The 57,671-nt window shown below is 42.7% G+C and carries 40 protein-coding genes and 5 tRNA genes (2 of these 45 running past the window's edge); 18 read left to right on the top strand and 27 right to left on the bottom strand.

Annotated elements, in window-relative coordinates; translation table 11 throughout:
- The 3 genes from ACFSR5_RS11415 to ACFSR5_RS11405 all read right to left on the bottom strand — a co-directional run.
- Nucleotides 1–40: the beginning of a class I SAM-dependent methyltransferase gene (locus ACFSR5_RS11415; RefSeq protein ID WP_380903823.1), read on the bottom strand. It extends 863 nt beyond the left edge of the window; only the first 40 of its 903 coding nucleotides appear in the window; its start codon is at nt 38–40; its stop codon lies off the left edge, out of view.
- 113 nt (nt 41–153) lie between these two features.
- Nucleotides 154–909, bottom strand: a complete 756-nt coding sequence (locus ACFSR5_RS11410; RefSeq protein ID WP_380903821.1) for an ABC transporter ATP-binding protein — start codon at nt 907–909, stop codon at nt 154–156.
- A gap of 1 nt (nt 910) precedes the next feature.
- Nucleotides 911–1,645 (bottom strand): MlaE family ABC transporter permease, encoded by a 735-nt coding sequence (locus ACFSR5_RS11405; RefSeq protein ID WP_380903819.1) that lies wholly within the window; start codon nt 1,643–1,645, stop codon nt 911–913.
- Nucleotides 1,646–1,822: 177 nt separating this feature from the next.
- Between ACFSR5_RS11405 and ACFSR5_RS11400 the strand changes: the two genes are divergently transcribed.
- Both ACFSR5_RS11400 and ispG read left to right on the top strand, forming a co-directional pair.
- Nucleotides 1,823–2,749 (top strand): LiaI-LiaF-like domain-containing protein, encoded by a 927-nt coding sequence (locus tag ACFSR5_RS11400; RefSeq protein ID WP_380903817.1) that lies wholly within the window; start codon nt 1,823–1,825, stop codon nt 2,747–2,749.
- Between the two features lie 30 nt (nt 2,750–2,779).
- Nucleotides 2,780–4,798, top strand: a complete 2,019-nt coding sequence (gene ispG, locus ACFSR5_RS11395) for a (E)-4-hydroxy-3-methylbut-2-enyl-diphosphate synthase (protein WP_380903815.1) — start codon at nt 2,780–2,782, stop codon at nt 4,796–4,798.
- Nucleotides 4,799–4,813: 15 nt separating this feature from the next.
- Here ispG and ACFSR5_RS11390 read toward each other — a convergent pair whose 3' ends face one another.
- A complete protein-coding gene (locus tag ACFSR5_RS11390) occupies nt 4,814–5,215 on the bottom strand; it encodes a T9SS type A sorting domain-containing protein (RefSeq protein ID WP_380903813.1) in 402 nt (133 codons plus the stop codon).
- Between the two features lie 248 nt (nt 5,216–5,463).
- Between ACFSR5_RS11390 and ACFSR5_RS11385 the strand changes: the two genes are divergently transcribed.
- The gene (locus ACFSR5_RS11385) at nt 5,464–7,410 is read left to right on the top strand and encodes a KUP/HAK/KT family potassium transporter (RefSeq protein WP_380903811.1); all 1,947 of its coding nucleotides are present in this window, start codon (nt 5,464–5,466) and stop codon (nt 7,408–7,410) included.
- Nucleotides 7,411–7,471: 61 nt separating this feature from the next.
- On the opposite strand, the gene ACFSR5_RS11380 is transcribed toward ACFSR5_RS11385, so the two are convergent.
- Both ACFSR5_RS11380 and ACFSR5_RS11375 read right to left on the bottom strand, forming a co-directional pair.
- On the bottom strand, nt 7,472–9,166 hold the full coding sequence (locus ACFSR5_RS11380; protein ID WP_380903809.1) for an amino acid permease: 1,695 nt from the start codon (nt 9,164–9,166) through the stop codon (nt 7,472–7,474).
- 44 nt (nt 9,167–9,210) lie between these two features.
- Complete coding sequence (locus ACFSR5_RS11375; protein WP_380903807.1) at nt 9,211–9,894, bottom strand: hypothetical protein; 684 nt, start codon at nt 9,892–9,894, stop codon at nt 9,211–9,213.
- 88 nt (nt 9,895–9,982) lie between these two features.
- Between ACFSR5_RS11375 and tyrS the strand changes: the two genes are divergently transcribed.
- The 4 genes from tyrS to ACFSR5_RS11355 all read left to right on the top strand — a co-directional run bounded on the left by tyrS (nt 9,983) and on the right by ACFSR5_RS11355 (nt 16,012).
- The gene (gene tyrS / locus ACFSR5_RS11370) at nt 9,983–11,266 is read left to right on the top strand and encodes a tyrosine--tRNA ligase (protein WP_380903805.1); all 1,284 of its coding nucleotides are present in this window, start codon (nt 9,983–9,985) and stop codon (nt 11,264–11,266) included.
- A 394-nt stretch (nt 11,267–11,660) separates the two neighbouring features.
- Nucleotides 11,661–14,333: an FtsK/SpoIIIE family DNA translocase gene (locus tag ACFSR5_RS11365; protein WP_380903803.1), complete on the top strand. Its 2,673-nt coding sequence runs from the start codon at nt 11,661–11,663 to the stop codon at nt 14,331–14,333.
- A 1-nt stretch (nt 14,334) separates the two neighbouring features.
- Nucleotides 14,335–14,976, top strand: coding sequence for a LolA family protein (locus tag ACFSR5_RS11360; RefSeq protein WP_380903801.1), 642 nt, complete (start codon nt 14,335–14,337; stop codon nt 14,974–14,976).
- 10 nt (nt 14,977–14,986) lie between these two features.
- Entirely contained in the window at nt 14,987–16,012 is a 1,026-nt protein-coding gene (locus ACFSR5_RS11355; RefSeq protein ID WP_380903799.1) for a LacI family DNA-binding transcriptional regulator, read from the top strand.
- A 9-nt stretch (nt 16,013–16,021) separates the two neighbouring features.
- Here ACFSR5_RS11355 and uxuA read toward each other — a convergent pair whose 3' ends face one another.
- Entirely contained in the window at nt 16,022–17,188 is a 1,167-nt protein-coding gene (gene uxuA / locus ACFSR5_RS11350; RefSeq protein WP_380903797.1) for a mannonate dehydratase, read from the bottom strand.
- A gap of 13 nt (nt 17,189–17,201) precedes the next feature.
- Nucleotides 17,202–18,023, bottom strand: coding sequence for an SDR family oxidoreductase (locus ACFSR5_RS11345; protein ID WP_380903795.1), 822 nt, complete (start codon nt 18,021–18,023; stop codon nt 17,202–17,204).
- A 153-nt stretch (nt 18,024–18,176) separates the two neighbouring features.
- On the opposite strand from ACFSR5_RS11345, the gene ACFSR5_RS11340 reads away from it, so the two are divergent.
- Nucleotides 18,177–19,175: a PfkB family carbohydrate kinase gene (locus tag ACFSR5_RS11340; protein WP_380903793.1), complete on the top strand. Its 999-nt coding sequence runs from the start codon at nt 18,177–18,179 to the stop codon at nt 19,173–19,175.
- 77 nt (nt 19,176–19,252) lie between these two features.
- Here ACFSR5_RS11340 and rpoC read toward each other — a convergent pair whose 3' ends face one another.
- From rpoC to ACFSR5_RS11270, 14 genes are all read right to left on the bottom strand, one after another.
- Nucleotides 19,253–23,530, bottom strand: a complete 4,278-nt coding sequence (rpoC, locus tag ACFSR5_RS11335) for a DNA-directed RNA polymerase subunit beta' (RefSeq protein WP_380903791.1) — start codon at nt 23,528–23,530, stop codon at nt 19,253–19,255.
- A gap of 73 nt (nt 23,531–23,603) precedes the next feature.
- On the bottom strand, nt 23,604–27,398 hold the full coding sequence (gene rpoB / locus ACFSR5_RS11330; protein ID WP_380903789.1) for a DNA-directed RNA polymerase subunit beta: 3,795 nt from the start codon (nt 27,396–27,398) through the stop codon (nt 23,604–23,606).
- A gap of 179 nt (nt 27,399–27,577) precedes the next feature.
- Entirely contained in the window at nt 27,578–27,955 is a 378-nt protein-coding gene (gene rplL / locus ACFSR5_RS11325; RefSeq protein WP_002992785.1) for a 50S ribosomal protein L7/L12, read from the bottom strand.
- A 76-nt stretch (nt 27,956–28,031) separates the two neighbouring features.
- Entirely contained in the window at nt 28,032–28,550 is a 519-nt protein-coding gene (gene rplJ, locus ACFSR5_RS11320; protein ID WP_380903787.1) for a 50S ribosomal protein L10, read from the bottom strand.
- Between the two features lie 2 nt (nt 28,551–28,552).
- Nucleotides 28,553–29,251: a 50S ribosomal protein L1 gene (gene rplA, locus ACFSR5_RS11315; RefSeq protein ID WP_380903785.1), complete on the bottom strand. Its 699-nt coding sequence runs from the start codon at nt 29,249–29,251 to the stop codon at nt 28,553–28,555.
- Nucleotides 29,252–29,273: 22 nt separating this feature from the next.
- Complete coding sequence (rplK, locus tag ACFSR5_RS11310) at nt 29,274–29,717, bottom strand: 50S ribosomal protein L11 (protein ID WP_037495627.1); 444 nt, start codon at nt 29,715–29,717, stop codon at nt 29,274–29,276.
- A 215-nt stretch (nt 29,718–29,932) separates the two neighbouring features.
- The gene (nusG, locus tag ACFSR5_RS11305) at nt 29,933–30,478 is read right to left on the bottom strand and encodes a transcription termination/antitermination protein NusG (RefSeq protein WP_380903782.1); all 546 of its coding nucleotides are present in this window, start codon (nt 30,476–30,478) and stop codon (nt 29,933–29,935) included.
- 17 nt (nt 30,479–30,495) lie between these two features.
- Nucleotides 30,496–30,690 (bottom strand): preprotein translocase subunit SecE, encoded by a 195-nt coding sequence (gene secE / locus ACFSR5_RS11300; protein WP_380903780.1) that lies wholly within the window; start codon nt 30,688–30,690, stop codon nt 30,496–30,498.
- Between the two features lie 24 nt (nt 30,691–30,714).
- Nucleotides 30,715–30,785 (bottom strand) — tRNA-Trp (locus ACFSR5_RS11295).
- Between the two features lie 233 nt (nt 30,786–31,018).
- Nucleotides 31,019–32,206, bottom strand: a complete 1,188-nt coding sequence (gene tuf / locus ACFSR5_RS11290) for an elongation factor Tu (RefSeq protein WP_380903778.1) — start codon at nt 32,204–32,206, stop codon at nt 31,019–31,021.
- A 74-nt stretch (nt 32,207–32,280) separates the two neighbouring features.
- Nucleotides 32,281–32,352 (bottom strand) — tRNA-Thr (locus ACFSR5_RS11285).
- 92 nt (nt 32,353–32,444) lie between these two features.
- Nucleotides 32,445–32,517, bottom strand: a tRNA-Gly gene (locus ACFSR5_RS11280).
- Nucleotides 32,518–32,569: 52 nt separating this feature from the next.
- Nucleotides 32,570–32,650: transfer RNA gene (locus tag ACFSR5_RS11275), tRNA-Tyr, on the bottom strand.
- A gap of 26 nt (nt 32,651–32,676) precedes the next feature.
- Nucleotides 32,677–32,749 (bottom strand) — tRNA-Thr (locus ACFSR5_RS11270).
- Nucleotides 32,750–33,058: 309 nt separating this feature from the next.
- On the opposite strand from ACFSR5_RS11270, the gene ACFSR5_RS11265 reads away from it, so the two are divergent.
- Complete coding sequence (locus ACFSR5_RS11265) at nt 33,059–34,219, top strand: BamA/TamA family outer membrane protein (protein WP_380903776.1); 1,161 nt, start codon at nt 33,059–33,061, stop codon at nt 34,217–34,219.
- A 299-nt stretch (nt 34,220–34,518) separates the two neighbouring features.
- Here ACFSR5_RS11265 and ACFSR5_RS11260 read toward each other — a convergent pair whose 3' ends face one another.
- From ACFSR5_RS11260 to ACFSR5_RS11240, 5 genes are all read right to left on the bottom strand, one after another.
- A complete protein-coding gene (locus tag ACFSR5_RS11260) occupies nt 34,519–35,001 on the bottom strand; it encodes a hypothetical protein (RefSeq protein WP_380903774.1) in 483 nt (160 codons plus the stop codon).
- Nucleotides 35,002–35,030: 29 nt separating this feature from the next.
- A complete protein-coding gene (locus ACFSR5_RS11255) occupies nt 35,031–36,356 on the bottom strand; it encodes a sensor histidine kinase (RefSeq protein WP_380903772.1) in 1,326 nt (441 codons plus the stop codon).
- A gap of 2 nt (nt 36,357–36,358) precedes the next feature.
- Nucleotides 36,359–37,723 (bottom strand): sigma-54-dependent transcriptional regulator, encoded by a 1,365-nt coding sequence (locus ACFSR5_RS11250; RefSeq protein ID WP_380903770.1) that lies wholly within the window; start codon nt 37,721–37,723, stop codon nt 36,359–36,361.
- A 122-nt stretch (nt 37,724–37,845) separates the two neighbouring features.
- Nucleotides 37,846–39,171, bottom strand: a complete 1,326-nt coding sequence (locus ACFSR5_RS11245) for a TolC family protein (protein WP_380903768.1) — start codon at nt 39,169–39,171, stop codon at nt 37,846–37,848.
- A 133-nt stretch (nt 39,172–39,304) separates the two neighbouring features.
- On the bottom strand, nt 39,305–39,523 hold the full coding sequence (locus ACFSR5_RS11240; RefSeq protein WP_380903766.1) for a hypothetical protein: 219 nt from the start codon (nt 39,521–39,523) through the stop codon (nt 39,305–39,307).
- A gap of 17 nt (nt 39,524–39,540) precedes the next feature.
- Here ACFSR5_RS11240 and ACFSR5_RS11235 point away from each other — a divergent pair, with 17 nt between their 5' ends.
- The 9 genes from ACFSR5_RS11235 to ACFSR5_RS11195 form a co-directional block, all read left to right on the top strand.
- Nucleotides 39,541–40,890: an efflux RND transporter periplasmic adaptor subunit gene (locus ACFSR5_RS11235; protein WP_380903764.1), complete on the top strand. Its 1,350-nt coding sequence runs from the start codon at nt 39,541–39,543 to the stop codon at nt 40,888–40,890.
- A gap of 50 nt (nt 40,891–40,940) precedes the next feature.
- Nucleotides 40,941–43,325 (top strand): ABC transporter permease, encoded by a 2,385-nt coding sequence (locus ACFSR5_RS11230; protein ID WP_380903762.1) that lies wholly within the window; start codon nt 40,941–40,943, stop codon nt 43,323–43,325.
- A 33-nt stretch (nt 43,326–43,358) separates the two neighbouring features.
- Nucleotides 43,359–44,039 carry an ABC transporter ATP-binding protein gene (locus ACFSR5_RS11225; protein WP_380903760.1) on the top strand — a complete coding sequence of 227 codons (681 nt, stop codon included), beginning with the start codon at nt 43,359–43,361 and terminating at the stop codon, nt 44,037–44,039.
- 90 nt (nt 44,040–44,129) lie between these two features.
- Nucleotides 44,130–46,547: an ABC transporter permease gene (locus ACFSR5_RS11220; RefSeq protein ID WP_380903757.1), complete on the top strand. Its 2,418-nt coding sequence runs from the start codon at nt 44,130–44,132 to the stop codon at nt 46,545–46,547.
- Between the two features lie 29 nt (nt 46,548–46,576).
- Nucleotides 46,577–49,018 carry an ABC transporter permease gene (locus ACFSR5_RS11215; RefSeq protein ID WP_380903755.1) on the top strand — a complete coding sequence of 814 codons (2,442 nt, stop codon included), beginning with the start codon at nt 46,577–46,579 and terminating at the stop codon, nt 49,016–49,018.
- Nucleotides 49,019–49,054: 36 nt separating this feature from the next.
- The gene (locus tag ACFSR5_RS11210) at nt 49,055–51,469 is read left to right on the top strand and encodes an ABC transporter permease (RefSeq protein ID WP_380903753.1); all 2,415 of its coding nucleotides are present in this window, start codon (nt 49,055–49,057) and stop codon (nt 51,467–51,469) included.
- 43 nt (nt 51,470–51,512) lie between these two features.
- Nucleotides 51,513–53,984, top strand: coding sequence for an ABC transporter permease (locus tag ACFSR5_RS11205; protein WP_380903751.1), 2,472 nt, complete (start codon nt 51,513–51,515; stop codon nt 53,982–53,984).
- A complete protein-coding gene (locus ACFSR5_RS11200; protein ID WP_380903749.1) occupies nt 53,981–56,386 on the top strand; it encodes an ABC transporter permease in 2,406 nt (801 codons plus the stop codon). The genes ACFSR5_RS11205 and ACFSR5_RS11200 overlap by 4 nt, the downstream gene beginning before the upstream one ends.
- 40 nt (nt 56,387–56,426) lie before the next feature.
- Nucleotides 56,427–57,671: the 5' portion of an ABC transporter permease gene (locus tag ACFSR5_RS11195; RefSeq protein ID WP_380903747.1), read on the top strand. 1,161 nt of this gene lie beyond the right edge of the window; 1,245 of the gene's 2,406 nt are visible here — the first part of the coding sequence; the start codon lies at nt 56,427–56,429; the stop codon falls past the right edge of the window.

Here is a 57,671-nt window from a genome sequence, read left to right as displayed (position 1 = left end):
GTTGTGGGGTGAGAAGCTGTATGTGGGTCGTTATACTCAAAGAATTAAGATCAAAAGTTAAAAATCCAATGTCCGTCGATCGCAATCGCAGGCCGATCGTTAAGAATGCAAAAATAAAAACTTAAGTTTGACTTACCAATTAATATTATTACCCTATTTTATCGTCGCACGGGCGGCCTTCATCAACGGGCTTGCAAAAACAAAATCATTCAATTCCTGCACATCCGAACGCAACATTTCTTCGTTTGACCCTTCCCAGAATTTCTCGCCTTTGTGCAAAAAAAGGATGTATTCTCCAATGCCCATCACGGAATTCATATCGTGTGTAACGACAATTGTTGTACAATTATATTCCTCGGTTAATTCTTGTATAAGCTCGTCAATCAAGATGGATGTTGCGGGATCCAGTCCCGAATTTGGTTCGTCACAAAACAAGTACTTTGGATTCATACTAATCGCTCTAGCTATGCCTACCCGCTTTTTCATTCCACCAGAGAGTTCCGCTGGATAAAGCTTATTGGTTTTTTTCAGGTTTACACGATCCAAACAGAAATTCGCTCGATCAATCTTCTCTTTTTTGCTCATGTCTGAAAACATATCCAGCGCAAAAACGATATTCTGTTCAACAGTCATCGAATCAAACAATGCAGAATTCTGAAAAAGCATACCAATTTCACGTCGGATCGGGACTTTTTGTTCGAAATCCATCTCCGTGAATTCTTGCTTATCGAAAAAAACCTTGCCTTGCTCCGGTTGGTGCAGGCCAACTATACATTTTAATAATGTGCTTTTCCCTGATCCAGAACCGCCAATAATCAAGCTAACCTTTCCGGGCTCGAAAATAGCGTCGATTCCGTTTAACACATGGTTGTCTCCGAAAGACTTATGTATATTCTGAATTTCAATCATATTAGAGCATCAATGCGGTTATAATATAATCACAGGCCAGTATGGTGATACACCCGATCACGACCGCTCGTGTCCCTGCCTGTCCGACCTCCAACGCTCCGCCTCGCACATTGAACCCCATATAGGCGGGAACCGATGTGATAATAAAACCGAAAATTACTGCTTTAACCAAAGCAACAGCTACGGTAAACCCATTAAAGCCACCCTGAATTCCTTGGATATAATCTGTCGGAGCAACCGCTCCCGACAATGTCCCACCAATTAATCCCCCGGTAATGGCACAGAAAATAGCAATAACAACCAATACAGGCACCATAACCACTCCGGCTAGGACTTTGGGTAAAATCAAGTATCCCGGTGCATTGATGCCCATAATTTCCAATGCATCGATTTGTTCTGTTACACGCATAGAGCCAATCTGTGACGAAATCGCCGAACCTACTTTCCCCATTAAAACTAGCGCGGAGATGGTAGGTCCCAGCTCCAAGATGTTCGAATCTCGGTTAATCTGTCCGATTACTGTCGGAGGAATAAGATCTGAAACCAATTGAAAGGCGATCTGAAGGGTCATAACTGCTCCTATGAAGGTCGAGATAATAACAATCAGTCCCAACGAGCCAATACCGATCTCATTCATCTCATGGAAAATCTCTTTTAAATAAATTTTCCATTTTTCAGGTCTTTTGAATACCTTTTGCAGTAACAATACATATGCTCCAAAATGATGGAATATCATAGAATAACCAAGTCTTTAAATAAACATTATCGCAATATACGTAATTGTAAGGAAGAAATTTCACCGACGGAATGGTTTCTTTCACCGAAATTAAGAACAAAGTAACCTAAAACTGGTTTTGTAAAAAATTAGTAACTTATAAATTTGAGGCATATATTTACATTGGAATTAAAACATATGGAAAATAAAATCACATCCGGCATCTGGTTCGTTTTTATAGGACTGATCTTGTTACTTCACAACTTGGATGTTATCGATTTCAATTTCTGGGCAACCCTAAAATATTGGCCATTGCTGATCGTCATCGTGGGGATTAATTTAATGGTCCAAAATCGGAATTATGGCAGCTATATCAAAATCGGATGTAACGTGCTTTTTCTAGGTTGGATATTTTATGTGGGAATGGTCACACCATCTTCCCATTGGGCCGGCAATCTATTCAACAACAAAGATATTCGCATCGGTGATTTAGATGACAGCACACCCCTGCAAAATGAGGTTCATGCACTTCTCGACAGCACAATTTCCGAATCCACATTAGAGTTTAACGGCGGTGCTGGAAACTTCCACATCCAGTCACTTGCTGGAGACACACTCGTAGCTGCAACAAGTGCAGACCAAGATATGGGCATGAACATAGAAACCAGTCGTCGTGACAATAGACAACAAGTCGTTATTAATGCAAAACCTACATCAAAAAAGAAAAAATCGGCCCAGGTAGCTATAGGCATCAGCGCAGAGCCGTTATGGAATTTAGAGTTGAATTACGGGGCTGCGAATATCAGCGGGGATATAACACACGTTCGCTTTAAAAAGTTAGAAATTAACACAGGCGCGAGCAATATGGACCTCACCTTGGGCTCACCACAAGAAGGTACCGCAAAGATTGCTATCGCGACAGGAGCTTCCAAAATACATTTCAGAATACCGAAGGACGCGGCTATCCGGGTTAAGTATTCGTCTATATTGTCCAAAAACTCGTTTGAAGATTTTGCCACGAACAAGGACGGCATCGCGAAAACCGCGAACTACGAAGAAAGGAATAAGAAATTTGATATCGAACTGGATGGTGCCGCCAATACATTCACTATTAGCCGCTATTAATACAAAAAATAGCTAACTTTGTGCCTACGCATGGACACGAAAGACGCAAAAATATTGGATGGAGGTTATTGCAACTCCAAAACAACATATAGCAGGTTTGTAACGAGAGAAGTATACGTCGGAGATATTCCGATGGGTGGTAACAATCCTATTCGCATACAAAGTATGACTACGGTGGATACGATGGACACAATCGGATCTGTCGAGCAGACTATTCGTATGGTGAATGCAGGCTGTGAATATGTGCGTATCACCGCTCCAAGTATCAAAGAAGCTGAAAATCTGGCTCTCATTAAAAGAGAACTACGACTACGAGGCTACCAAGTTCCCTTAGTGGCCGATATCCATTTTACGCCCAACGCAGCTGAAGTTGCGGCACGAATTGTGGAAAAAGTGCGCATCAATCCGGGAAACTACGCCGACAAAAAGAAATTCGATCAGATCGATTACACCGATAGCGCTTATCAAGCTGAATTAGAACGCATCTATAAAAAATTTGCTCCGCTCGTCAACATCTGCAAGGAATATGGCACGGCCATGCGGATAGGAACCAACCACGGCTCATTATCCGATCGAATTATGAGCCGATATGGCGACACACCGGAAGGCATGGTCGAATCGGCGTTGGAATTTATGCGGATCTGTGAGGACCTGAACTTTTACAACCTGACTGTCTCCATGAAATCGTCGAATCCGCAAGTTATGGTACGCGCGTATAGACTTTTGGTAGAAAAGATGGTTAATGAGGGTATGAATTATCCATTGCATTTGGGCGTTACCGAAGCTGGAGATGGAGAAGATGGCCGGATAAAGTCTGCAGTTGGTATTGGCACCTTACTGGAAGATGGGCTAGGCGACACCGTTCGCGTGTCTTTGACGGAAGAGCCTGAAAAGGAAGCCCCCGTTGCTATAGCTCTTGTAAACCGCTATAAAAAAAGGCAAATCATCACACAGGCCTCCCCTGCTCGCCAAATCATTAACATTTCGGGAACGACAACGACCACGGCCTATGTATCAAATGAAGTCAATGCCTTCATAGGAGGCTCATTGGTACCTCGAATCGTTGTGGATATTTCTCGCGAAAACTTAAAAGATCCTTATATTTTACATGCAGTAGGATACCGTTATGACGCCCTGAATGACAAATATCATATGGGAGATCAGTCTGTCGACTTTGTCTATCTTGGAAAAAATCTTCCGTCGTTCGCGCTTCCCGGGAACCTCAAGGTACTTTACGACTATGAAACATGGCAGAATTTAGTTGATAAAGCAAACAAACATCCCGTGTTTACGCTCAAAGAATACGTCGATGCCGCGTCCCGAGACGCATCGTTAAATATTATCCGGTTATCCAACGATGATCTCCTAACCGATACGTTTAGCCGTTTACAAATAGACAAAACAACGGTTATTGTCGTAGAAACCAACCACGAGCACGGGATGGCGGATCAGAGACAATTTTTTAATAATATGCAGGCGATCGGCGTATACCCACCCGTCATTATCAAACGATCGTATGACCCCGCTTCATTCGCTGGGCCTGTGGGAGCGTTCATGAATCCTGAAGAACCTATTTCTAAAATACAGCTGTATGCAGCCACAGATCTCGGCGCATTGCTCGTTGATGGCTTAGGTTCGGGCGTTTGGATTGACTCTTCGGCAACACCAATCGAACATATTGCATCCATATCATTTGGAATCCTGCAAGCCACGAGATCCCGCATATCGAAGACGGAATACATATCCTGCCCAAGTTGCGGACGAACACTCTTTGATCTTCAGGAGACCACACAGATGATCCGAAGCCGAACAAGCCATTTAAAGGGACTAAAAATCGGGATAATGGGTTGCATCGTGAACGGTCCTGGCGAAATGGCTGACGCAGACTACGGATATGTCGGAGCTGGCCCGGATAAGATCACCCTCTATCGAGGAAAAGAAGTGGTGAAGAAAAATGTAAGTGCTGCGAAGGCTTTGGACGAACTAATCGAAATCATTAAAAATGATGGTCTATGGGTGGAAGAAACGGAAGCAATGGAAAATAACTAACACCAATCAAAGCTTCTAACGTACAGAGATACGTTTAACCACTGTTTCTGTGCCCGACGTGACCCGAACAAAATAAAAGCCAGTTGTTAACTTGCCATTGGATTCAAAGGATAGATTTTGAATCCCTCCATCCAAACGACCGTTCATCAAACTTAACACTTCGTTGCCGAGTGCGTCCATCACTTTTATCGTTACGGTATTTTGTTTGGCTAGCTTGAACGAAATGGTTATCTGTTCAGCAATTGGGTTATAAAAAACCTTAACGTTATTAATCAATTTTTCACTCTCTTCTTCCGGCAAAGACGCGGTATTAACGTACAGAGAATGCATAGAAAGGCTAGACTGGAAAACGGAAAAAGTCGACATAGCTTTCCCTGTGCCAAGCATGCTTAGGCTTACTAGGGTAGTCAATATCATCTTTTTAATCATTACACGCATCCTTTTTTATTAAAAATAGACCAATTAATAGGTAGTTGGTTTAATTTCATAATCCGTACACTTCATGTACCTTGTTATTACAAAGTTAGTTGATTTCATCGCACTACAGTCATAAAGTTATAAAAAACAATTTCATTTAACAATTTTTAACAAGATATTACGTTGTCTTCTTTTTTTTTTAGATTGGCACATAATTTACTGTAAGTTTGCAGGATAATTTTTTAGGCATGAAAACCCATAAGCACCACGACGCCCATAAACTCAGTATGGCTGGCTTACTGATCAGTCTCGGTATTATTTTCGGCGACATCGGAACTTCTCCACTTTATGTTGTAAAAGCCGTGTTTAATAAAGGTACGATCGAAGAAGACTTAATACTGGGCAGTTTATCCTGCGTTTTCTGGACGCTAACTCTACAGACAACCATCAAATATGTTTGGATCACCTTAAATGCTGATAATAAAGGGGAAGGTGGGATTTTGTCGCTTTACTCACTGGTCCGGAAAAAAGCGAAGTGGCTGATTATTCCGGCCATCATTGGAGCAAGTACATTATTAGCAGATGGCATGATTACACCAGCGATCACGATCTCTTCCGCGATTGAAGGCTTGGCGATTCGACATCCGCAAGTTCCGACCGTACCCATCGTCGTCATAATTATCAGTTTACTTTTTATCATACAACGTTTCGGCACCTCGATCGTCGGCCGCATATTCGGACCGATGATGTTTATATGGTTTAGCACCATCGGCGTTTTGGGCGTGTTGTATATCAAACATGCTCCTGAAGTATTCTCCGCCATCAACCCCTATTACGCGATAACCACAATTATTAATCATCCGAATGCGCTCTTCCTAATTGGTGCTATTTTTCTATGTACGACGGGAGCGGAAGCCTTGTATTCCGATATGGGACACTGCGGAAAATCAAATATTCGTGTCAGTTGGATATTTGTAAAGCTGACGCTTGTCCTTAACTATTTTGGACAAGGAGCTTGGCTACTGCAACATGCTGGCTCTCAAATGGGTGAGAAAAATCCGTTTTATGCCATAATGCCGGAGGGTTTCGTGGTCTACGGGGTAGCCATTGCCACGATGGCGGCCGTCATCGCTAGTCAAGCTATGATTTCCGGTTCATTTACGCTGATTTCCGAAGCGGTGCGTCTGAATATATGGCCAAAAGTTTCAATTCGTTATCCGAGCGATCAAAAAGGGCAATTGTATGTACCATCTATCAATCTCATCCTGTACATCGGTTGCATGTTGATCATTGCCGTGTTCAAGGAGTCATCCAACATGGAAGCCGCTTACGGACTAGCCATCAATCTCACATTTATCATGACGACGGTGCTGATGTGCGTCTTTCTGGCGCGCGTTCACATTCCAAAGGTTTGGATTGTTGTGTTTGCCGTCTTTTACTTCGTCATCGAACTATCTTTCTTAGCAGGAAATCTAGTTAAGCTGACACACGGCGGGTGGTTGACCTTATTACTCGCTACGACTTTGTTTATCGTTATGTTTTCGTGGTATGGGGCCCGCAAAATCAAAAATAGTTTTGTCCGCTTCAACGATATCCGGGACTACTTCCCGATCATTTCGGAACTGAGCGAAGATAAATCGGTTCCGCTATTCGCTTCGCATTTGGTATACCTTACGAGTGCGAACAATAAAAATGAAATCGAGTCAAAAATTATCTATTCGATGATCAACAAGAAGCCGAAACGTGCCGACGTTTATTGGCTGGTGCATGTTGATGTTATGGATAATCCGCACACGAGAGAGTATGTTGTTGAACAGCTCATTCCGAATAAACTTATCCGCATCGATTTCAAACTTGGTTTTAGGGAAGAACAGCGCATCAGTTTACTGTTTCGAAAGGTGGTCGAAGATATGGTCGAGAAAGGCGAAATAGACATCACGAGCAACTACGAAACGTTAAAGAAACATGGTATTGCGGGAGATTTCAATTTCGTTGTGCTGGAAAAGATGATTTCAAAAACGCACGATTTGAAATGGCACGAAAAAATTATTTTAGAAATCTACAAGATCCTGAAAAGATTTAGTTTATCGGAAGAAAAGGGATTCGGACTAGACAGCAGCTTCGTCACATTAGAACGAGTACCGCTGAATATACCGACAACAAGGGAGGTAACACTCAAGCGACTGCACGGTTAAACGCACGTGAAAAGAACAGAAGCCGGACATTCCAGAAAACTGCTGTCTGGCTTTTTATGTGCTATGCATGTTCGTTTGCCTTAACGTTTAGTTTCGAATGTCGGTATCCGTAACCGAAGTAAATCACTAAGCCAATGAATAGCCAAGCGATAAAAATAATCCAGTTACTTGCACCCAATTCGCTCATTAAATAAAGATTGACCAAGATACCAATGACCGGCAACAAGGAAAAATTATACTTAAATCCCATCACAGCAAGCGCAGCCCACACCAACCAAAAGACAAGGACAAGCGATTTGTGTTCTGCGATATCAACTATGGACAGCAACTGCCACTCGGCGAGTATATGCTGACCATATCTAAGGATCAACACCCAAGCAGCAATAAAACCTATTCCGATAAGGTATTTACCGTTGATATACGGCACGCGAAATTTAGATCTTGCAGAAAGCCCAGCATAGTCCATATACAATACGCCCGCACAAACTAGAATAAAAGCGAAAAAAGTGCCGACGCTCGTCAGGTCTACGAAAAAATCCATTTTAAAAAATAGCGATGGAATAGCCACAACAATCCCTGTTACGATGGTAGCATAGGATGGTGTTTTATATTTTGGATGAACACGGGCGAATTTCTTCGATAACAATCCGTCTCGACTCATCGTCATCCAAATTCTAGGCTGAGCTAGTTGATATACTAGCAAAGCGCTGGTTATCGCGATAACGGACGTCACAGAAACGATGCCGGCCATACGATCAAAGCCCACATATTTAAAAACGAAAGCGAGCGGATCCTTAACATTCAATTCCGTGTAATTGACCATCCCCGTGAGCACCAGCGTAATGGCAACATACAGTACTGTACAAATGATCAAGCACAAAATCATTGCACGAGGTAGATCTCGTTGGGGGTTCTTACATTCCTCTGCAGTCGTAGATATGGAATCGAAGCCTATAAATGCAAAGAATACTGCTGCTACCGAGCCCATAACCCCTTGAAGCCCATTCGGTGCAAACGGTGTCCAGTTTTCCGGTTTAATAAAAAAAATACCGCCCAATACAACTAATACGATAATGCCTATTTTGATCATAACCATGATATTGCTTGCGCGCTGGGATTCCTTAATCCCGATATAAACGAGCCAAGTAACCAGCACGGTAACGAGACCCGCGGGAAAGTCAAAAATAATTGGTATATCCGCAATCCGCGGTGCCGTCGTGTATGCTTCGAGACCAACCTTGTCTGCAACATTCAACGCCGCCACACCCTCCTTCAGGAATTTGTCGTGCGCATCTATCGCATAGCCTGGAGCCATACAGAGCCACTTTGGCAAATGAATACCAAACCCTTCGAGCATGGAAACAAAATATTGAGACCAAGAGATAGCCACTACTGTATTGGAAACCGCATACTCCAACACCAACGCCCAACCGATAATCCACGCGAAAAGTTCACCAAAAGCCACATAAGCGTAAGTGTAGGCACTCCCCGATACAGGAACGGTACTGGCAAACTGCGCATAAGCGAGCGCAGTAAATACACAGGCAAAGGCTGTAAAAATAAACAGTAAGGATATAGCAGGACCTCCTTCATAACTCGCTAATCCGATCGTACTAAAGATCCCTGCTCCAACAATTGCTGCTATGCCCAACGATACGAGATCCCGAACCCCCAAAACTTTTGCCAATCCTGATCCTTGATGCGCGTCTTGGATGATTTGATCGACACTCTTCTTTCTGAAAAGTTTATTTATCATATAGTGCTTAATAATGCATTAATAGCTCACAAAAATGATAAAAATTAAGCTAAGTACACGATTTTATCTTGTATATAATGAAAGATCTCTACGTAATTACCCATATGTTTCTCTTTATATTCCTGTAAACAGGATGTTAAGCGATGGTGATCAACAGGCGTCACTTCGAAAGCCCATACGCGTTTACAGATATTAAATAAGGAATGCGAAAGATTGGTCACTTCGCTATAGTCCAAGATGTAACGCCAACTTAGAAATTGTTCATAGAACTGTAGAAAACCAGGCACATTCACATCTCCGATTACGCGAAGGTATCGCTCAATTGTTCCCCTCTGTACGTGATCCAATTGTTCATACAGCCGCGTCGGGTTTACGAGTTGCTGTTCAATCAACAAATGATCTAACAGTAACTCAATAGCTATATGTGCCAAAAAAGAGGCACGAATGGGTAATGCAGTTAATAGTGGGTCAAGCTCCTTACGCAGTACGTGACAATGTTGCAGAAAAAAATTCGAACTGTGAAACAATTTATCTACTTCTATGTGGCGGTACCAACCTTCCGAAACCCACCGGGTTTTAGGATGCGAAAATAATACCTCCTCAAAACGTTGCGGATGAAAATTATACTGCTTATCCACATTTTTTAATAAATCGGGAAGCAAAGCGCCCAATATTCGCTCTGCATGTGGACTGTATCGTTCAAAGTAATAATGTGATAAAAAATTCACGAATCAAAGTTGTCATTTTATTTATCGTAAGATACGGCTTAATCTCTTATCTTTGCAATCTCAGTAAAAAAATCTTAACGTTATAAAGATGAGTTTTGTAGAAGAATTACGTTGGAGAGGCATGTTACAGGATATTATGCCCGGTACCGAAGATCTATTAAACAAAGAAAAAGTTTCTGGATATATTGGTTTCGATCCGACCGGCGATTCCTTACATGTGGGGCACCTGACACAAATCATGACCTTGATCCATTTTCAAAACGCTGGCCATAAACCTGTAGCGTTGGTAGGTGGTGCCACCGGTATGATTGGAGACCCATCGTTTAAGTCGGCCGAACGTAATTTATTGGATGAGGCAACCCTACAACACAATGTAGATTGTCTAAAAAAACAACTGTCTAAATTTCTGAATTTTGGCGATAGCGAGAACGACGCTAAAATGGTGAACAACTATGATTGGTTCAAAGATTTTAATTTTTTAGATTTCATCCGTGACGTCGGAAAATTGATTACCGTTAATTACATGATGGCCAAAGATTCGGTCAAGAAGCGACTGGAAGGGGACAACGGGCTCTCATTCACGGAGTTTACCTACCAACTGATTCAGGGGTATGATTTCTACTATTTGTGGAAACATCATAATTGTAAGGTGCAAATGGGTGGGTCGGATCAATGGGGAAACATTGTTACGGGGAGCGAGATGATTCGCCGGCAAGATCAAGGCACCGCCTATGCCATTACCACACAACTCATTAAGAAGGCGGATGGGCAAAAATTTGGAAAAACTGAATCTGGGGCCGTTTGGTTAGATCCAAAAAAAACATCTCCTTATAAGTATTACCAATTTTGGCTGAACACCTCCGATGATGATGCAAAAAACTGGATCAAAATCTTCACCTTGAAAAGCCAGTCTGAAATTGAGGCCATCATTGCCGAACATGACGCGGCTCCGCACACAAGAGCTGTTCAAAGAGCATTGGCAAAAGATATCACTATCCGTACGCATTCCGAAAAAGATTACGAAACGGCAATAAAAACGTCTGAATTCCTTTTCGGGAATGGGTCGCTGGATTTTCTAGGAGAGTTAGACCACGAAGCTGTACTGGAAGTTTTCGACGGAGTACCTCAGTTTGAAATCAGTAAAGGCGAACTTTCTAACGGGGTGCCAATTTTAGATTTGTTAGCGGCACATACACAGGTATTTCCATCTAAAGGCGAGGCTCGCAAAATGCTTCAGGGCGGTGGTGTAGCAATCAATAAGCAAAAAATCAGCGATACGGAGCTTGTTATCCGAGAAAACTACCTTATTCAAGATAAATACTTGGTGGCACAGCGAGGTAAGAAAAACTATTTTCTAATTATTGCAAAATAATGTATCCACAGGATGGCACGCAGAGAAAGGGTGTGCCATCTTGCAGTGCATCAACTTCTACACATTACGTGATAGCGTAGCTCTAAAATGGGCCAAGAAGACAAAAAAGATGTTCTGTAAGTGTTACTTTTCCATCGTCATTTATATCGACAGCCAATTCTCAATAGCCACAGCAGAATAGCGTATTACTGTACATCTCTAAGGAGTCGCTTAATGGGATAAAAACACGAATCAGGCAAACATTTTCTAGGTTATGCTCGCTCAATTTATTCCACGTTTGTTTTGTTCCATTTACGGACTTAGTGTGGCACAACACTTGTACATAGTTCCCAAAATCTAATCAAATACTCATCCATTTTTTTTAAGTTTGTAGTAGGAGAATTATCTTATTTTCATGTCAAATAAAGGAAATACATTTAAAGGTTCCGGTGGAATTGGGAGTCCAAAAAAGACATCGCGTACCGCTGGAAACGTATCATATACGAAAAAAGCACGATTTAAATCGTTCGAAAGTATCAATTTTTCAGAAGGGCAACGCAAGGCTCTGAAAATTGGGGGAATCTTCTTTTTGTTTGTCTCGTTTGTGCTCACTGTGTCGTTTGTTTCCTATCTCTTTACGTGGAAACATGATCAAAGCTATATCGCGGAGACAAACGGTGGCTGGTCTACCCTCTTCCAAAGCGCAGATGAAATTGCAGATGAATCAATTGATCTCCCTGTCGTTGACAATAAACTAGGGAAACTGGGTGCATTGCTTGCCAATCAATTCATTTATGAGTGGTTTGGTATCGCGTCTTTTCTATTTGCGCTTGTCTTTTTTGTGATCGGATACAAATTTCTTTATAAAAAGTCCGTCCTCCCCATTTGGAAAACAATGATTTATTCATTCACTTCCATTATTTTTTTATCGGTAACCCTGGGCTTTTTTCAAGATTTTCTGACTGATTCCCCGCACATTTTGGAAGGCAAGTTTGGTTACTGGACCAACCAATTGCTTAAGGCGCAAATCGGGTCGACCGGCATTGCGGCACTACTGATCTTCGCTTATTTAACTGCGCTCGTTTTAATATACAACCTCGATCTTAAATGGACTTGGACGTCTAAACAAGAAGTGCAGGAAGATGAACTGGAGGATCAAGAAGAAGATAATTTCGAGTCCTTCACGAAAACAAGTGCTTCTACAAATGCAGCGAAGCCCTCATTGAATCAACAATTCGCATCAATACATAATCAAGAGGAAGAAGAACTTGATGTATCTTATATTCCGCTCCGTCCGCAACAATCTGTGCACGAAAATGCCATGCGCCCATCGACCGCTTTTGACATAACGCCTACTCCCGATCAGGAGGATGAAGAAGAGATAGATGACCACGAAGTAAGTTTCTCGTTACAGACGTCCACGATGGCACAATCAGAAATTCCTCTTTCCATCGATACACCGGAATCCGTTTCAACGAATGCAACCAATAACAATGGCCCTGAGCTTAGTGTTGAGAAAGTGGTTGAAGAGAAAGCGATTACCGCGGATGACTTAGTTGCGCAATTCGGCGAATACGATCCAAAGCTAGACCTTTCGGGATATCAATATCCGACTTTAGATCTATTGAAAGATTATGGAACAGGACGCATCACGATTAATCAGCAAGAGCTTGAAGCCAATAAAAATAGGATTGTCGACACACTTCGTAATTATAATATTGAAATCGAGCACATTAAGGCAACCATTGGTCCCACCGTCACCTTGTATGAAATCATTCCTAAGCCAGGTGTTCGTATATCTAAGATCAAAAATCTCGAAGATGACATCGCTTTGAGTTTAGCAGCCCTAGGCATCCGGATAATTGCCCCCATGCCCGGAAAAGGAACAATTGGGATCGAAGTTCCTAACAGTTCTCCGGAGATGGTGTCTATGCGCTCCGTCCTAGCGACAGAGAAGTTCCAAAAAACCGATATGGATCTTCCAATCGCTCTCGGAAAAACGATTTCCAACGAGGTTTATATCGCGGATCTGGCCAAAATGCCTCACCTTCTAGTAGCAGGAGCCACTGGACAGGGTAAATCCGTCGGCATTAACGCTATCCTTACGTCCCTTTTGTATAAAAAACATCCTGCCGAATTGAAATTCGTCATGGTCGACCCGAAAAAAGTTGAGCTTTCTCTTTTCAAAACCATCGAAAGACATTTCTTGGCCAAGCTGCCCAACGAAGAGGAAGCGATCATCACCGATACAAAAAAGGTCATCAATACCTTGAATTCACTTTGTATTGAAATGGATCAACGGTACGATTTGTTGAAGAATGCGCAGGTACGGAATCTCAAGGAGTATAATGCAAAATTTGTTAATCGCCGATTAAACCCTGAGGAGGGTCATCGATTCTTACCTTTTATAGTTCTGGTTGTAGATGAATTTGCGGATCTCATGATGACCGCCGGTAAGGAAGTAGAAACGCCTATTGCTCGTTTGGCGCAACTAGCGAGGGCTGTCGGTATACACTTGGTAATTGCTACTCAGCGCCCATCGGTTAACATCATTACTGGTACAATAAAAGCCAACTTCCCTGCTCGCCTCGCGTTCCGCGTGCTCTCGAAAGTAGACTCGCGAACCATCTTGGACACTGGTGGAGCAGATCAGCTCATCGGTCGAGGTGATATGCTGTTAGCCACAGGAAGCGACTTGACACGGATTCAGTGTGCATTTGTTGACACACCTGAAGTGGATAAAATATCAGAATATATCGGAAGTCAGCGTGGTTATCCTTCGGCGTTTCTGTTGCCCGAATATATCGACGAAAATGGTGAAGGCAGTGGAAGCATGGATTTTGACCTGAGCGATCGTGACCAACTCTTTGAAGAAGCTGCTCGACTTATCGTGATGCATCAACAAGGATCCACATCATTGATCCAACGCAAGTTGAAATTAGGTTACAACAGGGCTGGACGAATAATCGATCAGTTGGAGGCAGCAGGTATCGTGGGACCTTTTGAAGGTAGTAAAGCGCGCGAAGTGCTCTACCCTGACGAATATTCGTTGGAACAATATTTGGAAACGTTAAGAAACAACGATTAACATGAAGAAACATGCAATAGCCTTAATGCTCTTATTTTGGAGTACAATGACTTTCGCGCAGAACGACCCAGCAGCCAAAAAATTGTTGGATCAGGTATCAAAAAAATATGATGCGTATTCCACTATCCAATCATCGTTTAGCTTTTCCGCTCGACAAGCGGAAGGAGAAACTTATACAGAAAAAGGAACGTTGTACCTCAACAAGCCTAAAAATCAATACCGTGTCGAGCTCGGGGTACAAGATCTGATCAGTGATGGTAAAACAACGTGGTCTGTACTTAAAGAAGACAAAGAAGTTCAGATCTCAGAAGCTGAAAACAGCAACCAAACGATCGGCCCCAACAATCTGTTTACTTTTTACAAAAAAGGATTCAAATATGTAGGTATGGACGATGAGCGTTTGGGAAATGACGTATTACAAGTCGTGGAACTCAGCCCTATTGATACGAAGACCAATTATTTCAAAATCAAGCTCCGTGTCAACAAAAACAAACATATTCATGATGTATTAATTTTTGATAAGTCGGGAGCGCGTTATACCTATACCATACAAACGTTATATGTAAATCATCCAATTTCGTCGTCTACTTTTTCTTTTAGTAGGTCGGCCTACCCTACATTCGAATTGGTAGATCTTAGGTAATTATTTCGCTATGGGCAAAACAACATTAAAAAGTCTCGCACAAGCCTTGAATATGTCAGTTTCGACGGTTTCAAAAGCACTCAATGATAGCCACGAAATCAGCGAAATAACAAAAAAAAAGGTACAGGAATTTGCAAAAAAACACAATTATCAGCCCAATGTGTTAGCTCAGTTTTTGAAAACCGGAAAAACTCAAACCATTGGTGTGGTACTGCCTAAAATGACAAGCCCATTCGAATCACAGATCTTGGAAGGGATGCAGCAAACGGCCTCTGCGCTGCACTATCGCATCGTCATTATGAACAGTATGGAAAGTGAAGATCTCGAAAAAGCAGCGCTGCAGTCCATGCTCGATAAGGCTGTCGATGGCATTTTATTTTGTCCTATACATGAAAGCTCGAATTTGGAACTCGCGAAACAAATCCAGAAAACCACGCCTCTAGTTATTTTCGATCGGACTAATTATCCGATCGATACACATAAAATTGGCGTTCTAAATTCAGCCGGTACGTATCAAGCCTGCAAGCACCTCTTAGACATTGGACGCAACCGCATGGCGATATTTTGTGGAACGCGTCAGGGTATTACTGCAACGCGGCTTTTGGGCTATTTCGAGGCACACTCTGATTTTGGTCTCCCCGTCGCGCCCGAATACACGGTCTATTGCAACGTAAAAAGCATTTCGGAATTACAAGCAGATATGGAACAACATGTAAAAAAATTATTGCAGCTTCCTAATCCCCCAAATGCGATTATTGGTGTAGCAGACACCATTACGACACACCTACTGGGCGTGCTTGCCAAACTAGAAGTAAAAGTACCGGATACACTTGCCGTTATCGGCTTCGCGAATACTGATCTAGCATTATCTCTTAATCCTTCACTCAGCACCATTAGGCAACCTACCAAGGATATAGGTGAAATATCGGTGACAAAATTGGTTGAAGTCATCCAAAAAACAAATCGAAGCCAAATAGAGTGGGAAGACATTAAGTTGCCCACATCTATTCAGCTTCGACGATCGACGATCGGTTAGCTCATCTTGCTAACTTCGTATAATACCGAGCTCTAGACCTCGGAGCTCGGCCAAACCTCGTAATCTACCGATTGCCGAATAGCCCGGATTCGTAACTTTTTTTAAATCATCCAACATCTGATGTCCATGGTCTGGACGGAATGGTATGGGATACTCTCGATTTTGGTTTTCCGATACAAGCTCTTTCATGACAGCATACATATCCACATCGCCATCCAGATGATCTGCTTCATAGAAGCTACCTAGCGCGTCTCGCTTGACATTCCGCAGGTGTACAAAATTCACACGATCTTTAACCGACTTAAAAATCTCGACCAGATCGTTTTCTGGTCCAGCTCCTAACGAACCGGTACAAAAGCAGATTCCATTGAAGCCTTTATCGACGGCACGGATAATATAATTAAAATCTGTAATCGTACTGGCGATCCTTGGAAGGCCTAATATGGGGTACGGGGGATCATCAGGATGAATAGTCATTTTTATGCCTTCGCGTTCGCAAACATCCGCAATCGAAGATAGAAAGTACTTCAAATTTTCCCGCAACCCGTCAAAACCGATTTTTCCGTACACTTCAATGCTTTGACGAAGATCTTCAAGCGATGGATCCTTCTCCCCCGGTATTCCCATCAGAACATTGGACTGTAAATATTTTTTTGCCGCATCGTCATACCTTGCATACCGCTTCTCCGCTTCAATCAATATTTCTGATGCGTACGATTCGCTCGCCAACGGACGTTTCAAGATATGCATATCAAATATAGCCAGATCAATCCAATCAAAATAAAGGGCTTTTGAGCCATCCTTCATTTCGAGATCCAACTGCGTCCTCGTCCAATCCAACACAGGCATAAAATTGTAACACACCGTCGTGATACCGCAAGATGCTAAATTGGTCAAAGTTTGCCGATAATTATCCAAATAAAACTCGACATCAGCGTTACGGGTTTTAATTGCCTCATGTACGGTCACACTCTCCACAACTGACCATACCAGTCCAGCATCTTCGATCATGCGCTTTCGTTCCAAAATTTCTTCTTTGGGCCATACCGCGCCATGTGGAATATGATGCAACGCGGAGACAATTCCTGTTGCTCCAGCCTGCTTTACATCCTGAAGGGACACGGGATCATTTGGACCATACCAACGCCACGTTTGTTCTAAAAACTTTCTTTCCATAGTTATCTCTATGTTAAACGCCACACCAGTTATTAAATCCGCCGTCGACAAAGATCGTTTCTCCGGTTACGAAGGCCGATGCCCCGCTCAGTAGGTAGACCAATGTCCCCTCCAGCTCTGACGGATCGCCTAGTCGCGAAAATGGCGTACCTTGCACAAATTTTTGAGCTCGATCAGTGTATGTGCCATCCGCATTCGTTAGCAACGTTCGGTTTTGCTCTGTCAAAAATACGCCTGGAGCAATTGCATTGACTCGAATCTTATCGCTATAGCGTAAAGCCAATTCTGCGGCCATCCATTTTGTAAAACCATCCACACCATGTTTTGCCACTGTATAACCCAGTACACGTGTAATCGGACGACTAGCAGCTAATGAAGATATATTGATAATTGATCCGACACCCTTCTTGGCCATCACTTCCCCAAAAATCAAGGTGGGAATAATCGTACCATATAAATTTAATTCAATGGCTTTAATTGTATCTCCGATTTTATTATCGAAAACATCTTGATCCGGCGCAATGGTCGCGCCTGGAATATTACCGCCGGCTGCATTTACAAGACCGTCTATCGTCCCCCAATGTGCTAAAATCTGATGTTTTGCATTTCGCATAGATTCTTCATTCATCACATCCCCAACGACGGCAATAGCTTCGCCACCCAGAGTTTGCACCAGTCGTACGCGTTCATCCGCTTTTTCCTGACTTCTTCCAATAATACAGACTTTTGCACCTGCTTCCGCTAGTGCCTTGACGAATGCTTTACCTAAAATACCGGTACCGCCTGTTACGACGATTACCTTCCCTCGAAGAGAGAATCTTTCTAGTATATTCATGATACCCTTTTCAGCTTATAATTCTCAATTATAGCTATTTTTTACGGCATTTACCGGCTTTCCAAATGAAGAAATCACGATAACGATTTCGTAATATACTTAGTAGGTATAAAAAAATTACCCTAATTTAACAACCGAAAAATAAATCCATTTATGAGTGTTATATTATCGTTTGGCGAGATATTAATCCGACAACAAAGTTTAGGAAACAGCTTTTTTGACAAAAAAAACAACCGACTAGAGATATTTCCTGGCGGATCGGAAGCCAATGTCGCGGCTTCCTTAGCACAAATGGGAGATACAGTCGCCTATTGTAGCGCATTCCCTAACAACGCCCTCGCGGATGAGATTATAACGCTCCTTCAAGAACTGAACGTGGACACCGGGAAGAGTATTCGATCTGGGGATCGATTGGGAGCCTATATATTGATGTCTGCCAACGGCTTATCCAAAGGCGAAGTCATCTATGACCGAAAGTATTCCAGCTTCAGTCAGCTTCGTTTACAAGACATCGATTTCAAAAAATTTTTCCAAGACGTGACGTGGTTGCACTGGACAGCACTAACGCCGGCGTTGAACCCTGAACTAGCAGCATTGATGGGAACTATCCTACAGGAGGCCTCTTCACGAAACGTGACGATATCTGTAGATCTGAATTATCGAAACCGTTTGTGGCAATACGGGAAACAGCCTCTAGAAATCATGCCCTCTTTGGTAGAGCACTGCGATGTGATTATGGGAAATATTTGGGCTGCCAATAAAATGCTCGGCACAGCTGTCGACGAGCAGCTGAACCGCCACACGACCAAAGAAGATTATTTACACGCCGCAAAAAAGTCGGCAGAAGAAATTTTTGAAAAATTTCCGCGTTGCAAGCATATTGCTTATACATTCCGTTTTATGGACAGTCCGAGTCATAATCTTTTCTACGGTACCTACCACACGCCCCTCGAAAATGTATCTTCCAAAACGTTAGAAACGCAACAGGTAATAGACCGAATTGGAAGCGGAGACGCGTTTATGGCAGGTCTTATCCACGCCTTGGTCAATAAGATGACTCCGCAAGCTATTATCGATACAGCAACGGCTGCAGGATTTCATAAGCTCTTTATCAAAGGCGACTTCGGAGATGGGCAAATTAGTTGGTTTTAGTGTGAACAAATAGATACGAAAAAAGGGTAATGAATATGATCATTACCCTTTTTTTATTTGATTACTATCGTGCTAACTTAGTCTTCTTCTTTAGAAGCCAATAGTTGGTCGTATTCTTCACGAGAACCGACGATTATATTACTGTACTCACGTAAACCAGTACCTGATGGAATCAAGTGACCAACAATAACGTTTTCTTTCAAGCCCAATAGGTCGTCACGCTTACCAGCGATAGCCGCTTCATTAAGAACTTTGGTGGTTTCCTGGAACGACGCTGCCGATATGAATGATTTCGTACCTAGAGACGCACGCGTGATACCTTGTAACAGCGGACTAGATGTTGCCGATATAGCATCACGGACCTCTACTGTTTTCTGATCTTGGCGTCTCAAGCTTGAATTTTCTTCGCGCAACTTACGTAGCGTTACGATCTGTCCTGGACGCAAAGTCTTTGAATCTCCGGCATCCACGACGACTTTCTTATCAAATAACGAGTCGTTTTCTTGCATAAAATCCCATTTGTTTACGGCTTCTTTTTCCAAGAACCGGGTATCTCCTGGGTCTTCGATATTCACTTTCTGCATCATTTGGTGAACGATGGTTTCAAAATGCTTATCGTTAATCTTCACCCCTTGTAAGCGGTAAACCTCTTGAATACCATTTACAATATATTCCTGAACAGCAGCAGGTCCTTTGATCGACAAGATATCGGACGGAGAAATAGACCCATCAGACAATGGCATACCAGCCTTCACAAAGTCATTGTCCTGTACCAGGATATGCTTTGAAAGTGGGACTAGATATTTCTTGATCTGTCCGTCCCTTGACTCAATAGATATCTCTCGGTTACCACGTTTCACGCCTCCCAGTGTCACAACACCGTCGATCTCCGTAACAACCGCAGGATTCGAAGGATTACGCGCCTCGAACAACTCCGTTACCCGAGGTAGACCACCCGTGATATCTCGTGTCTTACCCGTCGCGCGCGGAATCTTCGCCAGGATTGTACCTTCTTTAATTTTCTGACCATCTTGAACCGATACGTGAGCACCAACTGGGATGTTGTAAGAGCGAAGTGTATCCCCTGTTAGATCAGCAATCTTAATGGTCGGGTTCTTCGTTTTATCACGTGTTTCAATGATAACTTTCTCTTTGTGTCCAGTTTGCTCGTCAGACTCGTCACGGAAGGTTACCCCTTCGATAATTGCTTCGAATTCTATCTTACCAGCAAATTCCGAAATGATTACCGCGTTATATGGATCCCAGTCGACTAACACTTTGCCTTTCTCCACCTTATCACCTTCGTTCACATACAAGTTCGCACCGTATGGGATAACTTGGTTATAAAGTACTTTCTTCTCGCTATTCACGATACGAATTTCACCCGAACGACCAATTACAACTTGGTAAGGTCCTTCTTCACCTTCTTTAGCGACCGTACGAACATTTTCAAACTCGACCTGACCTTCATACTTGGCCACGATGCTTGAATCTGCAGCAATGTTCGACGCCGTACCACCCACGTGGAACGTACGAAGTGTCAACTGTGTACCGGGCTCACCTACCGATTGTGCTGCAATTACACCGACTGCCTCGCCCAATTGCACGCGCTTGCCCGATGCTAAGTTACGTCCATAACAGCACGCACATACACCCCGTTTCGATTCACAGGTCAATACTGAACGAATTTCAACACCTTCGATACCGGCTTTGTCGATCTCCTCAGCAATTTCCTCGGTAATATCACCATTTGCCGCCACGATCAATTCGCCCGTTTCTGGATGAACAACGTCGTTCAATGGTGTACGTCCCAAGATTCGGTCATATAATGGTTCCACAACGTCATCATTTTCCTTCAACGCTGTTTTGTAAATACCTCTTAATGTACCACAGTCTTCTTCAACCACGATCATATCTTGCGCGACGTCATGTAAACGACGAGTTAGATAACCCGCATCGGCCGTCTTCAACGCCGTATCGGCAAGACCTTTACGCGCACCGTGGGTGGAGATAAAGTACTCCAATACGGACAAACCTTCTTTAAAGTTCGACAAGATTGGGTTTTCGATAATCTCCCCACCGGAAGTACCCGATTTTTGAGGTTTCGCCATTAGACCACGCATACCACATAACTGACGGATCTGCTCCTTCGAACCACGAGCTCCGGAATCCAACATCATATAAACCGAGTTAAAACCTTGGTTATCGTTAGAAAGAATGTCCATTACGTGTGCTGTCAATCGATTATTGATACGTGTCCAAATATCGATAATCTGGTTGTACCGCTCGTTGTTGGTAATGAAACCCATGTTGTAGTTGTTCATTACCTCATCAACTTCATTAGTAGCCTGAGTAATCAAATCAGCTTTCGCAGCAGGAATATTCAAATCTTGCAAGTTGAACGACAAACCTCCTTTAAAAGCCGTTTGGAATCCTAACTCCTTCATGTCGTCCAAGAATTGTGCAGCACGAGCCATACCCGTATTCTTTACAATCTCACCGATGACATTACGCAGTGATTTTTTAGTCAATAGTTCATTAATGAAACCCATCTCTTCTGGTACGATCTGGTTAAAGATAACCCGACCTACCGTTGTTTCAATGATGGCATCAACAATCTGACCTTCTTTATTTTTTGTTTTCGTCTTTACCTTAATGTAGGCGTGCAGATCGATCTGATTCTCGTTCAAGGCAATGATTACCTCTTCTGGAGAATAAAACGTCATACCATCGCCTCGCACCTTACGGTCTTCTGTCGATTTGCGACCCTTTGTGATATAATACAGCCCCAATACCATGTCCTGAGAAGGAACCGTGACTGGAGAACCGTTGGCCGGATTGAGGATATTGTGCGACGCCAACATCAAGATCTGTGCTTCCAAAATCGCGGCATTACCTAAAGGCAAGTGAACCGCCATTTGGTCACCGTCGAAATCGGCGTTGAACGCCGTACACACTAAGGGGTGTAATTGGATCGCTTTACCTTCTACCAAAGTCGGTTGAAAAGCCTGAATACCCAAACGGTGAAGCGTAGGCGCACGGTTGAGTAATACAGGGTGTCCTTTCAATACGTTTTCCAGAATATCCCATACCACTGGATCTTTCCGATCCACAATCTTTTTCGCCGATTTTACTGTTTTTACAATACCACGCTCGATCATCTTACGGATGATAAACGGTTTGTAAAGTTCAGCAGCCATATCTTTAGGAAGACCACACTCATGTAATTTCAAGTGAGGGCCTACAACAATGACCGAACGAGCCGAATAATCCACACGCTTACCTAACAAGTTTTGACGGAAACGACCTTGCTTACCTTTCAAAATATCAGATAAAGACTTCAAAGCACGGTTACCTTCTGTCTTAACGGCATTCACTTTACGTGAGTTGTCAAACAAAGAGTCTACCGCTTCTTGAAGCATACGTTTTTCGTTACGTAAGATTACTTCAGGAGCTTTGATCTCGATCAAACGTTTTAAACGGTTGTTACGGATAATCACACGACGGTATAAGTCATTCAAATCCGAAGTCGCAAAACGACCACCATCCAAAGGCACTAGAGGACGCAATTCAGGAGGAATGATCGGAACGATCTTCACAATCATCCACTCTGGACGATTTTCGATACGACCGTTTGCACCGCGGAAAGCCTCCACAACATGAAGACGTTTTAGCGCTTCATTTTTACGTTGCTGCGAAGTTTCATTAGCCGCTTGGTGGCGTAAATCGTAAGACAACTGATCTAAATCGATACGTTTCAACAAATCTTCCAAAGCTTCCGCACCCATTTTCGCCACAAATTTCTGAGGATCTGTATCGTCCAGATATTGGTTTTCTTTCGGTAAGGTGTCTAAAATATCTAAGTATTCTTCTTCCGTTAAGAAATCCATAAATGAAATTCCATCTTCTTCTTTGATACCCGGCTGGATAACCACATATCGTTCGTAGTAGATGATCATGTCCAATTTCTTTGTCGGAAGACCTAGCAAATAACCTATTTTGTTTGGAAGAGAACGGAAATACCAAATATGAGCAACAGGAACCACCAAGTTGATATGTCCCATACGCTCACGACGTACTTTTTTCTCTGTAACTTCCACACCACAACGGTCACATACGATCCCTTTATAACGGATACGTTTGTATTTACCACAGTGACATTCGTAATCCTTCACCGGACCAAAAATACGTTCACAGAACAAGCCATCACGTTCGGGCTTGTAGGTACGATAGTTGATTGTTTCCGGTTTCGTAACCTCACCGCTTGAACGCTCCAGAATTGTCTCTGGTGAAGCCAAACTAATCGTAATCGATGTGAAGTTACTTTTGATTTTATTATCTTTTTTGTAAGACATACTTTATAAAAAGTTAAAGCTGTATGTAAAGAGCTTAAGAAGCAGTAAAACTACTTCTTAAGCCTTTGACTGATTAATCTAATGTGATATCTAAACCTAGACCGCGCAACTCATGTACCAATACATTGAATGATTCTGGTACAGATGGCGTTGGAAGATTATTACCCTTAACGATTGCTTCGTAAGTTTTGGCACGACCAACCACGTCATCTGATTTCACCGTTAAGATCTCTTGAAGAATGTTGGATGCACCGAATGCTTCCAACGCCCAAACCTCCATCTCACCAAAACGCTGACCACCAAACTGAGCCTTACCACCCAAAGGTTGCTGTGTAATCAACGAGTATGGTCCAATAGACCGTGCGTGCATTTTATCATCAACCATGTGTCCTAACTTCAACATGTAAATTACACCCACTGTCGTTGGTTGGTCGAAACGCTCGCCTGTTAATCCGTTGTAAAGATAAGTTCTACCCGATGCTGGTAAACCAGCTTTCGAGATCCACTCCTCAACTTCACCCATCTCAGCTCCATCAAAGATTGGTGTAGCGAACTTCATTCCCAATTTCTGGCCGGCCCATCCTAAAACAGTTTCATAGATCTGCCCCAAGTTCATCCGCGAAGGTACACCTAGTGGGTTCAATACGATATCAACCGGTGTTCCATCTTCCAAGAATGGCATATCTTCATCACGAACGATACGGGCAACGATACCCTTATTACCGTGACGGCCCGCCATCTTATCGCCCACTCTTAGTTTACGTTTCTTAGCTACGTACACTTTAGCCATCTGAACAATACCGGACGGAAGCTCGTCACCAACGGAAATAGCAAATTTCTCACGTTTGAAGGCTCCCAATTCTTCATTAACCTTAATGTTATAGAAGTGAAGCGCCAATTTGATCAATTCGTTCTTATCTTCATCAGTTGTCCACCCTGTTGGGTTGATGTGTGCATATTCTAAGTCAGAAAGGATCTTCTGCGTGAACTTGGCACCTTTCGGCACCAACAATTCTTTATACACATTGTATACCCCTTGGCTTGTTTTACCATTTACAACAGTAAATAGCTTTTCTACCAACCGGTCTTTTAAAATTTTGACAGCTTTATCGTGTGCAACTTCTAACTTCTCTAAAGCTTTACGTTCAACCTCTTTAGACATCTTTTTCGCACGCGAGAAAAGCTTCGTATCAATGACAACACCTTTCAAGGATGGAGATGCTTTCAATGAAGCATCTTTCACATCGCCGGCTTTATCACCAAATATTGCACGAAGAAGTTTCTCCTCTGGTGAAGGATCAGACTCTCCCTTAGGTGTAATCTTACCAATTAGGATATCACCTCCGTTCACCTCTGCGCCGATACGGATAATACCGTTTTCGTCCAAGTCTTTCGTAGCTTCTTCGGAAACGTTCGGAATATCAGCGGTCAATTCCTCTTCACCGCGTTTGGTATCACGAACTTCCAATTCAAACTCTTCGATATGAAGCGAAGTAAATAAATCCTGCGATACAACACGTTCAGAAATTACGATCGCATCCTCAAAGTTGTAACCTTGCCAAGGCATGAACGCCACTTTCAGGTTACGACCTAACGCTAACTCACCATTTTCTGTCGCATATCCTTCACATAATACTTCGCCTTTAGTAACCTTCTGGCCTTTCTTAACGATCGGCTTCAAGTTAATACACGTGTTCTGGTTCGTTTTCTTGAATTTCGTTAATTTATACGTCTTTACATCGTCGTCAAAAGAAACCAAACGATCATCTTCTGTGCGTTCGTAACGGATTTTTATTTCGTTGGCATCCACGTATTCTACAATACCGTTACCTTCTGCGTTAATCAATGTGCGTGAATCTGATGCTACACGAGCCTCCAATCCAGTACCCACAATCGGCGCGCTCGGACGCAATAATGGAACAGCCTGACGCTGCATGTTTGATCCCATCAAGGCACGGTTGGCATCATCATGCTCTAAGAACGGAATCAAGGAAGCAGCAATCGAGGTAATCTGATTCGGAGCAACGTCCATATAATCCAAACGCTCTGGTTCGATAATTGGGAAGTCTCCCTCATATCTTGCTTTTACTTTAGGATCTAAGAAGTTACCTTGATCATCATATTGCGCATTAGCCTGTGCGATTGTCTTATCATCCTCGTCCTCTGCAGAAAGGTAAACAACCGGCTCATCCACCACTACTTTACCGTCTTTTACTTTCCGATAAGGTGTTTCGATAAATCCTAAATTGTTAATTTTAGCGTGTACTGCCAAAGAAGAGATCAAACCGATGTTTGGCCCTTCTGGCGTCTCAATAGTACAAAGACGACCGTAGTGCGTGTAGTGAACGTCACGCACTTCGAAACCGGCACGTTCACGGGAAAGACCACCTGGACCTAAAGCTGATAAACGACGCTTGTGCGTAATTTCAGCAAGAGGGTTAGTTTGATCCATGAACTGCGACAGCTGGTTTGTACCGAAGAACGAGTTGATTACCGACGAAAGTGTACGTGCATTAATCAAATCTGTTGGTGTAAATACCTCATTATCGCGAATATTCATGCGCTCACGGATGGTACGCGCCATACGAGACAGGCCAACACCAAATTGAGCATACAATTGTTCACCTACAGTACGTACACGACGGTTTGACAAGTGGTCGATATCGTCCACCTCGGCTTTTGAATTGATCAAATTGATCAAATACTTCACAATAGCGATAATATCTTCACGCGTCAGCACCTTAATATCGTCTGCCGTACCAAGTCCTAACTTCCTGTTGATACGGTAACGGCCAACGTCACCTAAGTCATAACGCTTGTCAGAGAAGAATAGGCGGTCAATGATACCACGTGCAGTTTCCTCATCGGGTGGTTCAGCATTACGTAATTGACGGTAGATATGCTCTACTGCTTCTTTCTCTGAATTCGATGTATCTTTTTGTAAAGTGTTATATATAATGGAGTAATCCGCATTGTTTGATGCATCTTCTTTTGCCAAGATAATAGATTTAACTCCAGCATCGATGATCAAATCAATGTGATCGTCCTCTAATACAGTTTCACGTTCTAAGATAATTTCATTACGATCGATAGATACCACTTCTCCAGTATCTTCATCTACGAAATCCTCGATCCATTTTTTCAATACCCTGGCGGCTAAACGACGACCAACGTACTTTTTAAGACCAGATTTACTAACTTTTACCTCATCTGCAAGATCGAATAACTCTAAGATATCTTTATCTGAATCATAACCGATCGCACGCAATAAAGTAGTAACTGGGAATTTCTTTTTACGGTCGATGTATGCATACATGACGTTATTAACGTCTGTTGCAAATTCGATCCAAGATCCTTTAAAAGGAATTACCCTTGCAGAATAAAGTTTCGTACCATTTGTGTGTCTACTCTGACCAAAGAATACCCCAGGAGAACGGTGTAATTGAGAAACGATAACACGTTCGGCACCATTGATGACAAAAGTACCTTTCGGTGTCATATATGGAATCGTCCCTAGATATACATCCTGTACAATAGTTTCGAAATCTTCGTGTTCCTCATCATTACAAGATAACTTCAATTTTGCCTTTAGAGGTACGCTGTAAGTCAGGCCACGCTCGATACACTCTTGGATATCATAGCGCGGAGGATCGATGAAATAATCCAAAAACTCCAGCACAAAAATGTTTCTTGAATCAGAAATAGGGAAGTTTTCTGCGAAAACCTTGAACAGCCCTTCCTGATGGCGATTGTCAGAAGTAGTTTCTAATTGAAAAAACTCCTTGAAAGATTGCAATTGCACATCCAAGAAATCTGGGTAATCGATTACCTTCTTACTTGTAGCAAAATTTACTCTTTCGTTTTGCATATTATTGTTTGCCAAGGGAATAAGAATTTTAGTTTAAAAAAACTGAGCCAACTATGCTGTAATCGTATAATTTGTCAAATGTCAGCACCCATTTGACACATGTAATAATATAAACAGGAATAGACTCTGACCAATTTCTTGACAGAGTCTAAACCGTTAAGGTGCTTTAATATGTGAGATTATTTGATCTCAACAACAGCTCCAGCTTCTTCTAATTGTTTTTTCAACGCTTCAGCTTCGTCTTTTGAAACACCAGCTTTCAACTCTTTAGGAGCACCGTCTACTAAATCTTTAGCTTCTTTCAAGCCTAAACCAGCTAAGTCTTTAACCAATTTAACTACCGCTAATTTCTGACCACCAGCTTCTTTCAAGATAACGTCAAATGAAGTTTTCTCTTCAGCAGCAGCAGCGCCACCTTCAGCAGGAGCAGCAGCAACTGCAACAGCAGCAGCAGCAGGCTCGATACCATACTCATCTTTTAAGATATCAGCTAATTCTTTAACTTCTTTTACTGTTAAGTTAACTAACTGTTCAGCAAGTTGTTTTAAATCTGCCATTTTATTTTGAATTTTTGAATGTACTTAAATAATAATGTTTAATTAATGTACGAACATCTTTTTAGAGAGGTGTTCGTTAACCTCTTTCCTCTAAAGCTTTTACTAATCCTGAAATTGTATTTCCACCCGATTGAAGAGCTGAAATAACATTCTTTGCTGGCGATTGAAGTGCTGCGATAACGTCTGCAATAAGCTCGTCCTTCGATTTAAGATTAACTAATGCATTCAATTGATTATCACCTACGAAAGCTGTTTCCTGAATATAAGCTGCTTTTAATACGGGTTTATCACCTTCCTTGCGCAACTGTTTGATCAACTTCGCAGGAGCATTTCCTGTCTCTGAGAACAACAACGTGGATGCACCTTTAAGTACACTACGCAGTTCCTCTGAATCGATACCTGCTTCTACAAGGGCTTTTTCGATCAACGTGTTTTTAGCCACTTGGATCACGATGCCTTGTTCGAAACATTTACGACGAATGTTATTCACTTTTTCAACAGTTAAATCAGCAGTGTCAGTAATATAGAAATTACCGTAAGATTTAATCTGTTCGGCCAAAGCTTGAACAATTTCTTGTTTTTCTTCTTTTCTCATGATTAAATTCCTGCTACTGATTTAGTTTCAATATGAATCCCTGGACTCATTGTTGAAGAGATGTGAATACTCTTAAAGTATGTTCCCTTTGCTGCAGATGGTTTCAAACGCGAAAGTGTTTGTAACACTTCCAATGCGTTTTCATAGATTTTATCTGCGGAGAAGGACACTTTACCCACTGAAGTATGGATGATTCCTGTTTTGTCTACTTTGAAATCAATTTTACCACCTTTAACATCCGTTACAGCCTTACCAACTTCGGTAGTAACTGTACCAGTTTTAGGGTTAGGCATCAAGTTTCTAGGACCTAGAATACGTCCTAATTTACCCACTTTAGCCATAACGCTAGGCATAGTAATAATGATATCAACGTCAGTCCAACCACCTTCGATTTTGCTGATGTAGTCATCAAGACCTACGTAATCTGCACCTGCTGCTTTAGCTTCTTCTTCCTTGTCTGGAGTACACAACACTAAAACGCGAACAGTTTTACCGGTCCCGTGAGGTAATGTCGCGATACCACGAACCATTTGGTTTGCTTTACGAGGATCCACGCCTAAACGAACGTCGATATCCACAGAAGCATCAAATTTAGTCGTTGTAATCTCTTTTACCAAAGCAGCAGCTTCTTGTAAAGAGTACGCCTTACCAGCTTCAATTTTGGATAGTGCCGCTTTTTGATTTTTTGTTAATCTAGCCACTTTCTTAAACTGATTTCGTTAATTAATTGTTCCAAGGAGCATTACCAGAAACGGTAATACCCATACTACGTGCTGTCCCGGCTACCATTTTCATAGCAGACTCTACAGTAAATGCGTTCAAATCAGGCATTTTATCTTTTGCGATCGTCTCCACTTGCTCCCAAGTAATAGAAGCAACTTTCTTACGGTTCGGCTCACCAGATCCGCTCTTTAATTTAGCGGCATCTTTCAACTGAACGGCTACAGGAGGGGTCTTAATGATAAAATCAAATGATTTGTCACTGTAAACTGTAATGACAACAGGCAATACTTGACCTGGTTTGTCTTGCGTACGAGCATTGAACTGCTTACAGAAATCCATGATGTTCACCCCTTTAGCACCTAATGCAGGTCCTACCGGAGGAGATGGATTTGCAGCACCGCCCTTTACTTGTAATTTTACTAACGCACTGACTTCTTTTGCCATTTTGTTTTGAATTTAATTGTTAAATGTTTGTTAGTAAGTTGGAAGCATTAACGTAACATTTATCTTCTCGCCGGCCGATAGCTTCAAACTATACAACCAAACGAGGTGCAAAGATATATATAATTAATGATACTAACAAAAAGTTTATAAAAAAATTTAGAGATAGAAAGCTATAGAAATGCCGAAAAAAAAGCCCCTGAAACAGGAGCTTTTTTTTATTCTTTTTCGACTTGCATATAATTGAGTTCAAGCGGCGTCTTACGACCAAACACTTTTACCATCACAGTCAGTTTCTTTTTATCTTCGTGTACTTCCTCGATCTCTCCGGTGAAGCCATTAAATGGGCCATCGTTTACCTTCACTGTCTCTCCTACATAATAAGGAACATTCATGCTTTCTCCTTGTTCCGCCATTTCATCCACTTTACCTAGGATCCGGTTCACTTCTGATGGACGTAAAGGAATCGCATTTCCCGCTTTGTCGCCCAAGAAACCGATAACGCTATTCAAGTTCTTGATCGCATGCTCGATCTCGCCATCTAAAGCAGCTTCAATTAAGACATATCCTGGATAATAGTTACGTTCCTTCGCCACTTTCTTACCATCGCGCATCTGATAGTATTTTTCCATAGGGATCAATACCTGAGGCACTAAATGCTGAATACCTAAGCGATTAACTTCAGCCTCAACATATTGTTTTACCTTCTTCTCTTTTCCACTAACGGCACGAACTACATACCATTTTAACGATTGATCTGCCATAAAATTCTACTGATAAATTAGGAAGTAATTCCGTACAATAACTCTAACAAGTTGCTTGAGGCTTTATCCATAACGAATATTACCAATGCGATAAGGATAGACGCTACAAGTACAACGACGGCAGAGTTTTGCAACTGAGACCAGGTCGGCCAAGTTACTTTTTCTGTAACTTCGACATAAGAGTCTTTAAAAAAATCAAGTACTTTAGCCATTTCAGTTTACCTAAATTATTTTAGCACGGGCACCAGGACTCGAACCCAGACCAAAGGTTTTGGAGACCTTCGTTCTACCTTTAAACTATGCCCGTGTATTTTTTACTGCTGCAAATATAGCGTTTACACGCTATTGGCGCAAATATTATTTATATTTTTTTGCACTGTTTTCCGATTACTATTGATAAACAGCGAAGTAGCGAGCTCGCCTACTTGGGCACATGCATAGAATACATATCACCCCTCAGAAACGAGTATTACTTAGAAAAAACAAGCTAATCAGCGTGAGCCGATTAGCTTGTTTTGTATACAGTATAATCCTAAAAGATTATGCTAAGATTTCAGTTACCTGACCAGCACCTACGGTACGACCACCTTCACGGATCGCGAAACGTAAACCTTTTTCCATAGCGATCGCGTTGATCAACTTTACAGTGATCGTAACGTTATCACCTGGCATAACCATTTCAGTACCTTCTGGTAATGAAATTTCACCCGTTACGTCAGTTGTACGGAAGTAGAACTGAGGGCGGTATTTGTTGAAGAATGGCGTGTGACGACCACCTTCTGCTTTCGACAATACGTAAACCTCTGCTTTGAAATCTGTGTGAGGAGTTACTGTACCTGGTTTACAGATAACCATACCACGACGGATATCAGTTTTCTCAATACCACGCAACAACAAACCTACGTTATCACCAGCTTCACCGTAATCTAAGATTTTACGGAACATCTCAACACCTGTTACTGTAGATTTCAAGTTCTCAGCGCCCATACCTAAGATCTCAACTGGATCACCAGAGTTGATTACACCTCTTTCAATACGACCTGTAGCTACAGTACCACGACCAGTAATTGAGAATACGTCCTCGATAGGCATCAAGAAAGGTAAGTCAGTCAAACGTGGAGGAATCGGAATGTAGTTATCTACAGCATCCATTAATTCCATGATCTTAGCTACCCACTCAGGCTCACCATTCAATGCACCTAGAGCTGAACCTTTAACTACTGGAATATCATCACCTGGGAATTCGTAGAACGATAATAATTCACGAACTTCCATTTCAACTAAGTCTAATAACTCTTGATCGTCAACTAAGTCAACTTTGTTCAAGAATACTACTAACGCAGGAACACCTACCTGACGAGCCAAAAGAATGTGCTCGCGAGTTTGAGGCATAGGACCATCAGTCGCAGCAACTACGATGATAGCGCCGTCCATTTGAGCAGCACCAGTTACCATGTTTTTCACGTAATCGGCGTGACCTGGACAGTCAACGTGCGCATAGTGACGGTTCGCTGTTTGGTATTCTACGTGTGCAGTGTTGATTGTGATACCACGCTCTTTTTCTTCAGGAGCAGAGTCAATTGAATCAAATGAACGAGCTTCTGATAAACCTGCATCAGCCAACACTTTAGTGATAGCAGCAGTTGTAGTTGTTTTACCGTGGTCAACGTGACCGATTGTACCAATGTTTAAGTGCGGTTTACTACGGTCAAATTTCTCTTTTGCCATGTTTATGCGAATTAGTAATTATAAAATATTTCTTGTTTAATCCTTTACAAAAGTAAAAAACTTTTTGTTATCCGAGCCAAAGATGGGATTTGAACCCACGACCTCTTCCTTACCAAGGAAGTGCTCTACCCCTGAGCTACTTCGGCTTTTAAAAGCTTATTTACAGATTAATGCCTCCACCTTATTTTAGATAATTTCACCAAAAAGACAGAGACTTAAATCAAATGTTAAAAAGTTGAGCGGAAGACGGGTCTCGAACCCGCAACCTATAGCTTGGAAGGCTATCGCTCTACCAATTGAGCTACTTCCGCTGATGTTCATCTATAGCACCTACAAATCAGGCTAACGATAAACAATTTAGTGTGGAGGGAGAAGGATTCGAACCTTCGAAGCCGAAGCAACGGATTTACAGTCCGTCCCATTTGACCGCTCTGGAACCCCTCCAAACCTGCAAATTACTTTGCGTTTAGAGCCTCTTATCGGGATCGAACCAATGACCTACTGATTACAAGTCAGTTGCTCTACCAGCTGAGCTAAAGAGGCAATATCTAAATTTTAAAAAACTCTCTCTAAGAACTCCTATCCTTTCAGATAGCGAGTGCAAAAATCTGACTTAGTTTTGATATTTGCAAGTTTTTTAAAAACTTTTTTTTCTTGTTAAAGAACGCTTTCGTTATCCGTCTCGAACACATCGACTGTGTTTGATTTTGATGATGCAAAGATAGTCAACCCAGCGAAACTTCAAAAATATTTCACAAAAAAAACCGGGCATTTTAACCATATACTTGATACGCAAGGAAATAATTTACATCTTGCACCGCATTTTAACAGGGCATATTTATCAGGACATTCATGAATTTAAAGATCTCTTATAAAACTCTCGTATTTCTCTCCCTCTTTATCAGTCAAACTCCGTATGCACAAGCACAAGTTCTAGAAAATAATTTTGTAAAAAAAATCATTAAAAAATTTCTTTCTTCGGAGAAAGATTCAACCCGGGGGGCTAGTTTGATGATCCTTCCCGCCGTGGGATATGCTCAAGAGTCTGGATTTGAATACGGAATTGCCGGCACCTACAATTTCTACCTTGACAAAGCGGATTTAAACAGCCGTACATCTAATATCACGTTGATTGGCACATTGACCACGAAACAACAAAAAAACATCAAACTATTGACGGATATTTGGACTAAAAACAACGACTATCATATTCTTTCTGAACTTCGGTACCGTGATTGGCCATTTAATTTTTATGGGCTTGGATCAAACACTTGGGTGGTCGACGAGGACTTCCTTGAACAAAAGTTGGTACGCGCCAAGGTAGACGTAGAAAAGAAAATTGCTTCCCAATGGTATGCAGGAATCAATGCCAATTTCGAGTACTTTAAATTTGAGGATCGTGACGCCGGTGGAATTTTTGACCGCCCGGAAGTTTTAGGAAAGAAAGGTGGGCGATATCTCGCTCTCGGCATCTCCTCGTTATACGATACCAGAAACAACACCACATACACCACCAAAGGCTGGTACACACGTGTTAAATATGCTTATGCACCCGATTTTTGGGCGGAAGATAACTTTACCGGAAGTCAGTGGGAAGCCGATTTACGTGGCTTTCACGCCTTGTCCGGCAAATTAACACTTGCCGGTCAATTGCTCTATCGGGGGACCTCCGGCGATGACATCCCCTTCTACGTATACAGAGATTTAGGAGGCGACATGAATATGCGCGGTTATTACCTAGGTCGGTACAGAGACAAGAACTACACAGCCGCACAGGCGGAACTTCGGTACCGCTTTATGCCGCGTTTTGGCGTTGTCGGTTTTGCCGGCACTGGAAGCACATTCTCCAAACAACATAACTTGCGTCTAGTTCCTAGCTTTGGTGGTGGGATACGTTATTTCTTCAGCTTAGAGCACAACAGCACTATACGTTTTGATTACGCCTTCGGCGAACAACGACCTGGCGAAAAGAGACAATCAGGATTCTACCTAAGTATTAGTGAAGCTTTTTAGCGACAGGGCTGTCTACGCCAATTTTCACCACCAACCCAAATGTTGGTGGTACGTAGTATAACATGCATTTACGATATGTGATTTGAGCCGTACACAGCGGCAATCGTATAGTTAACGACTCGCTATTGACGTGGATAAATAAACAGTACTACACGATGACACGACCGTATATTTGGTCGGTTTGGGTCTTAGGTAAAATGGCTCAACAGTGTTATCAGTTGATCCAAGCTTGCATAACTGACTTCCGTATTTGTAGACTATAGCTATTCACCGAAGGGAGCGTTCTTCGACCATTCCGCTCAATGTCGCCAGTACGGATATCGCAAGAAAAAATGCTCTTTTCGCTGTCCGGTACGCTGCAGTACGACGCCAAAATGGAAGAGATCAATGGAAATAACAATCGTCGGATCATGACAGAGTGCTTGCCATTTCTTTAGGGAGTGTTGTGTCCGATAAGGTTCGTGAACAATAACAATTTTACCTTCGCCAACAAGTTCGACGAGCTCGCCAACAGTGAAAGGTTCCTGGGTCACCCAAACCGCCGACGTATTTACCAACTCCGGATACTCGGTCAAATTTGGAATAGACCAATGACTTAAAATATCAGCTAATAAATCACGATAGCCCGCGGAAAAACCCTCTGGTAAGATCGTCCGTTGCCTACAGGTAGCTGATGGAACGTATATAACCTGATCAGCCAATGCATAGACAAATGGAGAATGTGTCCCGTGCCGGCTATTGGATACAAAAAAGTGGGTAATCTGCTTCCAAATATAGAACATCGTACAAAAATAACGTTTTCGACCGGGAGTTAAGATGGAAATTGCAAGATAAAAGTACTTCCTTTATCCTCTTCACTTTCGACGAACAAGCTCCCTTTATGGAGAAGCATAATCTGCTTACTCAATGTTAGACCTACACCGCTGCCCGATTTCTTTGTTGTAAAGAATGGTGTAAAAATTTGCTCCTGAATCTCGGCAGACATCCCCTTGCCATTGTCCTGCACTTTAATAAGCACTTGCCCGTCCCTACTCAAGCCGGCTATACTGATATAAGGCTCGGGAGATTCCTTAACCGCTTCTATGGCATTCAGTAATAGATTGATCAGCGCCTGCTCCACTAAATTCACATCGGCTTGTAACACCAAGCGGGTATCTTTAAGAATAATGTCCAGATCAATATGCTTTTGCAGCAGCGTTGGCTCCAACAATTGGTAAATATTTTCAAATAAAATTTTCAATTGTATATCCGCAAAATTTGGCTGATCCACTTTATTGATCAAGCGATAACTTTTAGCAAACTGCAACAAGCCTTCGCTTCTGCGCTTTATGGTATAGATACCTACTTTCAGATCTTCGATATCCTGTTCACCCTCATCTTGTTCAAGCCGCCCGTGGAGAGTATCCGCCAGCGAACTAATGGGCGCTATGGAGTTCATGATTTCATGAGTCAGTACACGTAAGAGCTTGTGCCATGCTCGCGTTTCAGTCTCGTCAATGGCCTCATTGATATTCTGATAGACAACAATTCGGAATGTACCTTCTTGTGTTTCAAACTCGGAGCCGTGCATCAACAGTTTGATCTTTCCAACCGAAGAACTCGCCGTTTCCATCTGCTGCTTTCCGATCTTTACCTGTATGGTTTTCTCATACAACGCCTCATGCCGTTTCATTAATCCCCGGATATTCCCTAAATGTGGCGTTTGAAATAGTTGTTTGAATGCATCATTAATCCAGATCACTTTTCCGGTTTCAGCCTGATAAAAAATAATCGCTGAATCCAACATATTAATGACCTTGTTCAAATATTGGTGCTGTATTTCCTTATCGATACTGATCTGCTTATAAACGGTATTGATCTCGTTAAACGCTGTAAAAAGTCGTCCTTCCATACTGCGTGGATGTTTCACGGCAAACCTGCGTGTGAAATCCCTATACTTAACAGCTTCCGAAAAATCTAATACCTGATCGACCAACCGACGTTCGGCCCCTAGCCAACGATAGGCTAAGCTCGCTAAAAAAATACACAATAAAATCCCATAGGCATACCATTGAACAAAAAACAAATAGGCCGCAGCGACGCTCAACAGCACCAACATACTTGTCTTGAAAAAAAGCATATAATGCGAGCGTCCCATTTCTAAATGTCGTATTTTTCCATTCGTCTGTATAGCGCAGCCCGTGTCAAGCCTAGTTCTCGGGCAGCTTTACTAATATTGCCATTAAACCGTTCAATAGCCGATTGTATCGCTTTGCGTTCCATTTCTTCCAAGCTTTGGTTGGTAACGGCTGCTGTTGCAAGCCCAGTATCGTTTGCAGCTTCTTTTTCAATAGGAGAAAAAAGAATATCGACATCGCGTATGCTTTGTTGCTCCGACATGATGACCGCTCGCTCCATACTGTATTGTAATTCACGTACATTACCTGGAAAGTGATACGACCTCAACTTGTTTAGAGCTTCGCGCTCGAGTCCCTCAATATGTTTATGATATTTCTGATTGTAAAAACGCAAAAAATGATTCGCGAGCAACACGATATCTTCCCCACGTTCACGCAGGGGCGGCACCTGGATTTCGACAGTATTGATACGATAAATCAAATCCTTCCGGAAACGACTTTCATCCGCCAAAGCTTTGAGCGGCACATTGGTCGCACTTAACAGACGGATATCTATCGGGATGCCCTGATAAGATCCCAAGGGCACAACTTGTCTATTCTGTAAAACACTCAACAGCTTGGCTTGTTGCTGTAAATGAATATTTCCAATCTCGTCCAAAAATAAAGTTCCGCTATGCGCCGCTTCAAAACGTCCTTGCCTGTCTTCACGGGCATCGGTAAAAGCTCCTTTTTTATAGCCAAAAAGTTCGCTTTCAAAGAGCGTTTCGGTTAGCGCGCCAACGTCCACCTTTACATAGCTTTTTTTGGCACGCAGCGAACGTTTATGCAACGCCTGTGCAATCAAGTCTTTTCCCGTTCCATTCTCTCCCAGTATCAATATATTTGCCTCCGTCGGTGCCACCTTATCCATTTTATATTGCAAATCTTCCATAATAGCAGACCGACCTACAAGCTCGCTTTCATCGCGCGTTGGAAGATTAGCCACTTTTGGTTTTCCACTAGCTTTGCTCTCTTCAAAGATTCCCTCTAAGGTTTGCAGTAAATGTTCGTTCTGCCACGGTTTCACGATAAAATCAGAAGCACCTTGTTTCAATGAGCGTACTGCAAGATCGACAGCTCCATAAGCCGTGATCATCACGACTTGAATATGGGGATATTGGCCTTTTATCTTACCTAACCAAAACAGTCCTTCATTTCCAGTATTAATTGCGCTTTTAAAATTCATATCTAACAGCACGATATCGATCTCATTCCTAGACAAAATATGCAATAGATTTTCGGGATTGCGCTCGACGATAACCTGCTTAACTTTTGGTTTAAGCAATATGCGAACCGCGGTTAACAGATCTTGATCATCATCGACTATTAATACAGATGCTTTTTTCATGAGTTGTAAAATTTCGCTTGGCGGCATGATGTGTCTTTTCCAAAAAGCATTTGGTTGGCCACACGCATGATATGGATATTGAACGCTGCAAGAATGATGAGTTCAATATCAGACGAAGATAATTATAATTCCAATTTTCCTGCGTAATAATCATTGATATATTTTTGCAAGATCCAAGCATATTGCTTGATCAGCAATTGATTGGTGGCATTATCTAGCTTATTTTTTGCCGTCAGAAGCAAAACCGAATTGCTGTTGCCTGCATCAAAATGTACCTGTGCTATTCGAAACGCTTCTTGATAATCACGCTCCTGCTTCCGCAGGCTGTGCACGTTTTTTTGCACGGTCGACAAACTGAATACGGCTTTGGCCGTTTCTTCCCGAACCAGATTTTCCTGAACCTTCCGGTTCCATTTTGCTTCATCCAGGTCCAATCGAGCAAGCTTCACCTGATTCCGCACCTGCATTTGATTGAAAATGGGTACCCTCAAGGTTAAGGAAATCCCTTTTGACGGGTAATTCGTCAATTGCTGCCAATAATTGTATCCTTGCTCGTCCACACTAGAAAACCGAGATTGTACTCCTGCGTCCAAAGATAAAGAAGGATAATATTGAGACTTGGCCACCTTGATACTATGTTCAGCTTGTTTGATCCGCCAATCCAACGCCTTAAAGTTTGGCAACGTACGTAAAGCAGACTGATACAAATCTTGACTCATGTCTACTGTTTCTTCAGCGGGAAGGGACAAAGGCTGCAATGTTGGCAAATCATTCCCGCTTATATTGAGGAGCGCCATAAGGCGAAGCTGGTTGTTGTAAAGTTCTTGTTTCGTATTCTGTACATTATTTTCCTCCGCTTGCAGTTGTCCGCGCAAGTCGTAGTAGTCGCCGGGGTTAGCAGCCCCCTCCTGTTGCATCACTTCGGAGCGACGCACATTTTCGGCAGTGACAGCCATTTGCCCCTCGGCTTGTTTCAGCATATCCTGTGCGGTCAGCACCATCACATAAGCCTCGATCACATCCAATTTCAATTCGTTGGCCGCACTTTCAAATTCTAATTTTCCGGCTTCTCGTGCACTCCCTCTTAGCCGTATATCATGCAGGATTCTAAAACCATTAAAAAGTGGGGCATTCAAAGAAAGAGATTGATTACCCGAAAAATAACTATTATCAACAAACTGGTTGGTGGTACTATTGATACTGCGACCCTGATTGTAAGAGTGACTGACACTTCCATTCAACGATGGCAGACGATTATATTGGGCTTGTCTATAGTTAATCTGATCGCGTCGGAGGTCGAGCTCCGAGCGTTTCAGGGAAGGATTATTTTGTATAGCCAACTGCACGCAATCGGAAAGGGACAAACTTTGGGAGGTTTGCCCCATAACCGATATAGCACTACTATAACAAACTATAAACAACAAAGTAATTCGTACAAAATATTTCATTCACGGTGTTTTTAGCTTTCATCCACAGCACGTGCCAAAACAGCAAGACACTAACACACAGCAACATACGAATAAACAAAACGTACGACTGTCCGTAAACGGACAGCAACTGTACGCCGATGAACAGTACATGTTAAGCATGTACCCCACTATTGCCCAGCTGCTCGTCTACATTCGCGCTCATTTTGTGCCCCCGTCGCGCCACTACCCCGAATCCGGAATCACAAAAAAAGCCGATATCGATACTGACACCGGACACAATGACACAATACTTCGTTTTCTGTCCACGACCGAACAAAAACTGTCCGAATACGAACACCATAAAAACAACAAGCACTACAACATATTGCAAAACAACTATTTACAAAAATGGCACAAGTATTATATAACAATGATAGAAACGATATTTATACGACTGCTACAACGCGGAGCAGCTATAAAAATATAACATTCTTTACATCATACATGGACAGACCAATAGAACAGAAAAAGTGGAATACGAAGCGGATTTTGACGCTTATAGGCGTGGTGAGCATCTTAGCACTGATCAGCGCGAGCTACTATTTTACGAGCGGGAATAGCAAACTGAATGTGGAGGCAGACCGCATCAGCATCGTGGAAATTAAGGAAGGAACTTTTCAGGAATTTATTCCCATCAATGGGACTGTCTTACCCATTAGCAGCATCTACCTAGATGCCTCTGTTGGCGGCCGTGTGGAGGAAAAATATGTCGAAGATGGTGCTGTCCTCAAAAAAGATGATCCGATTATGCGTTTATCCAATACCGATCAAGAGCTCAGCTTAGTAAATCAAGAAACACAAGTACTTAATTTATTAACGCAGGCGCAGATCGCACGCACCAACGCCGAACAGGTGTCTATTAATAACCGTAACCAGATGGCGGACGTGGAACAGGCTTTCCGCGAAGCGGAACGGATATACCGATTAAACAAGAAACTCTACGCTGAAAAAGCAATCGGTTCGCAGGAATATGAGAAATCTCTCAATGAATATAACTACCAAAAACAGCGCGTAGCCCTTACCAAGCAGATCCTTCGTCAAGATTCAATATCTACAAGTCAGAAAGCAACGCAAGATAGGGAAACTTATCAACGGACACAAAGTGCGCTGGAACTAATGCGCCAAAAAGTGGGAGACCTCATTGTCCGGGCTCCTGTTGATGGACAGTTGACTTCATTTGACGCAGAAATCGGGCAAAACAAAAATGCCGGAGAACGTCTTGGACAGATCGACGTGTTGACTGGATTTAAAGTCCGCGCAGAGATTGACGAACATTACATCAACCGGATTTTCACCGAACAGGTGGGGCAATTTGTACTGAGCGGAAAGACATACGAACTGAAGATAAAAAAGGTGTACACTCAAGTAACCAACGGCCGTTTCCAAGTGGACATGGAATTTGTAGGCACTGCGCCCACCGGCATACGCCGCGGACAAACGCTATCTATTAGACTGGCGCTTAGTGACGAAACCAAAGCACTTTTATTGCCAAAAGGAGGTTTTTACCAACAAACCGGCGGCAACTGGATATTCAAACTCGATAAGAGCGGCAGCACAGCTTACCGTGTCGACATTCAATTAGGACGTCAGAATCCAGAATATTACGAGGTGATTGGCGGACTTGCGACAGGAGATAAAGTCATTGTTTCGAGCTATGAAACATACGATAAAATTCAAGAGCTGAATATCAAAAAGTAGCATGAACAAAATGCATAGAGGTTATAAATGAGTGACAAAATAGTAAAAAGATGATAAAGAATTTTTTTAGATCGGCCATCCGAAACCTTCGGAAAACGAAGGGGTACAGCTTTCTGAATATATTCGGCTTGGCACTGGGCATTGCCGTAACCGCACTCATCTTTTTATGGGTAGAAGACGAAGTGTCTTGGAATGACCATTTTGTCAATAAAAAGGATATATACATTACAAAGTCAAAACAAACATATGATGGCAATATCAACGTGTTTGAGGCCACACCCGCACCGTTTGCACAGGAATTTCAACGAGATTTTCCGGAGGTATTGCATGCTGGTCGAATGTACTGGGGCAGCAGCAGCCTATTCAGTGTAGGGGATAAACAGCTTTATCAGTTCGGTTATTATGCCGATCCTGCGATACTTTCTATTTTGATGCCGGAATTTCTGGAAGGAACTATCAAATCTGCATTGAACGACCCCAGTAGTGTGGTTTTAAGCGAATCAGCCTCCATGAAGCTCTTCGGCACAACGAAAACTGTTGGCAAGACCGTAAAGTTTGACAATAGTGAGGTGTACACGATATCCGCCGTTACGAAAGATTTTCCTAAGAATTCAAGTTTTAAATACGACTGGTTAATCGACTTTAAAAAGTTGGAAGCATCAAAACCAGAGTTTGGATTTAAAAACTGGGGGAATAACAGCGTCATGACCCTAGTTCAATTAGATCCGACGGCAGATTTGACCGCCGTGAATGCAAAATTGAAGTACTACATCGATGACAAACAAGGATCCAAAGAACATACCGACGAGAATTTCCTGTATCCCATGGAACGCTGGAAAATGTATAACACATTCAAACAAGGCATCGAACAAGAGGGCAAGATCAAAAGTGTCCGCCTATTCACCTCCATCGCGTGGTTGGTTCTTTTAATCGCTTGCATTAATTTTATGAACCTTTCCACCGCGAGATCGGAAAAAAGAGCAAAGGAAGTTGGCATGCGCAAAATAGTAGGAGCGAAAAGGAGAACTTTAATCCTACAATTTCTCGGAGAGTCCCTGATTTTTGCTGGTATAGCCGGACTTATCGCTGTGGGGTTAGTAAAGCTTGGCCTTCCCTTTTTCAATACTTTCGTATACAAAGAACTAACTATCGATTTAAAAAATAGTTATCATCTGGGTTTTCTTTCAATAATCACACTCGTGTGTGGGGTGATCTCGGGCAGTTATCCCGCGTTTTTTCTTTCTTCGTTTGACCCACTGCGCACTATAAAAGGAACGCGAAAAGTTGGTTCAGGAAGTGGGGTACGAAAAACACTAGTCGTCACACAGTTTACAGCAGCTATTATCCTGATGATCTGTACATCCATTATCTACTTGCAGGTGCAACATGCGAAAAACCGCGATCTTGGATTTGAACGTAGCCACGTGATCATGACAGACATCCAAGGCGAGATGTTCAAACATATGGATGTTATTAAGCAAGAGCTAAAAGCCACAGGGCAAATTGAATCCGTTGGTTTGAGTATCACGAATGTGTTAAACGTAGGTTCAAATACATCGGATTTTGAATGGGACGGGAAAGATCCAAAATCATCCATTCTTATCGGATTTACGTTTGTAGACCCAGAATTTACCGATGCATTAAGTATAACAATCAACGATGGGCGAAATTTTAGGCCTAATTTTCTTGGTGACAGTTCGTCCATATTGATCAATGAAAGCTATGCCAAACTCATACAACCTGATGGTTTGGTGGCAGGTAAAACTATAAAAATGAATAATATACCATTTACTATTGTAGGTGTTGTAAACAACTATGTATATAACGACATATACGGTACCGCCGAACCATTGGTCTTGGCCCCTTTGGATGTGGGTTATGCATACGGGTATAACGGTGGAATAATGAATATTAAAATAAAGCCACATGTCAGTTTCCAAGACGTTATTGCTCAAATTGAAAGCATAGTAAAAAAATATAATCCCGAATTTCCATTTAGTTACCGGCCACTTGATGAATCATTCGACAGTTACTTTGGCACAGAAATGATGCTCCAAAAATTGGCTAGTTTATTTGCGATTCTAGCCATCATTATTTCGTGTCTTGGATTGTTAGGTTTAGCGGCATACGCGGCCGAACAACGGGCACGAGAAGTTAGTATCCGTAAAGTGTTAGGAGCTTCAGTAGGACGTCTCGTTAAAATGCTTAATTATGAATTCCTCGTCTTAGTTGGCGTGGCCTGTCTCATCGCCTTCCCAATAGCGTGGTATTTTATGAATGATTGGTTAATGGGCTATAACTACCACATGGAAATGCCTTGGATCATCTTCTTGTTTGTTGCAGGTTTATCGTTAGCAATTGCAACTATAACCATCAGCTCTCAGGCTCTCCGCGCAGCAACGAGCAATCCAACGAAGACATTACGAAACGAATAACATGCACATACGAACGCGCTAAATACATAACATATGATCAAAATAACCAATCTGCAAAAATATTACCGCACCGAAGAAGTAGAAACGGTGGCCTTGAACAACGTAAATATCCATGTGAAAGAAGGCGAATTTGTAGCCGTCATGGGACCATCCGGATGCGGAAAATCTACGCTACTGAATATTGTCGGATTACTGGACGATCTAGATGAAGGCAGTTACGAGTTCAACAGCATTGAGGTAGCAAAATTCAAAGAGGGAAAACGATCAGATTTACGAAAACACAACATTGGGTTTGTTTTCCAAAGTTTCAATTTGATCGATGAGCTCACGGTTTTTGAGAACGTGGAGCTTCCACTCGTGTATACGAATGTACCAGCTGCTGAACGCAAAAGACGGGTCGAAGAAGTACTTGAAAAAGTACAGATCATGCATCGTCGCAACCACTTTCCGCAACAATTATCTGGAGGACAGCAACAACGGGTCGCCGTAGCACGTGCCGTCGTAAACAATCCGAAGCTGATTTTAGCAGATGAGCCTACCGGTAACCTCGACTCGAGCAATGGTAATGAGGTCATGCAACTGCTGACGGAGTTGAACGAAGCCGGAACAACTATCGTTATGGTGACACACAGTGAACACGACGCCAAATTTGCGGATCGCGTCATCCGAATGCTGGATGGGCAGGTCATTATGGAAACCGAGAACGTTTCCTGACGACATTCACCAAAAACGCGAAAAACGTTGGACCGGAAAACATGGACGATACTAAACGACAAAATCACTTTCAGTAAAACGGAAGCTAAAATGACAACCAGTTTTAAACTTACAATAAGAAAATTATGGAAAAACAGGCTTTTTACCGGCCTCAATATCCTTGGATTGGCAATTGGCATCAGCGCCTGTTGGATTGTTTTTCGTATCGTAAATTATGAGTTCAGCTTTGATCGATCACATCCATACAAAGAACATATCTACCAGGTTGTATCCAAACAGTTTTTCGAGAATAAAGAAGGTACATTTGGAGGCGTTCCCCTTCCTTTAGCCCCTTTTATTCGATCAACGCATCCAGATATAGCTGTGGTCGTTCCAGTATACAATAGGTACTACGAAACAGTTAGTATTCCGGCACACAACAACAAACCGCAAATCTATGAAGAACAATCTGCTATAAAAAGTGTCCTGCCGGCCTACTTTAAGTTGGTACCATATACCTGGCTGGCAGGGAACCCTAGCGCAGCGCTTGCTGAGCCAAACCAAGTCGTGCTAACGGCTTCGCGTGCGACATTGTATTTTCCAAAAACAACATATACCGATATCGTCGGAAAAACCGTGCAATATGACAGCACCTTATTCACCGTGACAGGAGTAGTCGCCGATCTAGATCAACCCAGTAGTTTTGATGGAAAGGAATTCATGCCTATTCCGACCAACGAATGGACAAACGAAAACTGGATGGGGTCTAATTCCAATCATACGTTATTCATTAAATTGAAGGATCCTCAAAAAGCTTCCCTTCTACAATCGGCAAATAAAAAAATCACCGACATGGTAGGCGAGAAATTTAAAGAATACAATGTTCGCATCTGGTTCGATGTATTGCCCCTGGCTGAAAAACATTTTCGGCAAGACGTAGCTATGGGGAGCTACGCTGCAAATCCCAAAATATTATACGGATTGATTGGAATAGGCTTTTTTTTGTTGCTATTGGCATGTATTAATTACATCAACCTCACCACGGCGCAAATTCCGCAGCGCGCCAAAGAAATCGGCATTCGAAAAACCATGGGCGAGCGCTCTTGGCGGATGACCTGGAACTTTCTACAAGAGACATTTATGATTTGCATGTTGGGCTTACTGCTCTCCATTCCATTGGTCCGCGCTTTCCAGTGGATGTTTACGGATTTTATGCCCCCTCAGATCAACGAATATTCCGATTTGCGTGCCGTCATCATCTTTCTTATAGTACTCGTTACAACGTTGACACTTATCGCTGGCCTGTATCCTTCCTATTTAATAAACCGTGTCAACGTCGTTCAGGTCATCAAATTAAAAAGTATTGGCAAGCTTACGTTAGGCAACATTACCCTGCGCAAAATATTGATTGTTTTCCAGTTCGTTATTGCACAGGTTTTTGTCATTGGTACGTTTATCATCGCCCGGCAGATGACGTTTATGATGGAAAAAGACCTCGGGTTTGACAAGCAAGCTGTTATTACGATGCGTTTTCCGTATAAATCGTCTGAAAATGCAGATGTCAACCCTTTTCTACTAAAACAGGCCTTGTCAAACGATAAGGACATACAAGCGGTAGCCTTAGGCCATCTTCCGATGAGCAGCGAACATTGGGGCAACAACCTGTCGATAGAGACTGATACCGGAAAAGTGCAAGTCCACCTACCCTTTAAATACGTGGATCCAGAATTTTTTAACGTCTACGACATCCAACATCTAGCAGGTCGCGCGCCTACCCTTGCAGACACTGCAAGAGGCATCTTTCTGAATGAGCAAGCCCGTAAAGCACTCGGTTTTCAATCGAACGAACAAGCCGTTGGACAGTTTGTAAACTACAGCGAAAATACGCCTCTGCAAATCGTGGGCATATTACAGGACTTTCATCAGAAAGATCTTCACACAGGGATGGAACCATTAGGTATCCGCATTTCTACGCAACAACACACCTTGCGGGCTTTTAATATCAAACTCTCTAAAAACACAGAAACATGGCCGGCTACGATCACGCGTATAGAAAAAGCATGGAAAGTGTTCTATCCAAACGCTCCGTTCCTCTACAAATTTTATGACGACGAAATACGGGCCATGTACGAAAGCGATGTACGCCAAGCACGTATGATCAACCTGGCGACGGCTGTTACCGTTATCCTCAGTTGCTTGGGACTAATCGGTTTAGTCACACTGACGGCCTATCAACGCACAAAGGAAATCGGTATCCGCAAAGTGCTAGGAAGTACGATACCGGGCATCGTCATCCTGTTAGCCAAAGATTATGTAAAATTAGTGGGTATCGCCATTGTATTGGCTTGTCCCATTGCTTGGTGGGGAATGAACAAATGGTTGGAGAATTTCGCGTATCGTATCGACGTACAATGGTGGATGTTGCTGTCGACCGGACTCATTACCGTCGTAATTGCACTATTGTCAGTAAGCTACCAAGCCGTTAAAGCTGCTCGCTTTAATCCGGTAGATAGTTTACGAGACGAATAGGCTGAAACAGATTGCATAGCTTAGAAACAATGATACAGAATTATATAAAGATGGCTTGGCGCAACCTGATGAAACACAAGTTGTACGCCTTGATTAAAGTGGGTGGTTTCGCGTTCAGCATCGCTGCGTGTATTCTCATTACCCGATACATTATTTATGAGACAAGTTACGACTCCAGTTATACATATGGCGACCAAATTTACCGAATTGTCGGTCGCATGGAAGATAAAGGGACAATTCGCCGAGGCACGTCGTTTCAGGCTCCGCTCAGCAAAGCTATACAAGCAGACTTCCCCGAGATTGAACTGGTGGGCCGGATACTTCCCAATGCGTTATTTTATGGTGCTGGCAGCAATCAGGTATCCACGGAACGAAATAATGAGAGCGTCTATGAGGAAGGGTTTACTTATATGGATCAACAGGTGTTGGACATGCTGGAACTGCCGGTGGTATTTGGTCAGCGGGACCAAGCGCTAACAGCACCCTATTCCTTAGTAATGACCGAAAGTAAGGCTGCCAAATTGTTTCCCGAACAAAATCCAGTTGGAAAACTGGTTTATCTCAATGGTGACCGTACTAGACCATACACGGTCAAAGCAGTCATTGCGGACATACCTGATAATTCGCACCTCAAAACCTTCCATTTTTTCTTGACCTTAAACGGCGTTGTGTTCTATCCCGGTGAGCAGGAAAATTGGGGTGCGACAAACTATCCGATGTACGTCAAGTTAAAAAAGGGCACTGATATTCCGCAATTTGAAAAAAAATTAACTCAACATATCCGCAAGAATTATTGGATTCCACAGCTCGCACAGGGGGGCAATAGTAAAGCTGCACAAACCTGGAGTTCTGTTGAATTATCCCTCCAGCCTATCCGAGATATTTATCTACATTCTAATGGCATCGAAGACTACAAGAACACGCCGCAGAGCGATATTCGGTTAATTTGGTTATTCGGTGCGATTACAGCTTTCATTTTGCTTATCGCATGCGTCAACTTCATCAATCTATCCACAGCCAAATCGGCTAACCGAGCGAAAGAAGTAGGCTTACGCAAAGTCGTCGGATCGCGTCGGAGCGATCTCATTTTCCAATTTTTATGTGAGTCAATGCTCTATAGTGTATTGTCCTTTGTAATCGGCATACTTATCGCCTGGCTAACTCTCCCTTTGTTCAATGAACTAGCAGGCAAACAGCTCCATTTTCCATGGTCCGATTCAACATTTATCCTGCTTCTTCTGTTATCAGCGATATTGGTGGGTTTGATAGCGGGCATTTACCCCGCCTTCTATTTATCTAAATTCAGACCAGCTGCTGTCTTTAAAGGGGAGTTGCGGCAGGGACGGAGTCCCGTACTCCGAAACAGTCTTGTCATCTTCCAGTTTGCCACATCCGTTGTTCTGATCATTGGAACATTAATTGTCAACCATCAACTGCATTTTATACTTACCAAGAAAATAGGCTTTGAAAAAGACCAGGTTCTAGTACTACAGGGAACGGCAACCCTTGGCAATCACATGCACGTATTGCAGGAAGAAATCGCCCGACTGCCGCAGGTCAAGAGCATGACAGTAAGCGACTACCTTCCTGTACAGGCCGCCGGCGTCAAAAGAAACGGTAATAGCTTCTGGAAAGAAGGAAAAATAGACGTGGAGCCCAGTCAAAATGGACAGATTTGGGAAGTTGACGAAAACTACATTCCCACATTGGGTATGCAACTAGTTGCTGGTCGAAATTTTCAAAAAGACAGAGCTTCTGATTCTTCCGCCGTCGTGATCAATGAAACGCTGGCGAAGAATTTAGGCCTCGAAAACCCCGTCGGGGCACGAATTACAAACGGCATGACATATACGGTCATTGGAGTCGTGCGAGATTTTCATTTTGAAACACTCAAAGACGAAATCGGCGGCATTTGTTTATCCTTAGGCAACAGTCCGACCATGCTTGCTGTTAAACTACAAAGCAAGGATATAGAAACGAGCCTAAAAGCATTGTCGATGATATGGAAACGGCTATCCCCGAATCAGGCGATGCGTTACACTTTTCTCGATGAAAGTTATGCACATATGTATGCCGATGTCAAACGTACGGGGGCTATTTTCAGTACGTTTGCTTCTCTAGCGATCTTCATCGCCTGTTTAGGATTATTTGGTCTCGCGGCATTCACGACCGAACAACGGGTCAAAGAAATCGGTATACGAAAAGTTTTAGGCGCCAGTATTCAGGGTATAGTACAGTTGTTAACGAGGGATTTTCTGCGCCTAGTGATTATTGCCATTGTTATCGCCTCGCCCATAGCCTGGTGGATGATGAACACTTGGCTGGCTGATTTTGTGTACCGCATTGCAATCCCGTTGTGGATTTTTGTTGCCGCTGGAGCGGCAGCGATATTCATTGCTCTTGTAACTGTCAGCTATCAGGCTATCAAGGCCGCACAAGCGAACCCAGTGGATAGCCTAAGAAACGAATAACCATGTCTATTCTCTAACTACTTAGATCCAGAAAACATGATCAAGATTTTTTTTAAAACGGCTCTTCGATATATACAGAAAAACAAGCTGATTACAACGATCAACATTGTCAGCTTGGCTATCGGGATCAGTGCGACCCTGGTCATATTTTTGCTGGTTCAATATAACTACAGTTTCGACAAACATCTTAAACATGGAGACCGTACCTTTCGTCTCGTCAGTGAAGGTGATAATTTCAAATTTGGAGGCGTACCACTACCGCTCATACGCACATTGCAGGATGAAGCAACAGGGATTGAAACCGTCGTTCCACTCTACAAATTTCCGAACATCTCCATAAAGATTCCGAAAGAAAAGTCGGTTGATTTCATGGTTTTCTCGAAACAAAATCGCCTGGTTTTTACAACCCGTCATTACTTCGATCTGTATACGCATCATTGGCTCGCCGGAAACGCAGCTTCATTGGATAAACCCAACACGATTGTACTTACGGAAACCGATTTAAATCGTTTTTTTCCGAATTACAGTCCCGAAGATGCCATCGGTAAAACGATCATTTTCGCTGACTCTATTGCTTTTCAAGTTTCAGGAGTTGTCCAACCGATGCCGCGAAATTCCGATTTCGCATTTAACAGCTTCGCATCTTCAGCAACCATTCCAATTTATCCATCGCTCACCGACTTATCGAACTGGGATCAATGGAATAGCTATTCGGATTCTTACCAGTGTCTTGTCGTTTTAACTGCCGGAACGAAGCCAGCAAAGGTGGAAGCAGATCTCTCTCTCATTGTATCCAATCACAAGAAAGAACAAACCGACGTATGGAATGTCCACTCCAAACTTCAGCCCATCGCGGATGTGCATTTCAACGCGGCATTCAATTATCAAGCCGTCAGTTCAGCCACCTTGCGGAACTTAATAATTTTAGCACTATTTCTGCTGTCACTTGGAGCAATTAACTTCGTCAATCTATCTACTGCTCAATCTATCGAACGAGCAAAAGAAATTGGCATTCGAAAAACCTTAGGAAGCTCAAAGTTTATGCTCAGTTTTCAATTTTTAGCAGAAACAGCTGTCATCTCATTTCTGGCCACGCTTTTGTCTATCGTCTTACTACCTATTCTACTCCATGCATTCGAAGGTTTCGTTCCCGAGGGTTTAACTTTAGAACGGGCACCACTCCAGTTTATTGCGGTATTTTTAACCGCGCTATGGATTATAGTTACGATAATAGCCGGATCTTACCCGGCATGGATATTAACCGGATACGTTCCTATTCTCGCGTTAAAAAACCAATTCAGCAAAAATAGTAATCTGTCCCGCAGCAGTTGGCTACGCAAAAGTCTCACTGTTTTTCAGTTTATATTGGCACAAGTTTTTTTGATCTGCGTCGTTGTCGTTACGAGACAGATTCAGTACGCGGTCCAGAAAGATATGGGTTTTCGCAAAGACGCAATTGTTAATTTCTATATTCCCGGAAACTACAGCAATTCCACTCAAGGCAACATTTTAAAAACTAAATTGCAGGCGATCCCAGAAATAAAAGCGATAAGTTTTGGTAATCAATCCCCCGCCTTCTCGGGTTGGATGAGTTCTACCATGAATTATGACCAATCGACAGACAACAAACCGGTAACGTTGGATGCCCGAAATGGCGACGACCACTATCTGGATGTATACCAAATTCCGTTGATTGCAGGCCGAAACATCCGCTTGCTGGATTCGACAAAAGAAGCACTAATCAATGAAAAAGCACTGACCCTCTTAAACGTGGCGTCGCCAGCGGAAGCGATCGGCAAAACATTCAACAATGGAGAAACCACCATTGTCGGCATCATGAAAGATTTTGATTTGGCCTCCGCGCGGTTTGATATCAGGCCTCTCATCTATTGGGGCAACAAGGACGGTTACGTTATGCACATTGCACTGGATCAACAACACCCCGAAAATTGGAAGATTGCGCTAGATAAAGTGGCCATCGTCTATAAATCGGTGTTTCCCGACGATGAGTTCGAGTATACCTTTCTGGATGATACCATCGCAGGTTTTTACAAAAAAGAACGACAGCTCTCTCAGCTCCTCCGCTGGGCAGTATCCTTATCTGTGCTGATTGCCGGTCTGGGATTATTCGGATTGGCTATCTTTACCGCGAACCAACGCACAAAAGAGATCGGTATCCGTAAGGTATTGGGCGCATCCGTTTTACAAATTCTGATGCTGTTATTGAAAAACTTGCTATCACTCGTTGGTATTGCTTGTTTGGTAGCCTTCCCTATAGCGTGGTATTTCATGCACAAATGGTTAGCAGATTTTGTATATCGCGCGCCGATTCATTGGTCAATTTTCGCGCTGTCAGCCCTTGGTCTGCTATTCGTGGCCACCGCCGTTCTATTATCGAAGACATATTTTTCAGCTCGAGCCAATCCCGTAGATAGTTTACGCGATGAATAATACACCTATAAATCATGGTATTACATTCAAATTCTGCAAATAAATGATCAAGAACTATATAAAAATTGCTTGGAGAAATCTATTAAAGAATAAGGCCTTTTCTGTCATCAATATTTTTGGATTGGCTGTTGGTATGGCGGGAGCTCTGCTCATTGCACTATGGTTGCAAAATATGATGACAATGGACCGTTTTCACGAAAAAAATGATCGACTTTATATCATGAGTAATCGTGATACGAATAAGGGCGAAAAATGGGCTTGGGCATATACACCGAAAATATTAGGCCCATCCTTGGCTGTTGATTTCCCAGATGTTGAAGCATTTTCACGCTACGACGAAGGCCATCAATTTTTGACGACTTTCCAAGAAAAAAAATTGATGGCCAATACGGTATTTATTGATCCTGGATTCTTTGACATGTTTTCCTTTCCATTCGTTAAAGGAGACAAAAACTTGAAATTTGATAGCCCCAACGCTATCGTCTTAACCAACAGGTATGCAAAAGCCCTATTCGGCGATGAAGATCCTATCGGAAAATCGGTTAAAATAGATTCTGCGAACCAAGTGGTTGTACAAGCTATACTCGAAGATCTGCCAACCACTTCTAGCTTCCGATTTGATATTCTCCTACCCTACGCATATGCTAAAAAAATAGGTTATACAGACGACAACTGGCGCAACAATTCAGTCAGCACTTATATTTTATTGAACGAAGGCACAGCATTGTCCGAATTTAATGCCAAGATCAAAACCTACTCCCGGGATCATATAAATGCTGATAATAGGGCTGCGGGTGGAGCATCAGCAAGATACACTGGAGAGTTATTTGCATTCCCCTATCCCGACGCTTTTCTGTACAATAGCGGTAAAGGAGGAAATTATACCTCCGGACGCATAGACATTGTCAAACTATTTGCGTGGATCGGCGCTTTCGTTTTATTAGTAGCTAGTATCAATTTTATGAACCTAAGTACAGCCCGTTCAGAACGGCGTGCAAAAGAGGTAGGTGTCCGCAAGGTAATTGGTGCTCGTAAAAAAAGCTTAATTGCACAATTTTTGGCGGAAAGTCTGCTGGTCAGTTTGTTTGGCATGCTCGTGGCTACGCTCTTTGTTTTTATAACGCTCCCCTTCTTCAATGAGCTTGTCGGCAAACAACTTTCGTTGTCATTTCTTGATTTCCGAACATGGCTTTTCTTACTGTTCTTTGCTATATTCACAGGGTTATTGGCCGGTATCTATCCGGCATTTTTCCTTTCGTCTTTTCGTCCTATTCATACGTTAAAAGGAAAATTTGCGGCTAAAACAAGAGGACTGAGTGTTCGCTCGATATTGGTTGTAACGCAATTCAGTCTGGCCATTGTGCTGATCATTGCCACCGTCGTTGTCACACAACAAATCCACTATACCAAACAACGTGACCGCGGTTACAATGAAAATGGCCTCGTATATACCGGCATTAAGGGAGAGCTGGAAAAGAACTACGGGCTTCTTCGAAACGAGTTATTAGCCAGTAACGCGGTTGTCTCCGTTTCTAAAAACATGTCGCCCGTGACAGAAATTTATAGCAACGGCTGGGGGTTTACGTCGGGTATATCAACAGAAGAAGACAAACGAATTTCGTATAATCGCTTCAGTACCGACGCCAATGCTATAGAAAACCTAGGGTTGACATTGATACAAGGCCGAGATATCGATATTTACAAGTTTGCTACCGATAGTTCCGCCATGCTACTAAATGAATCAGCGGTAAAAAGCCTTCACCTTACTGACCCCATAAATAGTATTGTCGATGGAGATGGGAAAAAATGGACTGTCGTCGGGGTTGTGAAGGACTTTATAATGGGCTCTCCATTTGGAGACCACAAGCCAGTAGTCATTTTAGGCCCCAGATCTTGGTTTACAACCATACATTATCGGTTGAATACCAACCGCAGCACCTCAGACAATCTAAAGATCGTTGAATCCATCTTTAAAAAATTCAATCCAGACTATCCCTTTGAATATCAATTCATCGACAAAACATACGAACGAAAATTCACTGAAACAAAAGCCATCGGTACGCTTGCTATGGTCTTCGCTGGGTTGACCATATTTATTTCTTGCCTCGGATTGTTAGCATTGATCGCTTATATGGCCGAAACACGCATGAAGGAGATTGCTGTGCGAAAGGTATTAGGCGCAAGCGCTGCACAAGTGATGTCCTTGCTATCTATCGATTTTATCAAACTTGTGCTTATTGCCATCGTCATCGCATCTCCGCTCGCTTGGTGGGCTATGAATACTTGGTTAGAAGATTACAGCTACCGCATAAAAATCGAATGGCATTTCTTTGTGCTGGCCGGACTAATGGCACTATTCATCAGTCTAGTAACCATAAGCTATCAGGCCCTAAAGCTGCGTTCAGCAACCCTGTTGATAGCCTACGGGATGAATAACCCAAATGCCATTTGGAACCACATATCAAACAACTCATACCTGAACATGATTAAGAGCTATAAATACTACGAAAGATGAATGGGCTTAAACTAACATTACGAAAATTATGGAAAAGCAAGCTTTTTACGGGGCTTAATATCCTAGGGCTAGCGATTGGTATCAGTGCTTGTTGGATGGTCTTCAGGATTGTAAATTATGAGTTCAGTTTCGACAAATCGCATCCTGAAAAAGAACAGATTTATAAGGTCTATATGCAATATATAGACAAGGAGGGTACGCACGATTTCGACGGTATTCCTATGCCCCTGTTCAGGTATATCAAGGATAATTTTCCGGAAGTAGACCTAACCGTACCTTTATTTAAGCGTAGCGTAGAACAAATAATTTCTTCGTCAGCACACGACCATGCTCCTGCGTTTATTGACCAAGATCAAATCTTTGCGACTTCCCCGGATTATTTTACCATGGTGCCGTATGTTTGGTTGGCTGGAAATGCTACACATGCTTTTACCCGCGTAAACGAAGTTGTTCTTACGGAATCCCGTGCCAAACTCTATTTCCCGACGCTAAATATTCAAGACGTTGTTGGAAAAGCCCTTAAATACGACACAACGACTTATACGATTACAGGCGTTGTCCAGGATTTGTCAAAGCCGAGTTCATTTGTCGGAAAAGAATTCTTAAGTATGCCACACCAGGATCCCAATATTGACAACTGGGATTTTCATTTCTCGAATAACCAGCTGTTCATTAAACTTCGCAGAGATACAGATGCCGCACCTATGCTACAGGCCCTGGCAAAAAAAATGGACGAAATACGCTCCGTTAGCTACAAACACAAGGATGAAAGAGAATTTTTTGCACTAGCTCCATTATCGTCCTTGCACTTCAATGCGGCCATCCAAAACCATGTCGACAAAAAAATTCTTTACGGACTCGTCGGTATCGGTGGCTTTCTTTTGCTTTTAGCGTGCATCAATTATGTCAATTTGTCGACCGCACAGGTACCCTACCGCGCAAAAGAAATCGGTATACGAAAAACCTTGGGTGAGCAGCCTAGCCATATTACTTTAAACTTTCTGCTGGAGACATTTCTGGTATCCGTTCTGGCATGGATCCTATCCTGGCCTCTCACAAGGATGCTTGCGATGGCTTTGCAAGACTATATACCGGCGGATATAAATCTGTATGCAGACGATCTGGCCGTGACAGGATTTATTGGGGCGCTATTGCTATTCATCACATTGATTTCCAGCTTATATCCTGCGTTCCTTATCAACAGATTGCAGGTGGCAGATGTCATCAAAATAAAGGGGGCGGGCAAGCTTTCTTTGGGTAGTCTATCTCTGCGAAAAATACTGATCGTGCTCCAGTTTGTTATCGCCCAAGTATTTGTCATCGCGACATTTGTCGTAGGGTTACAACTAAAGCATATGCTATCGAGCCATGTAGGCTTCGAAAAAGAGGCAGTCCTCAACATGCGCGTGCCCAACAGGGGTTTTGAAAAAGCAACGGCCGATCCCTTCTTGCTGAAACAAGCCTTGCAAAGATATAGCGACATCTCGCATGTTTCCTTGGGACACCGACCGATGGAGCCCAGCTACTGGGGAAATTACATATTTAAACACGGCGATGCCAAAGAAAACGGCTTCGGTATACAAATGAAATATGCTGATCCAGACTATTTAGATCTTTTCCATATCAACTTGTTGGCAGGACGCAAACCCACCCTAGCGGATAGTACAACGGGCATTCTGCTGAACGAGTCTGCCATCCAGTTGTTGGGTTTTAAAACACCGGAAGAAGCTATTTCTAAACAAGTAGAGCTGATGGAGCAAACCTGGCAAATTATTGGCGTCATGGAGAATTTCAATAGCCGAAATCTGCGTAATCAGATCAATCCAATTTCTTTAGTCACCACCAACAAGCGTGGCCCCCTCACGACATTTAACATCAAACTCAGCGGGGATGTCAAGCAATGGAACACAGCGTTGGAAAATATAGAAAAAGAATGGAAAAAAATATACCCCTATGCTGCGTTTAGGTTCGAATTTTACGATCAGGAGATTAAGAACCTCTATCAGACGGACTTCCGTCTCGCCAAAATCATTAACCTATCTACGGTGGTTACCCTTTTGCTGGGATGCCTGGGGCTGATCGGACTGGTCACGCTCACTGCCTACCAACGCACCAAGGAGATTGGTATCCGAAAGGTGCTGGGCAGCTCGGTATTGGGTATCGTAGGTCTGCTCTCGCGGGACTATATCAAATTGATTGGCCTAGCCATTTTAATCGCTTGCCCGATAGCGTGGTGGAGCGCAGATAAATGGTTGTCTGATTTCGCCTACCGCATTAATATGGAATGGTGGATGTTGCTCACTGCAGGAGTGTCGACAGCTCTTATTGCCTTGACCTCCGTGAGTTATCAAGCCATAAAGGCCGCACGTGCGAACCCTGTAAACAGTCTACGGGATGAATAAACGAGATTTTAACCTCACCCCACCATCTAATCGTTAAGACATGATAAAGAATAATATAAAAATTGCTTGGCGTAATATTACAAAAGCCAAAGGACTTTCCACTATACACATTTTCGGTCTGGCAGTAGCCATTGCCGCGGCTACATTATTGTACTTGACCGCGATGTTTGACCTTTCCTACGACGATTTTCATGCCGATCGTGATAAGATCGGATTGATGTATACTAGCAGCGAACCGGTACAGGGAATACGCCGTAGTTCCACCATGCCCGCACCTTTTGCACCAGCTTTAAAAGCTACGTTGCCGAACGTTAAATTAGCCAGCCGCTATGCGAATTCAGGAGTTATTTTGCGGTACGGTGATAAGCAACTGGAATCCACAAACAAATATGTGGACCCGGATTTCCTCGCTATCTTTAGCTTTCCAATCGTACATGGTCATGTAAATGCGCTTAGCGATCTGAATAACTTGGTCGTGGATGAGATGACGGCGGAAAATCTCTTCGGCACCGATCAAGTCATCGGAAAACACGTGGAGGTCTATGCCGGAGGCAGCTGGAGCACAAAGACAATTTCTGCGGTTATCGCTACCATCCCCACTCATTCGAGCTTGACATTCAACAGCCTATTGCGCTTTGAACAAAAACCAGGCTATCTGGCGCAAAAAGAAGATTGGGAGCATGAAGACCATTTGGTTTTCGTGAAGATGGCTGACCCGATAAATGATGTAAGCTTCACCCAGCAAGCGAAAGCATTTATGGATCTCTATTATAAAGACGAAAGTAACATGCTAAAAAGAGATGGTGCGAAAGTGGACAAAAATAGCGCCTACGTGTCCTTACACATTTTGCCCATATCGCAGTATCATCGGAATGACTTGGATTTAGGGCAGTCCGGTTCTCCTTTATTTCCGTGGATATTATTATTGATTGCAGCCCTTATTTTATTTATAGCATGTTCCAACTTTATCAATCTTTCTCTAGCCAATGCGATGACCCGGCATCGGGAAATGGGCACACGCAAAACATTGGGTGGCTCAACCCGTCAATTGATTGCGCAACTCTGGACAGAGTCGTTTCTTCTTTGCATGACCGCCCTCTGCATCGGTTTGGTGCTAGCTTGGGTATTGCTGCCTGAATACAACGCGATGATGAACTACACGTTGCGTGTCCAGCAGCTTTTCCGTCCCGCTAACATCGTGTACGCGGTATTAACCTTCAGTATAATTACCCTAATTGCGGGCGGATATCCCGCTTGGCGTATTGCCAAAATCAGTATCATGCAG

It is taken from the genome of Sphingobacterium suaedae (assembly GCF_042684625.1).
Taxonomy (GTDB): domain Bacteria; phylum Bacteroidota; class Bacteroidia; order Sphingobacteriales; family Sphingobacteriaceae; genus Sphingobacterium; species Sphingobacterium suaedae.
The sequence above is the reverse complement of the archived record's forward strand: the minus strand, read 5'-3'. Positions and strand labels throughout refer to the sequence as shown.

Bases quoted from the DNA above. Each gene is read 5' to 3' on its own strand.
- nusG (WP_380903782.1), bottom strand. From the start codon at position 30,478: ATGGCAGATCAATCGTTAAAATGGTATGTAGTTCGTGCCGTTAGTGGA.
- ACFSR5_RS11245 (WP_380903768.1), bottom strand. From the start codon at position 39,171: ATGAAATATTTTGTACGAATTACTTTGTTGTTTATAGTTTGTTATAGT.
- ACFSR5_RS11200 (WP_380903749.1), top strand. From the start codon at position 53,981: ATGAATGGGCTTAAACTAACATTACGAAAATTATGGAAAAGCAAGCTT.
- rplK (WP_037495627.1), bottom strand. From the start codon at position 29,717: ATGGCAAAAGAAGTCAGTGCGTTAGTAAAATTACAAGTAAAGGGCGGT.
- ispG (WP_380903815.1), top strand. From the start codon at position 2,780: ATGGACACGAAAGACGCAAAAATATTGGATGGAGGTTATTGCAACTCC.
- ACFSR5_RS11210 (WP_380903753.1), top strand. From the start codon at position 49,055: ATGATCAAGATTTTTTTTAAAACGGCTCTTCGATATATACAGAAAAAC.
- ACFSR5_RS11360 (WP_380903801.1), top strand. From the start codon at position 14,335: ATGAAGAAACATGCAATAGCCTTAATGCTCTTATTTTGGAGTACAATG.
- uxuA (WP_380903797.1), bottom strand. From the start codon at position 17,188: ATGGAAAGAAAGTTTTTAGAACAAACGTGGCGTTGGTATGGTCCAAAT.
- ACFSR5_RS11230 (WP_380903762.1), top strand. From the start codon at position 40,941: ATGATAAAGAATTTTTTTAGATCGGCCATCCGAAACCTTCGGAAAACG.
- ACFSR5_RS11205 (WP_380903751.1), top strand. From the start codon at position 51,513: ATGATCAAGAACTATATAAAAATTGCTTGGAGAAATCTATTAAAGAAT.
- ACFSR5_RS11405 (WP_380903819.1), bottom strand. From the start codon at position 1,645: ATGATATTCCATCATTTTGGAGCATATGTATTGTTACTGCAAAAGGTA.
- ACFSR5_RS11345 (WP_380903795.1), bottom strand. From the start codon at position 18,023: ATGAATATACTAGAAAGATTCTCTCTTCGAGGGAAGGTAATCGTCGTA.
- ACFSR5_RS11260 (WP_380903774.1), bottom strand. From the start codon at position 35,001: ATGTTCTATATTTGGAAGCAGATTACCCACTTTTTTGTATCCAATAGC.
- ACFSR5_RS11220 (WP_380903757.1), top strand. From the start codon at position 44,130: ATGACAACCAGTTTTAAACTTACAATAAGAAAATTATGGAAAAACAGG.
- tuf (WP_380903778.1), bottom strand. From the start codon at position 32,206: ATGGCAAAAGAGAAATTTGACCGTAGTAAACCGCACTTAAACATTGGT.
- tyrS (WP_380903805.1), top strand. From the start codon at position 9,983: ATGAGTTTTGTAGAAGAATTACGTTGGAGAGGCATGTTACAGGATATT.
- secE (WP_380903780.1), bottom strand. From the start codon at position 30,690: ATGGCTAAAGTACTTGATTTTTTTAAAGACTCTTATGTCGAAGTTACA.
- ACFSR5_RS11215 (WP_380903755.1), top strand. From the start codon at position 46,577: ATGATACAGAATTATATAAAGATGGCTTGGCGCAACCTGATGAAACAC.
- ACFSR5_RS11365 (WP_380903803.1), top strand. From the start codon at position 11,661: ATGTCAAATAAAGGAAATACATTTAAAGGTTCCGGTGGAATTGGGAGT.
- ACFSR5_RS11255 (WP_380903772.1), bottom strand. From the start codon at position 36,356: ATGGGACGCTCGCATTATATGCTTTTTTTCAAGACAAGTATGTTGGTG.
- ACFSR5_RS11410 (WP_380903821.1), bottom strand. From the start codon at position 909: ATGATTGAAATTCAGAATATACATAAGTCTTTCGGAGACAACCATGTG.
- ACFSR5_RS11355 (WP_380903799.1), top strand. From the start codon at position 14,987: ATGGGCAAAACAACATTAAAAAGTCTCGCACAAGCCTTGAATATGTCA.
- ACFSR5_RS11250 (WP_380903770.1), bottom strand. From the start codon at position 37,723: ATGAAAAAAGCATCTGTATTAATAGTCGATGATGATCAAGATCTGTTA.
- ACFSR5_RS11390 (WP_380903813.1), bottom strand. From the start codon at position 5,215: ATGATATTGACTACCCTAGTAAGCCTAAGCATGCTTGGCACAGGGAAA.
- ACFSR5_RS11235 (WP_380903764.1), top strand. From the start codon at position 39,541: ATGGCACAAGTATTATATAACAATGATAGAAACGATATTTATACGACT.
- ACFSR5_RS11225 (WP_380903760.1), top strand. From the start codon at position 43,359: ATGATCAAAATAACCAATCTGCAAAAATATTACCGCACCGAAGAAGTA.
- rpoB (WP_380903789.1), bottom strand. From the start codon at position 27,398: ATGCAAAACGAAAGAGTAAATTTTGCTACAAGTAAGAAGGTAATCGAT.
- rplL (WP_002992785.1), bottom strand. From the start codon at position 27,955: ATGGCAGATTTAAAACAACTTGCTGAACAGTTAGTTAACTTAACAGTA.
- ACFSR5_RS11380 (WP_380903809.1), bottom strand. From the start codon at position 9,166: ATGATAAATAAACTTTTCAGAAAGAAGAGTGTCGATCAAATCATCCAA.
- ACFSR5_RS11385 (WP_380903811.1), top strand. From the start codon at position 5,464: ATGAAAACCCATAAGCACCACGACGCCCATAAACTCAGTATGGCTGGC.
- rpoC (WP_380903791.1), bottom strand. From the start codon at position 23,530: ATGTCTTACAAAAAAGATAATAAAATCAAAAGTAACTTCACATCGATT.
- ACFSR5_RS11340 (WP_380903793.1), top strand. From the start codon at position 18,177: ATGAGTGTTATATTATCGTTTGGCGAGATATTAATCCGACAACAAAGT.
- ACFSR5_RS11400 (WP_380903817.1), top strand. From the start codon at position 1,823: ATGGAAAATAAAATCACATCCGGCATCTGGTTCGTTTTTATAGGACTG.
- ACFSR5_RS11265 (WP_380903776.1), top strand. From the start codon at position 33,059: ATGAATTTAAAGATCTCTTATAAAACTCTCGTATTTCTCTCCCTCTTT.
- rplJ (WP_380903787.1), bottom strand. From the start codon at position 28,550: ATGAGAAAAGAAGAAAAACAAGAAATTGTTCAAGCTTTGGCCGAACAG.